Annotated in this window: 53 protein-coding genes, 8 tRNA genes and 1 riboswitch (2 of these 62 cut by a window edge); of the genes, 40 read left to right on the forward strand and 21 right to left on the reverse strand. The window is 63.3% G+C overall.

Annotation, left to right across the window (positions count from 1 at the left end; translation table 11 throughout):
• The 6 genes from LFT47_RS08535 to LFT47_RS08560 form a co-directional block, all read right to left on the reverse strand.
• Nucleotides 1–408: the 5' portion of a DUF3000 domain-containing protein gene (locus tag LFT47_RS08535; RefSeq protein ID WP_236817083.1), read on the reverse strand. Its footprint begins 252 nt before the window's first position; only the first 408 of its 660 coding nucleotides appear in the window; it begins with the start codon at nt 406–408; its stop codon lies beyond the left edge, outside the window.
• Nucleotides 409–469: 61 nt separating this feature from the next.
• Nucleotides 470–1582, reverse strand: a complete 1113-nt coding sequence (locus tag LFT47_RS08540; protein ID WP_236817085.1) for a threonine aldolase family protein — start codon at nt 1580–1582, stop codon at nt 470–472.
• Nucleotides 1583–1591: 9 nt separating this feature from the next.
• The gene (locus LFT47_RS08545) at nt 1592–2323 is read right to left on the reverse strand and encodes an SDR family oxidoreductase (RefSeq protein ID WP_236817087.1); all 732 of its coding nucleotides are present in this window, start codon (nt 2321–2323) and stop codon (nt 1592–1594) included.
• On the reverse strand, nt 2320–3690 hold the full coding sequence (locus LFT47_RS08550; protein WP_236817089.1) for a DUF6421 family protein: 1371 nt from the start codon (nt 3688–3690) through the stop codon (nt 2320–2322). The genes LFT47_RS08545 and LFT47_RS08550 overlap by 4 nt, the downstream gene beginning before the upstream one ends.
• A gap of 212 nt (nt 3691–3902) precedes the next feature.
• On the reverse strand, nt 3903–4394 hold the full coding sequence (msrB, locus tag LFT47_RS08555; protein ID WP_236817097.1) for a peptide-methionine (R)-S-oxide reductase MsrB: 492 nt from the start codon (nt 4392–4394) through the stop codon (nt 3903–3905).
• A 13-nt stretch (nt 4395–4407) separates the two neighbouring features.
• Nucleotides 4408–4899 carry a hypothetical protein gene (locus tag LFT47_RS08560; RefSeq protein WP_236817103.1) on the reverse strand — a complete coding sequence of 164 codons (492 nt, stop codon included), beginning with the start codon at nt 4897–4899 and terminating at the stop codon, nt 4408–4410.
• 141 nt (nt 4900–5040) lie between these two features.
• Here LFT47_RS08560 and LFT47_RS08565 point away from each other — a divergent pair, with 141 nt between their 5' ends.
• Nucleotides 5041–6291 (forward strand): alpha/beta hydrolase family protein, encoded by a 1251-nt coding sequence (locus LFT47_RS08565; protein ID WP_236817105.1) that lies wholly within the window; start codon nt 5041–5043, stop codon nt 6289–6291.
• Between the two features lie 33 nt (nt 6292–6324).
• On the opposite strand, the gene ybaK is transcribed toward LFT47_RS08565, so the two are convergent.
• Genes ybaK through LFT47_RS08580 form a run of 3 tightly spaced genes read right to left on the reverse strand, consistent with a single transcriptional unit; the run spans nt 6325 to nt 8246 of the window.
• Nucleotides 6325–6816: a Cys-tRNA(Pro) deacylase gene (gene ybaK / locus LFT47_RS08570; RefSeq protein WP_236817107.1), complete on the reverse strand. Its 492-nt coding sequence runs from the start codon at nt 6814–6816 to the stop codon at nt 6325–6327.
• A 15-nt stretch (nt 6817–6831) separates the two neighbouring features.
• Nucleotides 6832–7287, reverse strand: coding sequence for a SufE family protein (locus LFT47_RS08575; RefSeq protein WP_236817115.1), 456 nt, complete (start codon nt 7285–7287; stop codon nt 6832–6834).
• Nucleotides 7288–7322: 35 nt separating this feature from the next.
• Complete coding sequence (locus LFT47_RS08580) at nt 7323–8246, reverse strand: sulfurtransferase (protein WP_236817117.1); 924 nt, start codon at nt 8244–8246, stop codon at nt 7323–7325.
• A gap of 209 nt (nt 8247–8455) precedes the next feature.
• On the opposite strand from LFT47_RS08580, the gene zapE reads away from it, so the two are divergent.
• Nucleotides 8456–9493 (forward strand): cell division protein ZapE, encoded by a 1038-nt coding sequence (zapE, locus tag LFT47_RS08585; protein WP_236817119.1) that lies wholly within the window; start codon nt 8456–8458, stop codon nt 9491–9493.
• A gap of 76 nt (nt 9494–9569) precedes the next feature.
• Here the strand turns inward: zapE and LFT47_RS08590 are convergent, their stop codons facing one another.
• The 8 genes from LFT47_RS08590 to LFT47_RS08630 all read right to left on the reverse strand — a co-directional run bounded on the left by LFT47_RS08590 (nt 9570) and on the right by LFT47_RS08630 (nt 13619).
• Nucleotides 9570–10796, reverse strand: coding sequence for a benzoate/H(+) symporter BenE family transporter (locus LFT47_RS08590; protein WP_236817125.1), 1227 nt, complete (start codon nt 10794–10796; stop codon nt 9570–9572).
• 463 nt (nt 10797–11259) lie between these two features.
• Nucleotides 11260–12687, reverse strand: coding sequence for an amino acid permease (locus LFT47_RS08600; RefSeq protein WP_236817132.1), 1428 nt, complete (start codon nt 12685–12687; stop codon nt 11260–11262).
• A 233-nt stretch (nt 12688–12920) separates the two neighbouring features.
• A tRNA-Gly gene (locus tag LFT47_RS08605) sits at nt 12921–12996 on the reverse strand.
• A gap of 56 nt (nt 12997–13052) precedes the next feature.
• Nucleotides 13053–13127: transfer RNA gene (locus LFT47_RS08610), tRNA-Val, on the reverse strand.
• A gap of 48 nt (nt 13128–13175) precedes the next feature.
• Nucleotides 13176–13248, reverse strand: a tRNA-Gly gene (locus LFT47_RS08615).
• A gap of 56 nt (nt 13249–13304) precedes the next feature.
• Nucleotides 13305–13379, reverse strand: a tRNA-Val gene (locus LFT47_RS08620).
• A 41-nt stretch (nt 13380–13420) separates the two neighbouring features.
• Nucleotides 13421–13491: transfer RNA gene (locus LFT47_RS08625), tRNA-Cys, on the reverse strand.
• 55 nt (nt 13492–13546) lie between these two features.
• Nucleotides 13547–13619, reverse strand: a tRNA-Gly gene (locus tag LFT47_RS08630).
• Nucleotides 13620–13879: 260 nt separating this feature from the next.
• Between LFT47_RS08630 and LFT47_RS08635 the strand changes: the two genes are divergently transcribed.
• Nucleotides 13880–13954, forward strand: a tRNA-Val gene (locus LFT47_RS08635).
• A 91-nt stretch (nt 13955–14045) separates the two neighbouring features.
• On the opposite strand, the gene LFT47_RS08640 is transcribed toward LFT47_RS08635, so the two are convergent.
• Nucleotides 14046–15194 carry a GGDEF domain-containing protein gene (locus tag LFT47_RS08640; RefSeq protein ID WP_236817140.1) on the reverse strand — a complete coding sequence of 383 codons (1149 nt, stop codon included), beginning with the start codon at nt 15192–15194 and terminating at the stop codon, nt 14046–14048.
• A 160-nt stretch (nt 15195–15354) separates the two neighbouring features.
• Here LFT47_RS08640 and LFT47_RS08645 point away from each other — a divergent pair, with 160 nt between their 5' ends.
• The 14 genes from LFT47_RS08645 to hisF all read left to right on the forward strand — a co-directional run bounded on the left by LFT47_RS08645 (nt 15355) and on the right by hisF (nt 27023).
• The gene (locus tag LFT47_RS08645; RefSeq protein ID WP_236817142.1) at nt 15355–16236 is read left to right on the forward strand and encodes a cytochrome; all 882 of its coding nucleotides are present in this window, start codon (nt 15355–15357) and stop codon (nt 16234–16236) included.
• A gap of 49 nt (nt 16237–16285) precedes the next feature.
• Complete coding sequence (gene def, locus LFT47_RS08650) at nt 16286–16852, forward strand: peptide deformylase (protein ID WP_236817144.1); 567 nt, start codon at nt 16286–16288, stop codon at nt 16850–16852.
• Nucleotides 16849–17769, forward strand: a complete 921-nt coding sequence (gene fmt / locus LFT47_RS08655) for a methionyl-tRNA formyltransferase (protein WP_236817146.1) — start codon at nt 16849–16851, stop codon at nt 17767–17769. The genes def and fmt overlap by 4 nt, the downstream gene beginning before the upstream one ends.
• Nucleotides 17766–19316, forward strand: a complete 1551-nt coding sequence (locus LFT47_RS08660; protein WP_236817148.1) for an RsmB/NOP family class I SAM-dependent RNA methyltransferase — start codon at nt 17766–17768, stop codon at nt 19314–19316. Before fmt ends, LFT47_RS08660 begins: the two co-directional genes overlap by 4 nt.
• Before the next feature lie 93 nt (nt 19317–19409).
• Entirely contained in the window at nt 19410–20072 is a 663-nt protein-coding gene (gene rpe, locus LFT47_RS08665; protein ID WP_236817157.1) for a ribulose-phosphate 3-epimerase, read from the forward strand.
• A 79-nt stretch (nt 20073–20151) separates the two neighbouring features.
• Nucleotides 20152–20306: riboswitch (FMN riboswitch) on the forward strand.
• An 84-nt stretch (nt 20307–20390) separates the two neighbouring features.
• The gene (gene pnuC / locus LFT47_RS08670; protein ID WP_236817162.1) at nt 20391–21089 is read left to right on the forward strand and encodes a nicotinamide riboside transporter PnuC; all 699 of its coding nucleotides are present in this window, start codon (nt 20391–20393) and stop codon (nt 21087–21089) included.
• Nucleotides 21086–22237 (forward strand): bifunctional diaminohydroxyphosphoribosylaminopyrimidine deaminase/5-amino-6-(5-phosphoribosylamino)uracil reductase RibD, encoded by a 1152-nt coding sequence (gene ribD, locus LFT47_RS08675; RefSeq protein WP_236817164.1) that lies wholly within the window; start codon nt 21086–21088, stop codon nt 22235–22237. Before pnuC ends, ribD begins: the two co-directional genes overlap by 4 nt.
• Entirely contained in the window at nt 22237–22875 is a 639-nt protein-coding gene (locus LFT47_RS08680) for a riboflavin synthase (RefSeq protein ID WP_236817166.1), read from the forward strand. Before ribD ends, LFT47_RS08680 begins: the two co-directional genes overlap by 1 nt.
• Nucleotides 22876–22946: 71 nt before the next feature.
• Nucleotides 22947–23567: a 3,4-dihydroxy-2-butanone-4-phosphate synthase gene (ribB, locus tag LFT47_RS08685; RefSeq protein WP_425550456.1), complete on the forward strand. Its 621-nt coding sequence runs from the start codon at nt 22947–22949 to the stop codon at nt 23565–23567.
• Nucleotides 23564–24265, forward strand: coding sequence for a GTP cyclohydrolase II (gene ribA, locus LFT47_RS08690; RefSeq protein ID WP_236817170.1), 702 nt, complete (start codon nt 23564–23566; stop codon nt 24263–24265). Before ribB ends, ribA begins: the two co-directional genes overlap by 4 nt.
• Nucleotides 24266–24325: 60 nt before the next feature.
• A complete protein-coding gene (gene ribH / locus LFT47_RS08695; protein ID WP_236817172.1) occupies nt 24326–24811 on the forward strand; it encodes a 6,7-dimethyl-8-ribityllumazine synthase in 486 nt (161 codons plus the stop codon).
• A 117-nt stretch (nt 24812–24928) separates the two neighbouring features.
• Nucleotides 24929–25192 carry a phosphoribosyl-ATP diphosphatase gene (locus LFT47_RS08700; RefSeq protein ID WP_018778638.1) on the forward strand — a complete coding sequence of 88 codons (264 nt, stop codon included), beginning with the start codon at nt 24929–24931 and terminating at the stop codon, nt 25190–25192.
• 160 nt (nt 25193–25352) lie between these two features.
• Entirely contained in the window at nt 25353–26213 is an 861-nt protein-coding gene (hisG, locus tag LFT47_RS08705) for an ATP phosphoribosyltransferase (RefSeq protein WP_236817179.1), read from the forward strand.
• Nucleotides 26214–26246: 33 nt separating this feature from the next.
• Nucleotides 26247–27023, forward strand: a complete 777-nt coding sequence (gene hisF, locus LFT47_RS08710; protein WP_236817181.1) for an imidazole glycerol phosphate synthase subunit HisF — start codon at nt 26247–26249, stop codon at nt 27021–27023.
• An 88-nt stretch (nt 27024–27111) separates the two neighbouring features.
• On the opposite strand, the gene LFT47_RS08715 is transcribed toward hisF, so the two are convergent.
• On the reverse strand, nt 27112–27756 hold the full coding sequence (locus LFT47_RS08715; RefSeq protein WP_236817183.1) for a TIGR03085 family metal-binding protein: 645 nt from the start codon (nt 27754–27756) through the stop codon (nt 27112–27114).
• A gap of 89 nt (nt 27757–27845) precedes the next feature.
• Here LFT47_RS08715 and hisI point away from each other — a divergent pair, with 89 nt between their 5' ends.
• From hisI to pyk, 11 genes are all read left to right on the forward strand, one after another.
• The gene (gene hisI, locus LFT47_RS08720) at nt 27846–28274 is read left to right on the forward strand and encodes a phosphoribosyl-AMP cyclohydrolase (RefSeq protein ID WP_236817186.1); all 429 of its coding nucleotides are present in this window, start codon (nt 27846–27848) and stop codon (nt 28272–28274) included.
• 57 nt (nt 28275–28331) lie between these two features.
• Nucleotides 28332–29912, forward strand: a complete 1581-nt coding sequence (locus LFT47_RS08725) for an anthranilate synthase component I (RefSeq protein ID WP_236817192.1) — start codon at nt 28332–28334, stop codon at nt 29910–29912.
• A complete protein-coding gene (locus tag LFT47_RS08730; RefSeq protein WP_236817195.1) occupies nt 29909–30514 on the forward strand; it encodes a Trp biosynthesis-associated membrane protein in 606 nt (201 codons plus the stop codon). Before LFT47_RS08725 ends, LFT47_RS08730 begins: the two co-directional genes overlap by 4 nt.
• A gap of 89 nt (nt 30515–30603) precedes the next feature.
• On the forward strand, nt 30604–30876 hold the full coding sequence (locus LFT47_RS08735) for an HGxxPAAW family protein (protein WP_236817197.1): 273 nt from the start codon (nt 30604–30606) through the stop codon (nt 30874–30876).
• Nucleotides 30877–30878: 2 nt separating this feature from the next.
• Nucleotides 30879–31697, forward strand: a complete 819-nt coding sequence (gene trpC / locus LFT47_RS08740; protein WP_236817199.1) for an indole-3-glycerol phosphate synthase TrpC — start codon at nt 30879–30881, stop codon at nt 31695–31697.
• Nucleotides 31698–31807: 110 nt separating this feature from the next.
• Nucleotides 31808–33190 (forward strand): tryptophan synthase subunit beta, encoded by a 1383-nt coding sequence (gene trpB / locus LFT47_RS08745; protein ID WP_236817201.1) that lies wholly within the window; start codon nt 31808–31810, stop codon nt 33188–33190.
• Complete coding sequence (trpA, locus tag LFT47_RS08750) at nt 33190–34002, forward strand: tryptophan synthase subunit alpha (protein WP_236817209.1); 813 nt, start codon at nt 33190–33192, stop codon at nt 34000–34002. Before trpB ends, trpA begins: the two co-directional genes overlap by 1 nt.
• A gap of 19 nt (nt 34003–34021) precedes the next feature.
• Nucleotides 34022–35203, forward strand: a complete 1182-nt coding sequence (gene lgt / locus LFT47_RS08755) for a prolipoprotein diacylglyceryl transferase (protein WP_236817229.1) — start codon at nt 34022–34024, stop codon at nt 35201–35203.
• Nucleotides 35204–35465: 262 nt separating this feature from the next.
• On the forward strand, nt 35466–40079 hold the full coding sequence (gltB, locus tag LFT47_RS08760) for a glutamate synthase large subunit (RefSeq protein ID WP_236817231.1): 4614 nt from the start codon (nt 35466–35468) through the stop codon (nt 40077–40079).
• Complete coding sequence (locus LFT47_RS08765; protein ID WP_236817233.1) at nt 40072–41529, forward strand: glutamate synthase subunit beta; 1458 nt, start codon at nt 40072–40074, stop codon at nt 41527–41529. The genes gltB and LFT47_RS08765 overlap by 8 nt, the downstream gene beginning before the upstream one ends.
• A gap of 57 nt (nt 41530–41586) precedes the next feature.
• Nucleotides 41587–43086 carry a pyruvate kinase gene (gene pyk, locus LFT47_RS08770; RefSeq protein WP_236817235.1) on the forward strand — a complete coding sequence of 500 codons (1500 nt, stop codon included), beginning with the start codon at nt 41587–41589 and terminating at the stop codon, nt 43084–43086.
• A 238-nt stretch (nt 43087–43324) separates the two neighbouring features.
• Here pyk and LFT47_RS08775 read toward each other — a convergent pair whose 3' ends face one another.
• Nucleotides 43325–43930, reverse strand: coding sequence for an ANTAR domain-containing response regulator (locus LFT47_RS08775; protein WP_028266834.1), 606 nt, complete (start codon nt 43928–43930; stop codon nt 43325–43327).
• Nucleotides 43931–44126: 196 nt separating this feature from the next.
• Between LFT47_RS08775 and LFT47_RS08780 the strand changes: the two genes are divergently transcribed.
• Nucleotides 44127–44208 (forward strand) — tRNA-Leu (locus LFT47_RS08780).
• 678 nt (nt 44209–44886) lie between these two features.
• Here LFT47_RS08780 and LFT47_RS08785 read toward each other — a convergent pair.
• Nucleotides 44887–45360: a hypothetical protein gene (locus LFT47_RS08785; RefSeq protein WP_236817237.1), complete on the reverse strand. Its 474-nt coding sequence runs from the start codon at nt 45358–45360 to the stop codon at nt 44887–44889.
• A 352-nt stretch (nt 45361–45712) separates the two neighbouring features.
• Here LFT47_RS08785 and LFT47_RS08790 point away from each other — a divergent pair, with 352 nt between their 5' ends.
• From LFT47_RS08790 to LFT47_RS08840, 11 genes are all read left to right on the forward strand, one after another.
• The gene (locus LFT47_RS08790; protein ID WP_236817239.1) at nt 45713–46507 is read left to right on the forward strand and encodes a FadR/GntR family transcriptional regulator; all 795 of its coding nucleotides are present in this window, start codon (nt 45713–45715) and stop codon (nt 46505–46507) included.
• Nucleotides 46508–47021: 514 nt separating this feature from the next.
• Nucleotides 47022–48044, forward strand: coding sequence for an ABC transporter substrate-binding protein (locus LFT47_RS08795; RefSeq protein ID WP_236817241.1), 1023 nt, complete (start codon nt 47022–47024; stop codon nt 48042–48044).
• Nucleotides 48045–48194: 150 nt separating this feature from the next.
• Nucleotides 48195–49106 carry an alpha/beta hydrolase gene (locus tag LFT47_RS08800; RefSeq protein ID WP_236817243.1) on the forward strand — a complete coding sequence of 304 codons (912 nt, stop codon included), beginning with the start codon at nt 48195–48197 and terminating at the stop codon, nt 49104–49106.
• Nucleotides 49107–49167: 61 nt separating this feature from the next.
• The gene (locus LFT47_RS08805; protein WP_236817251.1) at nt 49168–49551 is read left to right on the forward strand and encodes a carboxymuconolactone decarboxylase family protein; all 384 of its coding nucleotides are present in this window, start codon (nt 49168–49170) and stop codon (nt 49549–49551) included.
• 26 nt (nt 49552–49577) lie between these two features.
• Nucleotides 49578–50456 carry an aldo/keto reductase gene (locus LFT47_RS08810; protein ID WP_236817253.1) on the forward strand — a complete coding sequence of 293 codons (879 nt, stop codon included), beginning with the start codon at nt 49578–49580 and terminating at the stop codon, nt 50454–50456.
• Nucleotides 50457–51573: 1117 nt separating this feature from the next.
• A complete protein-coding gene (locus tag LFT47_RS08815) occupies nt 51574–52143 on the forward strand; it encodes a PCC domain-containing protein (RefSeq protein WP_236817254.1) in 570 nt (189 codons plus the stop codon).
• A gap of 76 nt (nt 52144–52219) precedes the next feature.
• Nucleotides 52220–53959: an ABC transporter permease gene (locus LFT47_RS08820; protein ID WP_236817256.1), complete on the forward strand. Its 1740-nt coding sequence runs from the start codon at nt 52220–52222 to the stop codon at nt 53957–53959.
• A 41-nt stretch (nt 53960–54000) separates the two neighbouring features.
• Nucleotides 54001–55152 carry an ABC transporter ATP-binding protein gene (locus LFT47_RS08825; RefSeq protein ID WP_236817258.1) on the forward strand — a complete coding sequence of 384 codons (1152 nt, stop codon included), beginning with the start codon at nt 54001–54003 and terminating at the stop codon, nt 55150–55152.
• 149 nt (nt 55153–55301) lie between these two features.
• Complete coding sequence (locus tag LFT47_RS08830) at nt 55302–56099, forward strand: HpcH/HpaI aldolase family protein (protein WP_236817264.1); 798 nt, start codon at nt 55302–55304, stop codon at nt 56097–56099.
• A 142-nt stretch (nt 56100–56241) separates the two neighbouring features.
• On the forward strand, nt 56242–57375 hold the full coding sequence (locus LFT47_RS08835; protein WP_236817266.1) for a mandelate racemase/muconate lactonizing enzyme family protein: 1134 nt from the start codon (nt 56242–56244) through the stop codon (nt 57373–57375).
• Between the two features lie 10 nt (nt 57376–57385).
• Nucleotides 57386–57495: the beginning of an amidohydrolase family protein gene (locus LFT47_RS08840; protein WP_236817268.1), read on the forward strand. 922 nt of this gene lie beyond the right edge of the window; only the first 110 of its 1032 coding nucleotides appear in the window; it begins with the start codon at nt 57386–57388; its stop codon lies off the right edge, out of view.

Here is a 57495-nt window from a genome sequence, read left to right on the forward strand (position 1 = left end):
CACGAGCCATGTCCACGCAACGGAACCGAGCATGGCGTCGTTGCCCATGTCGGCTTCCAGCTGGGCACGGATATAGGTGACGATCCGGAATTCCCCGTCCCAAACAGCCGAGCCGTCGGGATCGTGGAGCAAGATGAACCTGCCGGTTGCAAGCTCATCGTCTTCGTCATCGGCCGGGGATCCCGGGTTGTTCTCGCTGGAAAATGCCATGGCTGCAGGGCCATGGACCGGGGTCCGGCCGGGACGCGTCGATCGGCTGAAGACCTCTGCCCCTAGAGCCACCGCGTACGGCGCCAAACGGGAGGGCGCCGGGATTTCCGCGAGCCGCAGCTCGCTCCGGCACTTTGCTTTTCGTAGCGTTCCCAACGCATGCAAGAAATCCGCGGGAACCTGTGCGAGTGCGTTCACCTTCGCAGATTATGTGTCCGGGGCGGCGAAACCTTGAAGCCACGCCGCCCCGTCCCGTGCCCTATGCGGACCCCAGTTCGCGCTTGATTGCGGCAACGAAGGAATCGATGTCCTCTTCGGTGGTGTCGAAGGAACACATCCAGCGCACCTCGCGGTTCGCTTCGTTCCAGTCGTAGAACTTGAAAGAGGAGCGGAGGCGGTCGGCGACGCCGGCGGGCAGCACCGCGAAGACGCCGTTGGACTCCGTGGCCTGAGTAGGCTTCACACCCTCGATCGAGTCCACTGCTGCGCGCAACCGCGAGGCCATGGCATTTGCGTGTTCCGCAGAGCGGAGCCACAGCCCGGACTCCAGAAGCGCGATGAACTGGGCCGAAATGAATCGCATCTTGGAGGCCAGCTGCATGTTCATCTTGCGCAGGAACTTCAGCCCGTGGGCGGCCTCCGGATTCAGGGCGACCACTACCTCGCCGAACAGGAGCCCGTTCTTGGTGCCGCCGAAGGACAGAATGTCCACGCCGGCGTCCCGGGTGAACGTCCGCAACGGCACGCCAAGGTGGGCGGCGGCATTGGCGAGCCGGGCGCCGTCCATGTGCAGTTTCATGCCCTTGGCGTGGATGTGGTCGGCGATCGCCCGGATTTCCTCCGGGGTGTAGCACGTGCCGAGTTCCGTTGTCTGCGTGATGGAAACGGCCAGGGGTTGCGCGCGGTGCTCGTCGCCCCAGCCCCAGGCTTCGCGGTCGATCAATTCCGGAGTCAGCTTGCCGTCCGACGTCGGGACCTGGAGGAGCTTGATGCCGCCGATCCGCTCCGGCGCGCCGTTCTCGTCCATGTTGATGTGCGCGGTCGAGGCGCAAATGACCGCACCCCAGCGCGGCAGCAGCGACTGCAGGGACAAGACATTCGCCCCGGTGCCGTTGAAGACCGGGAAGCACTCGATGCCTGTGCCGAAGTGCTGCTCCAAGACTTCCTGGAGCCGTTCCGTGTACTGGTCCTCCCCATAGGAGACCTGGTGGCCGCCATTGGCTGCGGCGAGGGCCGCCAGGATTTCAGGGTGGACGCCTGAGTAGTTGTCCGAGGCGAAACCGCGGACGGAGGGGTCGTGGAGTCGCCCACTGGCTTCCGTTTCGAGGGCAGCCGGGAATTCTTTTGTAGTGCTCGTCACTTGTTCATTCACGCTTTCAGTCTATTTGGCCAGGAGGAGGCGCTGTCCGTTCAGTTCCGCGGCCGGCTTGTCGAAGAGCCCGACGGCGGCCGCCGCCAAGTCTTCAACGTCCGTGTATCCGGGGAATTTCCGCTCCGGGTGTTCGCGCCGCATCGCCGCGTCCAAGAGTGACTTGACCACGAAGACGACGGCCGCGCTGTGCTGTTCCGTGGGTTCGTCCTTATTGCCTGATTGATCACGGCGGAACCCGTCAGCCACGGCCAGGGTCCAGGTCTCCGCGGCAGCCTTGGCCGCCGCGTAGGTCGCGGCCCCGGCGGTAGGTGCGGCGACCGCCGTCGAACTCACCATGGCGAAACGTCCCGTGGGGGAGGAGGCGAGATCCTTGTAGAAGACCCTGGAAACGTTTCTCAGGGTGGTGACGGCGCTTTGCTCAAGGGCTGCCCAGTCTGCATCCGGCTGGTCTTCGATTCCCTTGGCACCGCGCCACCCGCCCACCAGGTGGATGACGCCGTCGACCCGTTCCGTGCTCCCGTGGATCTCGGTTGCGAGTTCGCGCACGGACTCCAACCGGGAAAGATCGCACACCAGGGGAGTGACGTCGTTGCGCGCTTCGGCCGCGGCGGCCTTGATGCGGGCCTCGTTCGAGCCGATCGTGAAGACGCGGTGCCCGGCCAGCGCGAGGGCGCGGGCCACGGCGATGCCGGAAGAGTTGCTGCCGCCCGTGACGACGACAGTCAGCGGTCCGCCGGTCATGAGGCTGCGGTCTGCCCGGTGATACCGGTGGTTGATTCGATGATCGGACGCATTTTCTTCTCCAGTGCTTCGTAGAACATGGACAGGGGGAATTCGTCGTCGAGGACCTGGTCGGTGAGGCCGCGGGGCGGTCCGTCGAGCGGCAGCGCCTCCGGGCCCTTCGCCCAGACCGAAGCCGGGTGCGGAGTGACCGTACCGGAAATGAGCTTATACGCTGCGAGCCAGTGGGCAGCCTTGGGGCGATCGATGGAGCGCCAGTACAGTTCTTCGATCCGGGCACCGAGCTCGATGACGACGTCGGCGGCCTCGTCCCAGTCGATGCTGAGCTTGCTGTCGGTCCAGTGCAGGACGTGGTGCTGGTGCATCCAGGCGAAGAGGAGCTGGCCGCCGAGGCCGTCGTAGTTGCGGACCCGGTTGCCCGTGATCGCGAAGCGGAAGATGCGGTCGAAGATGACGGCGTACTGCACGAGCTTCGCGTGGCGCCGGGCGTCGGGGGAAGCGTCCTCGTCCTTCTCGATCCTGACGGATTCGCGGAAAGCCGTCAGGTCGCAGCGGAGCTCTTCGAGCGAGTAGAGGAAGAACGGCATCCGCTGCTTGATCATGAACGGATCGAAGGGAAGGTCGCCGCGCATATGGGTGCGGTCATGGATCAGGTCCCACATGACGAAGGTCCGCTGCGTAAGTTCCTGGTCATCCAACAGCTCGGCGGCATCCGCAGGCAGCTCAAGGGAAGTTGTTGCGGCAGCCGCCTTGAGGACGCGACGGAAGCGGGCGGCCTCGCGGTCGGCGAAGATGGCCCCCCACGTGAAGGCAGGCGTTTCCCGCACTGCGACGGTCTCGGGAAAGAGCACGGCCGAATTGGTGTCGTACCCGGGGGTGAAGTCCAGGAAACGGATGGGAACGAACAGCTTGTTGGAGTAGTCGCCGGCCTCCAATGCGCCGATGAACTCGGGCCAGATCACCTCGATCAGTACCGCTTCCACAAGACGGCTCGTGCTGCCGTTCTGGGTGTACATGGGGAACACCACGAGATGCTGGAGCCCGTCCTCGCGGTGTTCCTGCGGTTGGAAGGCCAGCAGCGAGTCGAGGAAGTCCGGGACTCCGAAGCCGGCGTCGGCCCAGCGGCCGAAATCCGTGACCAGGAGTTCGAGATAGGCAGCGTCATGCGGGAACGCAGGAGCCAGGCTCGTGATGGCCTCCATGATGGTGGCCGTGTATGCCCGGGCAGCCTCATGGTGGAGGGAATCCTGGATGGAACCATCCTGGCTCTGGAACGCCTGGAGGGCGGTGGCTGCGGCCTTCAGGGAGATCCAGTCCCGGTTGTCCGAGGTGATGCGCGGACGGGTGGTGGTAACGGTGGTGGTCATCGTCAACGGTGCCTTTCCTCAAGAATCATTGTTCTGAGGCGAGCGTAGCAAGCGGCCAGAGTCGCTAATTCAATTGCGGCCCGAGCATAAGAAACTCTTTCGCAAGTGGTTCCGACAGCCCCCGGAAGATCCAGCCCGGGGAGGGCTGGCCTGGGGGCTGCCGGTAGCTTGGCGTTTGAGTGGCGGGCCCTTGCTCGAATTATCGCCCCGGACTACTGCCCGGCAGGGGTCTCGACAAGCTTGAGCGAAACGGAGTTTATGCAATAGCGCTGGTCAGTAGGCGTGCCGTAGCCCTCACCCTCGAAAACGTGTCCCAAGTGTGAATCGCACGTGGCGCAGCGGACCTCCACCCGTTCCATTCCTAAAGTACGGTCGTGGATGTAACGGACCGTGCCTTCCGCGAGTGGTGCCCAGAAGGACGGCCAGCCGCAATGGGAATCGAATTTCTCGTTGCTCGTGAAAAGCTCAGCGCCGCACGCCCGGCATTGGTAGACGCCTGCCGTATGGGTGTCCCAGTACTCACCCGTGTACGGGCGTTCCGTTCCGGCCTGGCGAAGGACCCTGAACTCCTCCGGGCTAAGTTCCTCGCGCCACTCCGCGTCCGTCTTCTCCACGCATTGCCCGTCCTTCGGGACGTCCTGGTGGGGAACCCCGGCCAAGGGGTCCGCGGCTTGGAAGTATTTCCTGTTGTCTGCAGTGCTCATGCTCTCTCAACGTTCACGAGTCGCCGATAAATCCCGAGCCCGCATAGAGATGCAGCACAGGCAGCCCCAACTGGTCCTGGGCCTTGTTCGCCCAGTCCGTATGGAACGTATCGGCTATCGCGTGCGGGCGGGTGACGACGACGGCCTGCGCGGCATTGAGTGCCTTGACCTTGGACACCAAGCCCGCCACGGCGCCGCCGTCGACGATTTCACCGGTCACCCCGCCACCCAGCCCATCCAGGGCCCCGAGCGACGCCGACAAGGTCTCGGCAGCCTGGGCCCGCTCCGACTGGGGATCCGGCGCCTCCGCGAGCAGATCCCGGAATGCCTTGGCTATTTCAAGCAACGAGAGATTCTCAAGGAAGTCCACCAACAAGTGCCGCTCCGTGTTCGCGGGCACCAACACCACCAGGGGCGAGTCACCGCCGTCGATCAGTTTGGCAATATTGACGCGGTCGTCCGGGCCGAGAGGCTCTTCGGTAAGGATGACGATTGGTTCACTCATGGCTACAGCGTAGACCTGAGCCGCGCCTTGAGGCATGGTTTCGTTCGGCAATTCTGTTCTCGCCGCGGCGTCGACTCGCGGGAAGAAACGCCACACAGGGCGCTGTTCGGAACACCGCCCCGCAACCGGGAGAATGGTCACATGGCATCCATGACCCGAGCTGCGCCAACCGTCGAGAACGGCGCGAAAATGTCCGCCCGCGCCAGATGGACCGTTGCGGGGATCGTTGCAGGAAGCAGCATTGCCGGCTTGCTGGGCGCAGGGTCTTCGGCGCTCGCCGCCTATTTCGCCAGGCGCGTCATTACCCCCTCGGCGCGCGAGGCCGACCAGGAGGTTTTGGCGGTGGTGCGCGGTGACCACGGGCTCCAGGTCATCCTCGCGGCTACCCCGGACACCACCATCGACGGAGTGTTCAGCCTCTTCTTCGCGGGCGGGACAGGGGTCGCGCGGATCGGAAGGATCGTGTCCTATTCGCCCGCAGAGCGGACGGTGCAGCGCGAAGTCGAGGAAGTCTACAGCGGGGATCTGGCCACAGCCCGGCGCGGATGGTGGAGCGGCGCTGTCTACGACTCCCCGGCGGCGCTTGGCCTGGATTCGGAAGACATACGGATCGACGTCGAGGGGGGCCAGGCGCCCGCGTGGCTGATTCCGTCAGGCGCAGGGAAGCCCGCGAAGGTGTGGGCGATCATGGTCCATGGCCGTGGTGCCACCCGCCTCGAAGGCTTGCGCGCAGTGCGAGTGGCGCACGATCTCGGACTCGACAGCCTCCTGGTTTCCTACCGGAACGACGGCCTGGCGCCGTCTGCCCCGGACGGGCGTTACGGCCTCGGCTCTACGGAATGGCACGACGTCGACGCGGCCATTGAGTACGCACTCGCCCACGGCGCCCACGAAGTGGTCCTGTTCGGATGGTCGATGGGCGGCGCGATCTGCCTGCAGACGGCCGATCTTTCGCACAACAGGCACGTGATCAGGGCCATGGTCCTGGACGCGCCGGTGATCAACTGGGTCAACGTCCTGGCACACCACGCGCAGATCAACAGGATCCCCTACGCCGTGGGCCGTTACGGGCAGTTGATGTTGGGGCACCCGTTGGGCAGGCGCCTCACCGGCCTGGCCGCGCCCGTTGACTTGAAGGCCATGGACTGGGATGCCCGAGCCGTCGAACTGCGGACCCCGACGCTGGTGCTCCATAGCGTGGATGATGAGTACGTTCCCTACGAACCCTCGGCCAGCCTCGCCGAAAAGAATCCGGAGATGGTCACCTTTGAGCCTTTCGAGGGCGCGCGCCACACGAAGGAGTGGAACGTGGATCCGCAGAAGTGGCAACGGCTGGTCCGCTCGTGGCTCGCTCCGCACCTCACGCCCCGCGGCGGGCCGGGGGCGGCCTGAGAAGGATGGTGTCTGGCCTGTTCCCGGTGGTTGCTAGGGGCTGCCGATCCGGGCAGTTCGTGCGCCCGTCAGCCGGATAAGGTCTGCGGGGTCCAGCTCAATGTCCAGGCCGCGTCGTCCACCGGAAACGAGGACCGAGCCGAAGGCCAAGGCCGATTCGTCGAGCACAGTTGGCGACTGCTGGCGTTGGCCCAGCGGGGAAATCCCGCCCAGGACATAGCCCGTCCGTCGCTCGGCCGTTTTGGGATCGGCCATGGCGGCCTTCTTCGATCCGAGAGCCGCGGCGATTGCCTTGAGGTCAAGGGTGCCACTCACCGGAACGATCCCCACCGCGAGCTTGCCTTCAACGTCCACCATCAAGGTCTTGAAGACCCGGCCGGGATCGATGCCCAGGACCTCGGCCGCTTCAAGCCCGTAGCTGGCTGCCGAAGGGTCATGCGTATAGGGGTGCAGGGTGAAAGAAACGCCGGCCGCAGCCAATACGGCTGTGGCCGGCGTTCCTTGTGAAGCCTGTTTCTTGGCCATTCCCGGTGCTCCGGGTCAGGAGGACAGGCGGTCCGCCGCGGCGACCTTGCGCTTGATGCGCCCCAGCATGGCCGTCATGCCACGCATGCGCAGCGGCGTGATTGCCCGGGTGAGGCCAAGCAGTTCCGGCATGTCATCCGGGACAGCCAGGATCTCCGCGGCGGTCAACCCGTCCAGGCCTTCGTGCAAAACGCCCGCGAAGCCGCGCGTGGTGGGCGCCTCCGGCGGTGCCTTGAAGAACAAACGGTAAGCGACGCCGTCGGGCTTCTTTTCCTGCTCGATGGTCAGGAACAGCGGCGATTGGCACTCCACCACTTGCTCCAGGAGTTCGGGGTGGTCCAGCAGCCGTTCCGGCAAGGCCGGGAGCCCGCGCGAGAAATCAAGCAACAGCTGAAGGCGGTCGGGCTCGGTCAATGCCTGGAAGTCATCGACAATTTCCGCCAGTGCGGCGGGCAAAGTATTGGTACTCATCGCTTCCAGCTTACGCAAGGCACAGGGATTCCGGACTACTTCCCGGCGAGTGCGGGAACGGATCCCCGCTCGGCGCCCTTGACGATCGGGACGCGCACTGCATTGCCCCACTCCGTCCAGGAACCGTCGTAGTTGCGGACCGTTTCGAAACCAAGCAGGTATTTCAGGGCGAACCAAGTGTGGCTGGAACGCTCGCCGATACGGCAGTAGGCCACGACGTCGTCGCCTTCCGTGAGGCCCGCTTCCCCGAGATAGAGGTCCTCAAGTTCGGTCCGGTTACGGTACGTGCCGTCCTCGGCAGCCGCGCGTGCCCACGGGATGGAAGCTGCGGTGGGGATGTGGCCCCCGCGGAGGGCGCCCTCTTCGGGGTAAGCCGGCATGTGGGTGCGCTGGCCGGTGTATTCCTCGGGGGAGCGGACGTCGATCAGCGGCTTGCCGAAGTGCGCCAGCACGTCATCCTTGAAGGCACGGATCGGTGCGTCGTTCCGTTCGATCACGGGGTAGTCGCCGGGGGCGGGCTGGGGGACGTCGGTGGTGACTTCGCGGCCCTCGGCGATCCACTTGTCGCGGCCGCCGTCCAGGAGCCGGACGTCTTCGTGGCCGAAGAGCGTGAAAACCCAGAGGGCGTAAGCGGCCCACCAATTTGATTTGTCGCCGTAGATCACCACGGTGGTGTCCCGCGAGATGCCCTTGGCGGCTGCCAGGGCTGCGAACGCTTCACCGTCGACGTAATCGCGGGTGACTTCATCGTTCAAGTCCGTGTGCCAGTCGATCTTGACTGCGCCCGGAATGTGGCCGGTCTCGTACAGGAGGACGTCTTCGTCGGATTCGACAACAACCAGCTTGCCGTCGCCGAGCGCGCCGCCTTCAAGGGCTGCGGCAAGCCACTCGGTGGACACCAGACGTTCGGGGTGGGCGTACGCGGCGAACTTCTCGTTCTGTTCAACGGGGTAGGACATGGGTATGGCCTTTCACTGACACTTTCACTGACACCGGGCGGCGCCGGGCGATAAGACGTGCCCGGGCATTAATCCCACAGTATCGAGGGCCGGGGACTAAAGCTCCTCCCCGTTCATATGGTGAAATATGGCTTTCATCACGTGTCCGCCCGGGGCGTGGCATTGCCGGTATTCTTGCTGGGGACTTACGACACGAAGAACGGACCGCATTGGTACAGATCGAACAGCTCGCCGCGCGCACGCCGGCGGTCTCAGCGGATGAGATTCTCAAGGGTTTCTACCCTTCGCCACGGTTCGGAGAGGTGTCCTTCAAGAGCTACCGGCCTGATCCGAACCAGCCCAGCCAAGCGGCAGCGGTCAAGTCCCTGGAAGCGTTTGGGGCGACAGTGGGGGCCGGCGACGGAGACGGGCTGTTCAAGCGCCTTTTCAGCAAGAAGGTCAACAGCAGGGCCGGGATCTACCTCGACGGCGGATTCGGCGTCGGAAAGACCCACTTGCTGGCTTCACTGTGGCACTCGGCTCCGGGACCGAAAGCCTTCGGGACGTTCGTGGAGTACACCAACCTGGTGGGCGCTCTGTCCTTCCGGAAGACCGTGGAGGCTTTGAGCAGCTACAAGCTTGTCTGCATTGACGAATTTGAGCTCGACGATCCGGGCGATACGGTGCTCATGTCCCGCCTCATGCGTGAATTGTCCGACGCCGGTGTGAAGCTTGCTGCCACGTCCAACACTCTGCCTGGTTCACTGGGCGACGGCCGCTTTGCGGCCGTCGACTTCCAGCGGGAGATCCAGGTCCTCGCGGACCAGTTCGACGTTGTCAGGATCGACGGGGAAGACTTCCGGCACCGCGGCTTGCCCGCAGCTCCGGCCCCCTTGAAGACCGAAGACCTCAAGCGGCAGATGCACGCCGAGTTCGATGGCCAGACCGTGGCCGTGGACGACTTCCGCGGCCTGATCGACCACCTGGCCGGTGTGCATCCCAGCCGCTATCGCAAGCTGATCGCAGGTATCGATGCTGTTGTCTGGCGTGACGTCGAAACCATTACCGAGCAGGCCGTCGCCCTTCGCTTCGTGGTGCTGGCCGACCGCCTGTACGACAAGGACGTCCCGATCCTTGCCAGCGGGGTGCCCTTCGACAAGCTCTTCACGGAGGAAATGATGACCGGCGGGTACATGAAGAAGTATTTCCGCGCAGTGTCCCGTCTGACCGCCCTGGCGCGTGAAGGCCAGAACCACGAGCCTTCGTAGGGACCCTGCTCCCCCAGATTGGGGCAGGCCCTTTCGTGTCGACTCCGTCGCCACGTAGGGACCCTGCTGCCCCACTCTACTTTTGGGGTTCCTGGGGTTCCCTGTCTTTGAGGACCCATCGCACGAGGATTCCGGCGGCGAGTGCCCAGAACGCGGCGCCGATCCCGGCGAAGCTGAGGCCCGAGGCTGCGATCAGGAACGTCACGGAGGCTCCGATGCGTTCTTCGGCAACAGCCAGGGCAGAGGCGATGGCAGAGGCCAGGGTTCCCAGCAGCGCCAAGCCCGCGACGGCTTCCAGGAGCCCCGGCGGTGCCGCGGCCACGACGGTCACCAGCGCCGCGGAGAAGGCTGCCAGCACGAGGTAGGCCAGGCCTGACGTGAAGGCCGCGATCCAGCGCCGGCCCCGGTCTTCACCCGCTTCTTCTCCTGCAGCCAGCGCAGCGCTCAACGCGGCGAGGTTGATCGCATGTCCGCCAAAGGGAGCCCCCAGCGCAGTCCCTGCCCCGGTCACCAGCATCGACTGACGCCACGGGACGGTGTAACCGAAAGACTTCAGCACTGCGACCCCCGGAATGTTCTGCGAAGCCATGGTGACAACGAACAAGGGCAAGGCGATGCCGGCCACCGTGCTGAGCGTGAAAGCAGGAGTGGTCCAATGCAATTCAGGCAACAGCCGGTTCGTGGGGATGCCCACGCCGTTGACCACGATGTAGATCCCAATGACTGCGAGAGCCACCAACAGCGCCGCGGGCACCGACCAGCGGGGCGCCAGCTTCATCATGACAAGCCAGCAGAGGATCAGGGGAGCCACCAAGAGGGGAGCGGTGCCCAAGGCTTTGAACGGGGCGAGGCAGAGGGACAGAAGCACCCCGGCCAGCATCGCCTGGGCGAGGGCCGTCGGAATCTTCGCCATCAGCTTTCCAAGGGCCGGAATGAGCCCTGTCAGGGCGATCAGCACACCAGCGATGAGGAAGGCGCCGACGGCGGCCGGCCACCCGCCGTCGGGCACTCCGGTTCCCGCGAGGAGCGCGGCACCGGGTGTCGACCATGCGAGCGTGACCGGCAAGCGCGACCGCCAGGAAAGCCAGAGCACGCCGAGCCCGAAGGTGAGGGTGAGGGCAAGGAGCCCGCTGGCCGCCTGTTCCTGCGTTGCCCCAACCGCCCGGAGGCCTGCAAGCACCACCGCGAAGGAGGACGTGAAACCGACCAGCGCGGTCACAATTCCAGCCACGAGCGGACGGGAGAGCTGCCGCGAAGCGGAGGCTGGACGTGACTGTCCGGTGTGGAGGGATGACGCTGGCATAGTCCCTCACGTTACCGGAGCCGCGGCGCGTCTGCCGAGGACGCGGCGGTTAAACGCCAAGGGCACCGGCGGCGCCTCGCGGCGGGACCGGTGCCCCGTTGACGTAACTGTATTCGGGAGCTCTTGCCGGTCGAACCGGCTACGGAGCCTCATTGGCGGAGGGAGCTGTCCGGGCCGTAGCCCTTACAGCAAACCGTCGAGGTTGCCCACGAACTCGGAAGCGGCTCTCTGAACCGCATCTAGTCGTCGATAAAATCGGCGGCCTATTCGATGCCGTCCTTGATGGCTTCTTCCTTGCCACCAACGAGGTCCTGAACTTTGCCCTTCAGATCGTCAAATAATCCCACGGGCACCTCCTTTCCATCCCGGAGCCAGTTCGCTCCTCCGTTTTCGATACTAACCCGAGACCCTGGAGGTGCCAAGGAAAAATTTGACTGGGATGTCAAACGACTCCTGGAACAGGTCACAACTGCTTCTGGGGAGAAAGCTGCTGGTGGCGGGGACTGTCCGGATTCATCAAGGAATGCTTGCGGCCGTAGCCGAAGTAGATGATCAGTCCGATGACCAGCCACACCACAAAACGCAGCCAGGTTTCCCAATGGAGCTGGAACATGAGGAAGCCGGACGCAAGCATGCCGAAGGCCGGAACCACAGGCATGAACGGCAGCCTGAAGGTGCGGGGCGCATTGGGCTTCTTGTAGCGGAAGATGATGACTGACAAGCACACCACCACGAACGCGGCGAGAATGCCGATATTGGTCAGGTCGGCGACAGCCTTGATGGGAAACACTCCGGCGAGCAGGGCCGAGGCGACGCCTGCGATCCAGGTGACGCGCTGCGGAGTACCGTGCTTGTCGGTCCCGGCAAACCAGCCCGGTAGCAGACCATCGCGGCTCATCGAGAACCAGACGCGGGTGACGCCCAGGAGGAAGGTCAGCATCACGGTCAGGATGGACAGGACCGCGAACACGGAAATGATGGTGGCGATGACGGGCAAGCCAACGCCGCTGAAGGCGGAGGCGAAACCGGCCGTCGGGTTGATGTCCTTGTAGTTCTGCATACCGGTGAGCACCAAAGTTGCCGCAACGTACAGGAGCATCGCAATGACAAGCGAGAGGACGATCGCCTTCGGCATGTGCTTCTTGCCATCAGTCGCTTCCTCCGCGGCTGTACTCATGGCGTCGTAGCCGAACACTGCGAAGAAGACCGTTGCAGACCCGGCCAGTACCGGACCGAAGCCGCTGGGCATGAACGGGTTGTAGTTGTTGGTGTTGATGTAGAAGATGCCCAAGCCAATGATGAACAGGATGAGCACCACTTTGATGGCCACCGCAACCAATTCGAAACGGCCGAACGCCTTGGTTCCGCGGCTTAGGATCCAGGTGACCAACAAGCAGACCAGGATGGCCGGAAGGTTGATGACCCCGCCCTTTCCCTCGTCCACGGTTGAGGTCATCCAGGTGGGCATGTGGACGCCGATCCCCGAGAGAAAGGCATCGAAGTAGCCGGAAATGCCGATCGCGACGACAGCGACTATCGCGATGTACTCGAGCAGCAGATCCCAGCCGATGAACCAGCCAATGACCTCGCCGAGGGCAACGTAGCCGTAGGTGTAGGCGGATCCGGCGCGGGGGATCATGCCCGCGAATTCTGCGTAGGAAAGTGCCGCGGCCGCTGATGCAAGGCCCGCGACCAGGAACGAGATCAGCACAGCGGGTCCGACTCCGGGGGTGTCCGCGCTTCCGTGTGCCACGAGACCGGCCAAGGAGAAGATCCCGACGCCGATGATGCCGCCGACGCCGATGGCGGTCAGCTGCCAGAGGCCCAGGCTCTTGAAGAGCCCGCTGTGTTTGCTTTCCTCCTCGATGTCGTCAATGGGTTTCTTCCTCATGATCGAACGGACGAGTGTTTCTTGATTCACCGTGTTACTCCTGCCTGTGGGCGTGGACGAATTAGGGCTGAAGAAAAGTATGCGACCTGAATCACATTGGATAAAGTGATTTTTGCTGAGTGGTATTGATCCGTTTTGCTGATCTTTCGGGTAAGTCACCCGGGTGGTGGCGTCTGCGGGCACAAAAAAAGCAGCTCCGGCGGAGCTGCTTGGATGGTGTCATTGCGAGGAAATGGAGCGGACGACGAGATTCGAACTCGCGACATCCACCTTGGCAAGGTGGTGCTCTACCAGCTGAGCTACGTCCGCACATGACGATCATCCGGCCGGGCCGGACTTTCATCAACAAGCAAGTTGCCTTGCCTTGGTGGGCGATACTGGGATCGAACCAGTGACCTCTTCCGTGTCAGGGAAGCGCGCTACCGCTGCGCCAATCGCCCGGATCGGCATAAGCCGGCCGGCCCGTTTCCGGGACCTTGAAATACGAGAGCGGACGACGAGATTCGAACTCGCGACATCCACCTTGGCAAGGTGGTGCTCTACCAGCTGAGCTACGTCCGCACATGACGATCATCCGGCCGGGCCGGACTTTCATCAACAAGCAAGTTGCCTTGCCTTGGTGGGCGATACTGGGATCGAACCAGTGACCTCTTCCGTGTCAGGGAAGCGCGCTACCGCTGCGCCAATCGCCCAAATGCAATCCGGCCTGGACCGGAAACCAAGGTTTTCACCGAGGTGGGTACGGGATTCGAACCCGTGTATACGGCTTTGCAGGCCGCTGCCTCGCCTCTCGGCCAACCCACCGTGTAAGCACCATTCCTGGGGTTCCAAGAAATCAATGCCGTGACAGTGTCCTGCGAGCGGACGACGAGATTCGAACTCGCGACATCCACCTTGGCAAGGTGGTGCTCTACCAGCTGAGCTACGTCCGCATAGTCTTCTTCGACGGCCTGCCCGCAGGGGGCATTCCGTCGCTTTCCGACGAGTAAAAACTCTATAGGAGGTTCCGGGAAACTCCAAATCGATCTGTTCGAATCGCAGGCAATGGGCTCAAGTTCCTTGAATTGGCGCGGATTTTTCGAGTTACACGAGTGTGATTCGTGGGCTTTTTCCTTGTTGTTGCCTAGCCGGTCGAGCCGATACTTTCCGGATTTTTGAATTCCGGCCAGGGTCGGCTAGTCTTCTTGTGCACGGGCGATTGGCGCAGTGGTAGCGCGCTTCGTTCACACCGAAGAGGTCACTGGTTCGAACCCAGTATCGCCCACCAAGTAGAGGTCCTGTGCGAAACATTGTTCATGTTTCGCACAGGACCTCTTGTCGTTGCCACGAGTTCTTGCTTTACGCCCATCGAGGCCCGATTATGCGCGAGGCGCCGCCCTGACCACCCGGTTCCTGCCGAGCGACTTGGCTTGGTAAAGGGCAGTGTCGGCGGCGGCGATCATCGCTGTGAGGTCGACTGCGCCGAACTGGGTTGAAGTGACCCCGTAACTCACCGTCGGAAGATGGATGTCGTCGAGGTTTTTGCTTGCCGCCAATGTGCGATTGATGTCGGCCGCGATGCTTTCGGCCCGCTCCTGGCTGGCTCCCGGCAAGAGCAGGATGAATTCTTCGCCCCCGTATCGTCCGACCAGGTCAGTGGATCGTACGGACTCGGAGCACGCAGCAGCGAATGCCTGAAGGGCGGCGTCACCGGCGGCATGACCAAACTCGTCGTTGATCGCTTTGAAGTGGTCCAAGTCAGCCAGGATCAAGGAGGCGACGGAATTTGTGGTGTGCAGTCGCTCGAGTTCCTTGGTGGCCAGGTCCATGAACGTGCCACGGTTGAGGAGCCCGGTCAGGTTGTCGCGTGCAGCGCGTTCGCTGAGCTGGTTGATCAACTGATCGTTGCTGAGGGCGGTCATGCTGAAAGAGACGGCAACGAGGAGGATCAGGGTGACCAGGCTGGCTATGGACGGGCCGAAATACAAGCGGAAGTTCGGTCCGCTGGGACCTTCGACAAGGTACACGAACAGGCGGCAGAAATAGTAGGCGGCCAGGAATCCCGCGGCCAAGGCCATCGACTTGTGCACGTGGGAGTAGCTGGAGTCCAGTAGCCACAGGTCGCGGGACGCCAACGCGATCCCCAGGGTCATGAATCCCAGGTAGACCAGGCCCCCGGACCAGGTGTTGAAACCGGGGCTTTCCAAAACGGAGGCGAGGGCCGTGACGCCACAGGCCGCCGCAAATTGCCACCTTGGCGGCGGCAACATCCTGAGGGACCGGGCGCCGGTCCACACACTGAATGCTCCGCCCACCAGGAGGACGTTTCCCGAGGGGTTCGCCCAGACTTGATATGGCGTCCCATTGAGCAGGAAAGCAAGGTTCCCTGCGAGGAAGAACAGGAGGGCGATGCACCACCACCCGTTGTAGGACGACCGTGTGCGCCTGAACGAAGCGTAGAACAAGAGGAGCAGCGTAAGAGCGACCACGCCAAGGGCGACTCGCAGTGTTGTTATATCGAGGACCAAGATTCGCTCCCGTAGCCGAGGACGTGACCAATTATGGCACTGAGAGTCGGAGAACCCCGTGCGCCATGCGTGAGGGGCACATTAATTACCGGGTGAGGTCCCGTCGGCAGCCGCCAGAGCTCCGGATCTTCTTGTCAGCGGTGTGTGAAAGAGTTTTCCCATGACAGATCCACTGCTTGCCCATGCCACCGAATACGGCCGGATGTATGCCCGGTCCACGTCCGAGACCTTCTCGGTCCCCTCCATCACCACGGTGATCGGCCGGGAGGCCCACTCCCTGGACGGCTGGTTCGGCTACATGGGTGCCAGCAGCCTGGCGAAAGACCCGGAGCTCCCGCAGCATCTTTCCAGTCCTGCCAAGATGAGGCAGGCCGTCAACAAGGCAGCAAAGGCTGCGGAGGTGTACCGGGACGATGCCGCACGCCGTGGCGACCGCGTGCATAACTACTGCGAGCAAGTTGCCCTCCGCGCTCTCGGACGCCCGCACCGCGTGAAGGAAACGCGCGAAGAGCTCGCTTCAAACGGCGAGGAAGCCTTCGCGGCCCGCTTCGATGAGTGGTGGGAGCTGTACCGGGTGGACCCCATCGCGCCGGAGATCACTGTGTGGAACGCCAGCGTTGGCTATGCCGGAACCCTGGACCTCGTCGCCAAAATCAACGGCAGGGTCTGCCTGATCGACTACAAGACCAAAGGCACCACCCGCGATGGAACAGTGAAACCTCTCGACGACAAGGTCGTGATGCAACTGGTTGCGGGCATGAAGGCCGAAGAAAGCCTTGTGGATCCAGTGGCAGGGGAGTGGGAGCCGTGGAAGTACGGTGAAAACCCCGTCCTGCTTGCGGTGGCTATCGGCGAGACCGAAGTGCGTCCACAGCGGGCCAACCCGGACGTCCTCAAGCACCACTGGTGGAAGTTCTGCGCTTTAAAGCGGGTGTGGGAGATGTCTGCCGATGTGGCCGCAGCCGGAACGGCCCTGCTCCCTGTTGCTCCGCCGTCGTACCCTGCTGCCGCGGCGCCCGCGGCCTCAACTAAACTGGCCTAGGCCCCTTTTGCGGGACCCAAGCTTCGCCGATCGTGAGGAAAGACAGCACATGGCCATTTTGAGTATCCGTATCATCGGCGACCCCGTGCTCCGCACGGTTGCTGATCCAGTCACGGAATTCGGGCCAGAGCTCGCCAAACTCGTGTCGGACATGACCGAGACCATGGAAGACGTGGACGGTGCAGGGCTCGCCGCCCCGCAGGTCGGCGTCAGCCAGCGGGTCTTCACTTACCGGATCGGCGGTGTGGAAGGCCACATCATCAACCCGGTGCTGGAAAACAGCGATGACTTCCAGCCTGACGAGGTGGAAGGCTGCCTTTCCATTCCCGGACTCGCGTTTCCGGTTCGCCGCCGCAGGACCACACGCGCCACCGGCGTGGACCTGAACGGCAACCCCGTGTCCGTTGAAGCGGAGGGCATGCTCGCCCGCTGCTTCCAGCACGAGACCGACCACCTGGACGGGATCCTGTTCACCGACCGCCTGGAGGGTGAGGACCGGAAAACCGCCCTCCGGGCCATCCGCGCGGCGAACTACCACTCCGTGACTGAACGGACCACCGCCAAGAGGGCCAACACTGTGGGCTCCAGCTTCGGCAGCTTCGGTGCCGCCGAATGAGGGTGCTTTTCGCCGGCACCCCGGCTGTCGCCGTCCCTTCCCTTGACGCGCTGATCGAGGCTGGTTTTGAGATCGTGGCGGTGCTGACCAGGCCGGACGCCCCAACCGGCCGCAAACGGATCCTGACGCCGTCGCCCGTGGCAGCACGTGCAACTGAACTCGGCATCGACATCATCCACGCCTCCAAGGTGGACGCCGGGACCACCGAGCGGATCGCTTCGTACGAGCCTGACGTAGCGGCGATCGTCGCCTACGGGGGCCTCGTCCCCAAGGCCGCGCTCGGAGTACCGCGCCACGGCTGGATCAACCTCCACTTCTCCCTCCTCCCTGCCTGGCGCGGCGCCGCACCGGTCCAACGTTCAGTCATCGCCGGCGACGACATCACCGGAGCCGCTACCTTCCTCCTCGAGGAAGGACTCGACACTGGACCGGTCTTCGGGACGTTGACGGAAACCGTGCGGCCCGAAGACACGGCCGGCGACTTGCTGGAGCGGCTCTCGCGCGGCGGCGCGATCCTTCTCGCCCAGACCCTCTCCGCCGTCGAATCCGGCAAAGCGGCCCCCCAGCCCCAGCAAGGCGACGTCTCGCTCGCGCCCAAACTGACGCTCGACGACGGCCGGCTCGACTGGACGCAACCGGCCCTCGCCATCAACCGCAGGTCCCGCGGGGTCACGCCCGAACCGGGAGCATGGACCATGCTCGACGGACAGCGCGTCAAGCTGGAACCCGTAGGTTTGCGCCCGGACATCCGGGACCTTGCACCCGGCCAGGTCCGGGTTGACGGCAAGAACGTCCTGGTCGGGACCGGATCACATGCAGTGCAGCTCAGGGGGATCCAGCCTGCGGGCAAGAAGATGATGCCGTCGGCCGATTGGGCCCGTGGTTTGGCAACACCAGAAAGCGTGGAATTCGAATGAATGAGTCCGGCCGGCGCGGCCCCAACAACAGTGGGAACAGGGACAGCGGGGGCCACGGCAATCGCGGTCCCCGCGGCGAAAGCAACCGCGACGCCCAAGGCCGCGAACGCAACAGGGGCCCGCAACGCGGTTTCTCCACCAACGCACCGTCGCAGCGGACCCGGCGCGCGGATCCGGCACGATTGGTGGCGTTCGAAGTCCTGCGCGCAGTCGCTTCGGAAGACGCGTATGCAAACCTCGTGCTGCCTTCACGGATCCGACACCACCACCTCGACAAGCGCGACGCCGGATTCGCCACCGAGCTGAGCTACGGGGCGCTGCGCGGCCAAGGGATGTACGACGCCGTGCTGGCCGAGTGTGTCGACCGGCCGCTCGCCCAGCTTGATCCGGCAGTCCTGGATGCGTTGCGACTTGGCGCCCACCAATTGCTCGCGATGCGCGTTCCTGCCCACGCCGCCCTGGACCAGACTGTCGGGTTGGCCCGCGCGGTCATCGGAGCGGGCCCGTCGTCGCTCATCAACGCGGTGCTCCGGAAAGTCACCGCAAGGACGCTGCCGGAGTGGCTCGACCACCTGCTGGAAAACGAGACCGACGAGACCAGGATCGCTTCCGTACGGCACGCGCACCCGGAATGGATTGTCAGGGCGCTGCGCCAATCGCTCGTCATGCATGGCCGTCCCGCGAGCGAAATCACCGAACTGCTCGAAGCCGACAACGCAGCCCCTGTGGTGAACCTGGTGGCGTTGCCCGGCATCGGCAACCTTGATGAAGCCCTGGAAAGCGGGGCCACTCCCGGCGAGCTCGTCATCGACTCGGCGCTTTCCAGCGGTGGCGACCTTGGGCGCATGTCCTCCATCCGGGAAGGCACCACGCGCGTCCAGGACGTCGGATCCCAGTTGGTAGCCCGCGCCGTCGCGGCCGTGGACCTCGGACGAGGCGCCAAGGACGGCGAGAAGTGGCTGGACCTTTGTGCCGGTCCCGGCGGCAAGGCCGCGCTGCTGGCCGCCCTCGCCCGCCAGGAAGGTGCGACCCTCCTGGCCAACGAACCCGCGGAACACCGGGCAAAGCTGGTCAGCCAAGCCCTCTCGGCGGTTCCGGCGGACGCCTGGACCGTGCGGGTAGGCGACGGTCGCGACGTCGGCAAGGAACAGCCGGAAACTTTCGACCGCGTGCTGGTCGACGTCCCCTGCAGTGGCCTTGGCGCGCTCCGCCGCCGCCCCGAATCACGCTGGCGCCGGACGCCCAAGGACCTTGCCGATCTCGGTCCGTTGCAGCGTGAATTGCTCAACTCGGCCATTGACGCCGTCAAACCGGGCGGAGTGGTGGCGTACGTGACGTGCTCCCCGCACCCGGCCGAAACCACCGCCGTCGTCAGCGATGTCCTGCGCAAGCGGGACGACCTGGAACAGATCGACTCCGGTGCGGCCTTGGACGCGGTCAGCCTGAGCGGCAACCTCGGCGCCGGACACGGGTTGACCGCCCAATTGTGGCCGCACGTGCATCAAACCGATGCGATGTTCCTGGCGCTTATCCGGAAGAAGCCGTAACCTTCGGCGCCTTTCCCCGGCTGAAAGTCCCGCGTGCCTAAGCTGGAGAATTGCCAACACCAACAGACCGCCACCAACACTGAGGGGACTGCCTTGACTGAGTGCTGTATCAACCCGAGCATCCTGTCCGCGGATTTCGTGAACCTGGAAGCCGAGCTGAAGAGAATCAGCAACGCCGACGCCGTCCACGTCGATGTGATGGACAACCATTTCGTCCCGAACCTGACGCTCGGCCTGCCGGTCGTGGAGCGGATCCAGGCTGTGAGCCCGGTCCCGTTGGACGCTCACCTGATGATCGCCGACGCCGACCGCTGGGCGCCGGCCTACGCCGACGCCGGGGTGGCTTCCGTGACGTTCCATGCGGAAGCGGCGATGGCTCCCATCAAGCTCGCCCGTGAGCTCCGTGCCCGCGGTGCGAAGGCAGGAATGGCCCTTCGTCCGGCCACGCCGGTGGAACCGTACCTGGACATGCTCAGCGAACTGGACATGCTCCTCATCATGACCGTTGAGCCGGGCTTCGGCGGACAGTCCTTCCTGGACGTTACGCTGCCAAAGATCCGGAGGGCGCGCGCGGCGATCGAGGGTTCCGGTATCGGCGTTTCAATCCAGGTCGATGGCGGCGTCACGGAGGAGACCATTGTCCGGGCAGCCGAAGCCGGCGCAAATGTGTTCGTTGCCGGATCCGCCGTCTACGGCCATGCGGACCCCGCTGCGGCTATCGAGCGGCTGCGCGCCGCCGGCCTCGCGGCAATGTGACAACAATGACGCAATTGCCTGCATATCGGTCCGGGAATACAACGGCCATTGCTCCAGTTGTGACAGAATAACAACACACATACGTGCTCCGGGGTCGGTGTAATTCCGAACCGGCGGTTATAGTCCGCGACCCGCGAGCCGTCGTGTTTCCTTCACGGGAATCACGACGGCGGACGGTTGAACTGGTGGAATTCCAGTACCGACAGTTAAAGTCTGGATGGGAGAAGCACGTACAGTCATGCTTGGGCGTTCCGTGCGCCCGGCATTGCGCTGTCGTACACCCCCGGAGCCATCGCGGCATTCGAGGGAAGGAACGACATGGACTTTCTGCGATGGCTCTTCGAAGCACAGATTCCCGTAGGTGGATCTGTGCTTGTTCTTCGCGAAGTGCTAGGCAATATTTTCGGGCTCGCCAGCGCCCTGGGCGGCATGCGCCGCAAAGTCTGGGCGTGGCCGATCGGGATCGCAGGCAATCTGCTCCTGTTGACCGTCTTTCTTGGCAACGTTTTCGGTGCCGCCTCGCCGGCAACCCTGTGGGGCCAGGCCGGACGCCAGATCATGTTCATCAGCGTCGCCGCCTACGGCTGGTACCGCTGGCGACAGGGCCTCCAGGCAGGCACCCACGGCCGCGCGATCGTGCCCGGCTGGGCAAGCCCCAAAGCGCGGATCGGAATGGTGGCCGCCATGATTGCGGGAACCGCCGCACTGACTCCCGTCTTCGATTCCATGGGTTCGTACCCTCCTGTATGGGCAGACGCCTGGACCTTCATGGGTTCACTCCTGGCGACGTATGGCATGGCGCGGGGATGGACCGAATTCTGGCTGATCTGGGTTGCCGTGGACATTGTCGGAGTTCCGCTGCTATTCAGCGCGGGCTATTTTGCCAGCGCTTTCATGTACCTCTTTTACGGGTTCTTCACACTTGCCGGATTCTTTGTCTGGTGGCGTGCAGATCGACGTGAAGGCCAGCCGCTCAGGCCAACGCCCGAGCCGGAAACTGCAGGAGCACTCACATGAGCGACGCCTCGAAGCTGGATTTCCCGGAAGCTGAATCCGCGGCCATGGAAACCGCACTGCACGTCGCCCTCCGGGGACACCGTGGCGCCAATCCCTTGGTGGGAGCGGTCGTGCTCGGGTCCAACGGAGAGCAACTCATCACGGGCTACCACCGCGGCGCCGGCACGCCCCACGCCGAGGCGGATGCGATCGCGAAAGCGCAGGCAAAAGGCCTCGACCTCGCCGGGACAACCATGGTGGTGACCTTGGAGCCTTGCAACCACATAGGGCGCACGGGACCCTGCACCCAGGCGATCATTGACGCTGGTATCTCACGTGTGGTTTACGCCGTCGACGACCCCCACGATCCAGCCGCGGGAGGTGCCGCAAGACTGCGCGCTGCCGGAGTGGACGTCCAGTCCGGGCTGGCCGACGCCGAGGCCTGGAAGCTGAACCGCGAGTGGTTCAATGCGGTGGAAGCGAGGCGCCCGTTCGTTACGCTTCATATCGCGCAGACCCTCGACAGCAGGATCGCGGCTACCGACGGGACCAGCCAATGGATCTCCAGTCCGGAATCGCTCGCCGACAACCACGGACTGCGCCGCCTGATCGACGCCATTCTCGTGGGCACCGAAACCGTCCTGGTGGACAACCCGCGGCTGACGGCGCGGGAAGCGGACGGCGCGGAATCGCAAAGCCAGCCGCTCCGGGCCGTCATGGGGCTGCGGGATGTCCCTTTGGATGCCGCCGTACGGGGGAGCGACGGCAAGTTCATCCACCTGCCAACCCGCGATCCTTCCGAAGCTTTGCAGTTGCTGTTCGCCGACGGCGTCCGGCACGTCATGGTGGAGGGCGGCTCCCGCATCCTGAGCGCCTTCCTTGCCGCGGGCCTCGTGGATGAATTGATCGTCTATCTCGCGCCCACCCTGCTGGGCTCCGGTACACCTGCCCTGACGGATCTCGGCATCTCCACCCTCGCCGACGCCCAGCGCTGGAACTGGGACGACGCCGGTGGCGGTGCGGTCCATGCACTGGGCCGCGACCTGCGGCTGCATTTGAGGTCCGGACCATCGGACGGAAACAAACCGGCGTGGACGAAGTCCCATACCGAACACCACGAACCATTTCCGGGCAAGGACGCCTCGGACACCACCACAGGAGGACACTGATGTTTACCGGAATCGTTGCTGAACAAGGCACGGTCCTGTCCGTCGAGCACGACGGCGAGGCCAGCGCCACGCTGCGCCTGATGGCCCTCAGCACCACTGAGGGGCTTGGCTTGGGCGGCTCCATCGCCGTCAACGGCGTGTGCCTCACTGCGACGGACATCGACGGACGGGAGTTCAGCGTTGACGTCATGGGCGAAACCCTCGTCCGGACCACTATCGGCGAACTGACCGCGGGTGACACTGTGAACCTCGAGCGTTGTGTCCAGGCGGGCGGCCGCTTGGACGGCCACGTCGTCCAGGGCCACGTCGACGGCGTCGGGCAGCTTCTGGAGCGCGAGTCGCTGGGCAACTGGGACCGCCTCCGCTTCGCCGTGCCGGCCCCGCTGGCACGGTACATCGCCGAAAAAGGGTCGATCGCCGTCGACGGCGTTTCACTCACCGTCACCGCGGTCAGCCCGGCCGAAGAGGAGAACCCCTGGTTTGAAGTGGGGCTCATTCCCACCACATTGGACGAAACCGGTCTCGGAGCCAAGGCCATAGGCGGACGGGTCAACCTTGAGGTGGACGTCCTCGCGAAATACACCGAGCGACTGCTCTCCTTCCGTTCGCCGGCAACCGCAGCGGGGGCTGCCCAGTGAGCGCCGCACACAACGGCAGCACAACAGTGGTGCGCCAGGGGCTGGACCCCGTTGAAAAGGCAGTGCAGGCAATGGCAGCCGGCCGTCCCGTCATTGTTGTGGACAATGAAGACCGCGAAAACGAAGGCGACATCATCTTCGCCGCCGAACACGCGACGCCTGCCCTTATGGGCTGGACCATCCGTTACAGCTCGGGAGTCATTTGCGTTCCCCTCGAGGGCTCGCGGGCTGATGCCCTGGCGCTGCCGCCCATGGTCCTGGTTAATGAAGACGCGAAGGGCACTGCCTACACGGTGTCCTGTGATGCCGCTTTGGGCGTCAGCACCGGTATTTCCGCCACCGACAGGGCCCTGACGGCCCGGATTTTGGCTGATTCGAGCAGCACGCCGTCCTCGATCACCCGGCCCGGGCATATTTTTCCGCTCCGGGCCGTTAATGGGGGAGTGCGTGAACGTCCGGGGCACACGGAAGCGGCAGTTGATCTCTGCAGGCTTGCGGGTCTCGCCCCGGTGGGCGTGATCGCCGAGTTGGTACATGACGATGGTGAAATGATGCGCCTGGACAGCCTCCGGGAGTTCGCTGCCGAGCACGGATGTCCCTTGATTTCGATCGAGGATCTCGTGGCTTATGTTGTAGCGTCGGAGGCTGAGGACCAGGTTGCAATTCCGGCAGGAAACGAGGAGCAGCGATGACCACAGCGACAACCCACGACGGCGGTTCGGCCGCGCGCGCAGTGCATCCCGTGAGCGGCGGCCCGATTGTCCAGCTACCCACCGCTTTCGGTGAGTTCGTGGCACAGGCGTGGACCGACCTTGCAACCGGGGCTGAGCACCTGGCGGTGAGTTCCCCGAAGGTGCCGCTCGCAGGCAAGGCTCCGTTGGTGCGCCTTCACTCGGAATGCCTCACGGGCGACGTTTTCGGTTCGTACCGCTGCGATTGCGGCGAACAGCTGGCCTACGCCCTCGAGCTGATCCGCGAAGAGGGTGGTACCCTGCTCTACCTGCGCGGACAGGAAGGCCGCGGCATCGGCCTGGCCAACAAAATCAAGGCCTACGCACTTCAAGAGGCCGGATTCGACACAGTCGAGGCCAACGAGCAGCTCGGGCTGCCGGTGGACGCGCGCTGCTACAAAGCCGCTGCCCAGATCCTTGCCGAGATGGGCCTTCACGAAATCCGGCTCCTGAGCAACAACCCGGACAAGCAGAACAGGCTTGCCGCGGCTGGCGTGAAGGTTGTCGAGATGGTGCCCACCGAGGTTCCGTCCCGTGAAGAAAACCTTCGGTACCTTCAGACCAAGAAGGACCGCATGGACCACCGCCTGACCCTCGGCGACACCGAACCGGCCGGCACCCATGCAGCTGCCGGCACTTTTGACCTCGAACAAGACTGAACTGCACTACCGAGACTGAACTGCACCTACAAGACTGACTGAACGGACTACCACACACCCATGAGCGGACACGGCGCCCCCACCATCGACCTCACCACCCTCAACCCGGAGGAAACCCGCCAGCTGAAACTCGCCATCGTGGCTGCCAGCTGGCACACCCAGATCATGGACGGGCTCCTTGACGGGGCGCTGCGGGCTGCAAAAGAAGCCGGCATCGCCGAACCCACTGTGCTGCGCGTCCCGGGATCCTTTGAGCTGCCCGTTGCGGCGGCACGGCTCGCGCCGCACTTTGACGCCGTCGTTGCCCTCGGCGTCGTCATCCGCGGCGGGACGCCGCACTTTGACTACGTGTGCCAGGCGGCGACGTTGGGACTCACCGAAGTAAGTGTCCGCACCGGGGTGCCGGTGGGCTTCGGCGTGCTCACATGCGACACCGAGCAGCAGGGCCTGGACCGCGCCGGGCTGGAAGGCTCGTCCGAGGACAAGGGACACGAAGCCGTGACCGCGGCGCTCTCCACCGCTCTGACCCTCAAGCAGTACACCTAGCAAATCGACGAAAGGGATGTGGGCGTGCCGGCGCACATTGTGCGTTCGCTCACATCCCTTCCGTCATGCAATGACCCGACAGGCGGTCACCGGCCCCAAGCAAGTAGGCTGTAGGGCGTGAAGAATTTCGAGACGCTGTTCGCAGAACTGAGCGAAAAGGCAGCGACCCGTCCGGCAGGCTCCCGTACCGTCGCCGAATTGGACTCCGGAATCCACGGCATCGGCAAGAAAGTCGTGGAGGAAGCAGCCGAAGTCTGGATGGCTGCAGAGTATGAATCCGATGAAGCCGCGGCCGAGGAAATCTCCCAGTTGCTCTACCACCTGCAGGTCCTGATGCTCGCCAAGGGTCTGAGCCTGGAAGACGTTTACAAGCATCTCTAGCCACGTCGGCTCCGCCAGGACCTGACAAGGTCCCACCGGAGCCCAGCGTGGCCCCAGCGCTCACTGCGCCGTCTCTTCCGGGACCAGTTCGGTCCAAGAAGAGGACAGTGCCGTGGGCACAATGCCTGAAACATTCCCTTCCACTCCAAGAAAGTCCCCAATGCTGCGAGTAGCCGTCCCCAACAAAGGATCCCTGTCCGAAGCCGCCTCCGCGATGCTGACCGAAGCGGGATACCGCCAGCGCCGCGATACCCGCGAACTCGTCATGATCGATCCCGACAACGACATTGAGTTCTTCTTCCTCCGCCCCCGCGACATCGCCGTATATGTCGGCCAGGGAACGCTCGACGTCGGCATCACCGGCCGCGACCTCCTGCTGGACGCACAGGTCGAAGCAGAAGAGCTGCTTCCCCTTGGCTTCGCCGCGTCCACCTTCCGTTTCGCCGGCCCCGTCGGCGACTTCACCGGCGTCGAGCAGCTTGAAGGCAAGCGCCTCGCCACAAGCTACGACGGCCTCCTGCGCGACTACCTCGCTGAGCGCGGCGTCAAAGCCAAGGTCGTCCGCCTCGACGGCGCCGTTGAGTCCTCCGTGCGTCTCGGGGTCGCCGACGCGATCGCCGACGTCGTCGAAACCGGCAATACGCTCAAGGCTGCCGGAATGGAGATCTTCGGCGAGCCCATCCTCAAGTCCGAGGCCGTCCTGATCCGCCGCACCGGCGAGGGTGGTGCCGCCAACGGCACCGCGAAGGAGATCGAGGTCCTGATCCGGCGCCTGCAGGGCGTGCTCGTCGCCCGCCAGTACGTCCTCATGGACTACGACATCCGCAAGGACCTCGTGGAAGAAGCCGCCACCCTCACACCGGGCCTCGAATCGCCCACGGTGTCGCCGCTGCGCGACTCGGACTGGGTCGCCGTCCGCTCCATGGTTCCGAAAAAGGAGACCAACCGGATCATGGATGAGCTGTACGACCTCGGCGCCCGCGCCATCCTGGTCAGCAGCATCCACGCCTGCCGCATCTGACGCCATCCAAGAGAGACAATTCCAGGAGTAGCAATGGCTGTAGCAGTACGTGTCATCCCTTGCCTCGATGTCGACGCCGGCCGCGTGGTCAAGGGCATCAACTTCGAGGGCCTTCGCGACGCCGGAGACCCCGTCGAGCTGGCGCACCGCTATGACAACGCCGGGGCAGACGAGCTCACCTTTCTTGACGTCACGGCGTCTTCCGGAAACCGGGAAACCACGTTCGACGTCGTTCGCCGCACCGCCGAGGAAGTCTTCATCCCGCTCACCGTCGGCGGCGGCGTCCGTGGCGTGGCCGAAGTGGACAAGCTCCTGCGTTTCGGCGCGGACAAGGCCTCCATCAACACGGCCGCCGTCGCACGCCCGGACGTCATCGACGAAATCACCCGCCACTTCGGATCCCAGGTACTGGTCCTGTCGGTGGACGCGCGGCGGACGAGGCCCGGCTCCGAGCCCACGGCTTCCGGCTTCGAGGTGACCACCCACGGCGGACGCCAGGGAACCGGAATCGACGCCATTGCGTGGGCCAAGGAAGCCGCGGACCGCGGCGTGGGGGAGATCCTCCTGAATTCGATTGACGCCGACGGCACCAAGGACGGCTTCGACCTCGAACTCATCCGCTTGGTCCGTGCGGCGGTCCACATCCCGATCATTGCTTCAGGCGGCGCCGGAGAACCGGCGCATTTCCCGCCTGCCGTGGAAGCAGGTGCCGACGCCGTCCTGGCAGCGTCGGTGTTCCACTTCGGTCCGGATGACATGATCGCCCAGGTTAAGGCAGCGATCCGCGAAGCGGGCTTCCTGGTCCGCTAGCCGGTCCCAACCCAACTGGCTCGCAGTTAACGTCGTTTTGAGCCCTCAAAACGACAACAACTGCGAGCTAGTTGGGGTTAAGCGCTGGTCAGAGGCCGACTTCGGCTGACTGGAGGAGAGCGACGGCGTCGGGCTGGCCCTCGAAGGTGACCAGCGCGTGATGCGTGCGGCCGTGGGCGTGCATGAGGAGTTCACCGGGCTCGCCCACGATGGCGACGGATACGGGAGCCCGCTTGGCAACATGCCGGGGACCGGTGGGGCGGACCAGCACGATCCCGAGGTCCACGCCCCGGTAGAGAATGGCGGCGCGCTTGATCAATTCATCCCACAAGGCGTCCGAGTATTCCTCGTCCAGGGCCCGTGGAGCCCAACGGTCTCCGGCGCGGCGGATGTCTTCCGTGTGCACGAAATATTCAATGAGGTTGGAGGACTCGTCGAGGGCCTTGATCTTGAGGGGAGACAAGGCCGGCGGCCCGGCGCGGAAGGTATTCACCAACTCGGCGTAATCTTCCGTGGTTTTCAGCTTGGAGGCCAGTTTGGCCGTGGCTTTGTCCGAGGCCCTGGCCATGCTCTTGATGAGCAAGCCGATACCGACAGCCGCTTTGCGCTCCCGCAAGTACAAGTGCGCCGCGAGGTCCCTTGTCAGCCACCCTTCGCAGAGCGTGGGGGAGTCAGGTCCGGCCGCCAGGAGTGTTTCGGCCAGTACTTCGCGGGAGGGATCGACGAAATGCATCACTTGTGAAACTAGCACGAGACGCGCTCTGTTGCGCAGTGGAACCGCCGCTGAATTTCGGCTCCACACGAGGCACTAGACTTGATCTGATGTCTGAGCAGTCAACACCCCCAGCCACGCCCGCTGCCGCTTTCGCCGCGGAGCCCGCCGTCGTGCCCGTCAGTCCGCTCCCGCACGAGCTGGCCGCCGCGCTGAAGCGCGATTCCGCCGGTTTGGTAGCGGCGATCATCCAGCAGTTCGACACCGACGAAGTCCTGATGCTCGGCTGGATGGACGATGAAGCGTTGCACCGGACCCTGACCACGGGGCGCGTGACGTTCTTCTCCCGTTCCCGCCAGGAATACTGGCGCAAGGGCGACACCTCCGGGCACGTCCAGTTCGTGAAATCGGTGGCCTTGGATTGCGACGGCGATGCCCTCCTGGTCCGCGTCGACCAGGTAGGCGCGGCCTGCCACACGGGCACACGCACATGCTTCGATGGCCGGAGCCTCGCCGCCGTGACCGGCGAGCGGGACTAGGCCACCACACACCATCCACTGAGGCAAGCACACAAGAAGAGGCGGAGAACACAAACCATGCAGGACCTTGGAATCATCAGCCCGGGCCTGGAGGAGTTCCGCGAACTCGCCGCACACAGCCGGGTCATCCCGGTCCGGCTCAGGGTACTGGCCGACGCGGAGACTCCCATCGGGCTCTACCGCAAGCTGGCCCAGGGCCAGCCGGGCACCTTCCTCCTGGAGTCGGCAGCCGTCGGCGGCGCATGGTCACGTTATTCCTTCATCGGTTCACGTTCGCGTGCCACGCTGACCAGCAAGGACGGCCAGGCGCACTGGATCGGCGAGCCTCCTGTTGGCGTGCCGGTCGACGGCAGCCCCGTCGACGCCGTCCGTGACACCATTGCTGCCCTGCAGACCGACCGCTTCCCGGACCTTCCTCCGTTCACCTCAGGCCTTGTCGGCTTCCTCGGATGGGAAACCGTCCGGCACTGGGAGAAGCTGACCAGCCCCCCGGAGGATGATCTCCACCTGCCGGAACTGGCCCTGAACCTCGTCACCGACATGGCTGTCCACGACAACATGGACGGCACCGTCCTGTTGATCGCCAACGCGATCAATTTCGACAACAGTTCCGAACGCGTCGACGAAGCCTGGCACGACGCCGTCGCCCGGGTGAAGCGCCTGCTGGACCAGATCAGCACGCCCGTGAAGCAGCCCGTATCGGTGTTGCAGTCCGAAGCGCTCGACTTCGCGTCGAGCGTCCAGGAACGCTGGAACGAGCAGGAGTACCTGAACGCGATCGACCGCGGCAAGGAAGCGATCGTTGACGGCGAGGTCTTCCAGGTGGTGATTTCGCGGCGCTTCGAAATGGAGTGCTCCGCGGACCCGCTGGACGTCTACCGCGTGCTGCGCAACACCAACCCGAGCCCGTACATGTACCTCTTCAGCCTCGAAGATCCCGACGGCCGCGAATACACGATTGTCGGATCTTCTCCCGAAGCCTTGGTAACGGTCACGGGCAATGAGGTCATCACCCACCCGATTGCCGGTTCGCGGCCCCGAGGCAAGACCGTTGAGGCCGACAAGGCACTGGCCACCGAGTTGCTCGCGGACCAGAAGGAACGCGCGGAACACCTCATGCTCGTGGACTTGTCCCGGAACGACCTGTCCAAGGTCTGCGTGGCAGGAACAGTGGACGTCACCCAGTTCATGGAAGTCGAGCGCTTCAGCCACATCATGCACCTCGTGTCCACGGTGGTTGGAGAGTTGGCGCCCGGGGCGAAGGCATACGACGTGCTCAAGGCGACCTTCCCCGCCGGCACGCTGTCCGGTGCCCCCAAACCGCGCGCACTGCGTCTCCTTGACGAACTCGAACCGCATCGGCGTGGCATCTACGGCGGCGTGGTGGGTTACCTGGACTTCGCGGGCGACATGGACATGGCGATCGCCATCCGCTCGGCACTGTTGCGTGAAGGCCGGGCATACGTCCAGGCCGGCGGCGGCATCGTGGCCGATTCCCACAAGCCTTCCGAAGCGCTTGAGACCGTGAACAAGGCGGCGGCTCCCTTGCGTGCCGTGCACACCGCCGGATCGCTCCACAACATTTCCCCCGACGCGGTCTCCGCGGAGACGGTCGTCGACGGGAACCCCACCCCGTGAGCGCTGCCCGCCCCCAGACGGCCACCACAAAGCCTCCCGTGTGGGCGCGGAAGGGCAACGTCGTGCTCGCCATGGCAATTCTTGCCCTCGCCGTGTTCGGGACCACGACACAGACCTGGATCAACGTCCGGCTCGATCCCGCTGCCGCAGCGAATGCCGACCTCCACGTCCAGGGGAGCAAGGCCGCGACCGCGGTGACCGCACTCGCGCTCGTCGCCCTTGCCGGGGGACTGGCATCGTCCATCGCGGGCAAGGTTTCACGCTGGATCATCGCAACCATCATCGTGCTTGCCTCGGCAGGCATCCTCATTGCCGCCGTGACGGTCCTGGCAAATCCCCTCGGTGCGGCGCGGGGAACCATTGCCGCGACCACCGGCATTTCGGGAGGGCAGGCGGCTGCGTCGTCCACCGTGTTCCCCGTGCTCGCGGTCGTGGCTGCCGGCCTGCTCGCTCTGTGTGGTGGCTTGCTGCCGCTCGCGGGCCGGCACTGGAAGGCGCGCACCAAGTACGACGTCGCCAGCCGGGCAGCCCTCGCGGGTTCCGGGCCCGTGGACGAGATCGATAGCTGGGACAGCCTCTCGCGCGGAGAAGACCCCACGTAAGACCCGACTGTCCGGACGTCGGACGATGTCCCGGGTGCGGTCAATAAATGGCAGAATGTAAGCAGTATTCATCCTGAGGAGATTTTCACATGAGCAAAACCACAGTGTCCGCGAGCAAGGCCCCTGTGACCGCTGCGAGCCACAGCGACGCCATCGGCCACGGCAACAGCCCGGCCGCGTGGACCTGCGTGATTGTCATGCTGGTAGGGGCACTGGTGTCCTCCATCGCCTTTGTCATCGCCAGCACCCCCATCTTCATCGCCGGCATCGTCGTGATGGTGGCCGGCCTGATTGCCGGCTGGGCCATGCGCAAGGCCGGCTACGGCGTCGACGGCAGCAAGCTGAAGAACGCCGGCCACTGACCGTGACCGTTCTTGATGACATCATCGTCGGTGTCAGGGAGGACATGGAGGCCCGCCGCCGCCTTGTCGGCCTTGACGAGCTGAAAGAACGCGCAACGGCCACCGCTCCTGCACTGGACGCGTGGGCCGCCTTGGGCGGTCCGGCGGCCAGTCGCGACGAACTGAAGGTCATCGCGGAAATCAAGCGCCGCAGCCCGTCCAAGGGCGATCTCGCGAGCATCGTCGACCCTGCTGCACTTGCGGTGCAATACGCCGACGGCGGAGCCTCCGTGGTCAGTGTCCTCACCGAACAGAGGCGCTTCAACGGTTCCCTGGCGGACCTCGACGCGGTGCGTGCCGCCGTCGACATTCCGTTGCTGCGCAAGGACTTCACCGTTGACGAGTACCAGATCTGGGAGGCCCGTGCGCATGGTGCGGACCTCATCCTGCTGATCGTCGCCGCGCTTTCCGATGCACAGCTGCGGGAATTCAGCGCGTTGAGCCACGAGCTCGGCATGAACGTCCTGGTGGAAACCCACACGCCCGAGGAAATCGAGCGTGCGGCCGCAGCCCAGGCGCGGATCATCGGAGTGAACGTCCGCAACCTCAAGACGCTCGACGTCGACCGCTCCCTGTTTGCCTCGCTCGCCGGAAGCATTCCAAGCGGAGCGGTTGTCGTGGCCGAGTCCGGCGTCCGGAACGCCGACGACGTCGCGCATTATGCGGGGAACGGTGCCGACGCAATCCTTGTGGGCGAAGCACTGGTGAGCGACTCCACCCCGCGCGAGCGGATCAGCGAATTCAAGGCGGCCGGAGCTGCCGCCATCGCCGTCAGGACATGAGACAGGCCTGATTCGCGGCGTGGACCCGGACAGCAGCAGACATCGCGGCTGGTAGCTGTCCTGCGGCCCTGGAAAAACCCAACTACCAACTGAACAGGACGGTGAGACTGATGGTGGACGCATCAACAGCCAACTCGCAAGAGAATGTGGCCGACGCATTCCTACAAGGTGGAGCCTCGCTCCGCAACGCCGCAGGGCCGTACTTCGGCTCTTACGGTGGACGCTGGATGCCCGAGTCCCTCATCGCCGCCCTGGATGAAGTCGAGGACACGTTTGAGAAAGCCAAAGCCGATCCTGAGTTCCTTGCCCAGCTGAAGGACCTCAACAAGAACTACTCTGGCCGTCCGTCGCTCCTCACGGAAGCCAAGCGTTTCTCCCAGCACGCCGGCGGGGCGCGCATCTTCCTCAAGCGCGAAGACCTGAACCACACCGGATCCCACAAGATCAACAACGTCCTCGGCCAGGCCTTGCTCGCGAAGCGCATGGGCAAGACCCGCGTCATCGCCGAGACCGGCGCCGGCCAGCACGGCGTTGCCAGCGCCACCGCCGCGGCCCTGCTCGGACTGGAATGCGTCGTCTATATGGGCGCCGAGGATTGCCGCCGCCAGGCACTCAACGTGGCCCGCATGCAGCTCCTGGGCGCCACCGTGGTTCCCGTGACCAATGGATCGCAGACGCTCAAGGACGCGATCAACGACGCCCTCCGCGACTGGGTTTCGAATGTGGACAACACCCACTACTTGCTGGGCACCGCGGCGGGTGCGCACCCGTTCCCGGCGATGGTGCGCTTCTTCCACGAGGTCATCGGCGAGGAAGCCCGGGCCCAGATCCTGGAACAGACCGGCAAACTTCCGGACGCCGTGTGTGCCTGCATCGGTGGCGGTTCCAATGCCATCGGCATCTTCCACAGCTTCCTGGACGACGCCTCCGTGAAGATCTACGGTTTTGAAGCCGGCGGCGACGGTGTCGAAACAGGGCGCCACGCGGCCGCCATCACCCTCGGACGCCCCGGCGTGCTCCATGGTGCCCGGTCCTACCTCATGCAGGACGAAGACGGCCAGACCATCGAGTCCCACTCGATTTCCGCAGGCCTCGACTACCCGAGCGTCGGTCCGGAGCACTCCTACCTCGCGGACATCGGCCGCGTCACGTACGAGCCCATCACGGACACCGAAGCCATGGACGCGTTCCGCCTGCTCTGCCGGACGGAAGGCATCATCCCGGCTATCGAGTCCTCGCACGCCCTCGCCGGTGCCATCAAAGTGGGCAAACTCCTCACCGAAGGCAAGGAGAACCCGGCCGACACGATCATCATCGTGAACCTGTCCGGCCGCGGTGACAAGGACGTGGAAACGGCCGCCGAATGGTTCGACATGCTGGATGAGAACGGCAACGTCAAGGGCACCACCCTCTCCACGCGCAAACCCAAGGGCCCGTCCGAACGCAGCAACCTTGAGATCAGCACTGAAGAAGCAAGCGAGGACCAGAACTGATGACTGAGCAGATGACCAGCAAGTCCGCTGCCGCGATCGACCGTGCGAAGGCACAAGGCCGGGCCGCGTTGATCGGATACCTGCCGGCAGGTTACCCGGACGTTCAGTCAAGCATCGACGCCGGCATCGCCATGGCGCGCAACGGCGCGGACCTCATTGAAATCGGCATCCCGTATTCGGACCCCGTCATGGACGGCGCTGTCATCCAGGCTGCGACCACAGAGGCAATCGCCAACGGCTTCCGCGTCGCCAGCGTCTTCGACGTGGTAGCGGGCATCACCGCGGCAACCGACGCCGCCGTGCTGGTCATGACCTACTGGAACCCGGTGATGCGCATGGGCGTCGACGAGTTCTCACGCAGGCTCGCCGAGGCGGGGGGAGCCGGACTCATCACGCCGGACCTCATTCCGGACGAGGCAGCCGAATGGTTTGAAGCTTCGGACAAGTACGGACTCGACCGGGTCTTCCTCGTGGCCCCGTCGTCCACTCCCGAACGCCTGGCCATGACGGTGGAGGCGAGCCGCGGTTTCGTCTACGCCGTCTCCATCATGGGTGTCACCGGAGCCCGGCAGTCAGTCAGCAGCGCCGCGGAGAAGGTTGTGGCCGATACGCATGCAGCCGGTGCCGAACGGGTTTGTGTCGGGCTCGGGGTCTCCACCGCGGACCATGTCCGTGAGATCGCCGCTTACGCGGACGGCGTGATTGTCGGTACCGCGCTGGTTGCGGCCATCCGCGACGGCGGCGTTGACGCCGTCGCGCAACTCACCAAGAACCTCAGCGCCGGCCTCGGCCGTGCAACAGCGCAGGCCTAGAAAAGGAAAAGCGTAGACAATGCAGAGTCTCCTCCACGTCGCGGCAATGGCTCCCATGAGCATTCCGAGCCCCTCATGGTCCGGATTTGATATTCCGCTGCCGTGGGGGACTCTCCGCATCCATGCGTACGCCCTGTGCATTCTGCTCGGCATCATCCTGGGCCTGTGGCTCACCGCCGTGCGTTGGAAGCGCCGCGGTACTCCCGAAGGCAGCCTGTGGGACATCGCCATCTGGGCGATCCCGTTCGGTATTGTCGGCGGCCGCCTCTACCACGTGATCTCCTCGCCGGACGCGTACTTCGGCCCGGGCTTCAACGGCACCGGCGACCTCTCGCTGATCCCGCAGATCTGGCGGGGCGGCCTGGGCATCTGGGGTGCCGTGGTTCTCGGTGTTATCGGTGCCTGGATCGGCTGCCGCCGTTCCGGCGTCAAGCTCACTGCCTTCCTCGACGCCGCGGCCCCCGGTCTCCTGCTGGCGCAAGCGATCGGGCGTTGGGGAAACTGGTTCAACCAGGAACTCTTCGGCGGACCCACCACGTTGCCGTGGGGCCTCCAAATAGATCCCAATAGCCCCAATTTTCCGGCCGGAATGCCTAGCGACACCCTGTTCCACCCGACGTTCCTTTACGAATCCCTTTGGAACATCATCGGCGTCGTGGTCCTTCTCGTCCTGGACCGCCGCTTCCATTTCCGCCGCGGCAGGCTCTTCTGGCTGTACGCCATCTATTACACGCTTGGCCGCGTCTGGATCGAAGCGCTGCGGATTGACGACGCCGAACAGATCAACCTCTTCGGCATCACCACGAGGCTCAACGTGTGGACCAGCATCTTCGTCTTCGTCGCAGCGCTCATCATCTTCATCGCACTGAGCCTGCGCGGCAGGCCGGAACCTGATTCCGCGTACCTTCCCGGCAAGAAACCCGCCGCGGACTCAAGTGCCGATGAGACGGCTGCTGCTGCCGAGCCGAATGGCACGATTGTGACCGATACGAAAGCCCATGATACGGACGGATCTGTCTCAGATACCGGTGCTCATGGTAATCTCCGGAATAACCAAAGCGATCTGGGCCATACTGCTGAGCCTACGGAAACGGCCGAGGAGTCACATGCCGGCGTTACGTCGGATTCCGGCTCCGCGTCTACCGAAACCTCCGCCAGCAGCGCCCCCGGATCCGGGCCGGAAGCTGGCAGCACCAAGTAGCCAGCGCTACGGCACAGGGGAACCGGGCTACCGCCCAGAGACCCCCGGCCACAGCGTCGTGGCACACTTGGCAGTCGCCCGGCAGCACACAGAGGCTCCGCGGTCAAGCTTGGGTCAGGGACATACGTAACTGTTCGTTGCGTCTTGCCTGCTGACCTACAATTTCAAGTAACTAGCGCTTTGTTATGCCCGTCACACGGCAGGCAAGGTGGGGCCAACGTTGTCCCTTCCATTCGCACGATCTCGAGGAAGGACGTCTTCAATGACCCATCTTCATAACCCAAGCTGGTTCGAAACAGTCGAACCGCAGGGTGCCATCTCGCCCTTCAAGCGTTTCGCTGCGCTCCCGGAAGCCCAGGGACTCTACAACCCTGAGCAGGAGAAGGACGCTTGCGGCTTGGCCATTATCGCCACGCTGCGTGGTGAACCCGGCTATGACATCGTGGAAGCGGCCCTGACTGCCCTGCGCAACCTTGAACACCGCGGCGCGGTGGGCGCCGACGAAGGCACGGGCGACGGCGCCGGGCTCCTCATGCAGGTCCCGGATGAATTCTTCCGGGCCGTCACTGAGTTCGAGCTCCCCGCGCCCGGCCAGTACGTGGTGGGTACTGCCTTCCTGCCAGCCGAAACCCGCGAAGCAGAGAACGCGAAGGCCGGCATCGAGGCGCTTGCAATCGATGAGGGCCTGACCGTTCTTGGCTGGCGTGAAGTGCCGGTGGTCGGGGATCTGGTCGGCGCAATGGCCCGTGCCTGCATGCCTTACTTCGCGCAGCCGTTCCTCGCTTCCGCCACGGGCGAGGTGCTGGACCGGAACGAACTGGACTCCCGCGCCTGGCGTGTCCGCAAGCGTGCCCAGAACAAGTTCGGCGTGTACTTCCCGTCGCTGTCCTCGCGCACCATCGTGTACAAGGGAATGCTGACCACAGCCCAGCTTGAGCCGTTCTACCCGGATCTCTCGGACAAGCGCTTCAAGACCAAGCTGGCAATCGTGCACTCGCGCTTCTCCACGAACACGTTCCCGTCGTGGCCGCTCGCCCAGCCCTTCCGCACCATCGCCCACAACGGTGAAATCAACACCGTCAAGGGCAACCGGAACTGGATGCGGGCGCGCCAGTCCCAGCTCGCCAACCCGCTGCTGGGCGATTCCCCGGAGGAGTTGTACCCCATCTGCACGCCGGGTGCCTCGGACTCCGCGTCCTTCGACGAGGTTGCAGAGCTGCTCTGGCTTTCCGGGCGGCCCATCACGCACTCGATCATGATGATGATCCCCGAGGCATGGGAAAACCACGCCACGATGGATCCGGCCCGCCGCGCCTTCTACGAGTACCACTCGCTGCTCATGGAGCCGTGGGACGGTCCTGCGGCAGTGTCCTTCACCGACGGCAACCTCGTTGGTGCGACCCTTGACCGCAACGGCCTGCGTCCGGGCCGTTACTGGATCACTGAAGACGGCCTGATCATCTTCGCCTCCGAAGTCGGCGTGATCGAGGTCGAGCCGGCCAAGGTAGTCAAGAAGGGCCGTGTTTCGCCGGGCAAGATGTTCCTGGTGGACACCGAAGCCGGCCGCATCATCGACGACGCCGAGGTCAAGGCCGAGGTGGCCGCAGCCAACCCCTGGGCTGAATGGGTCAAGGACAACTTGATCGACCTCAATGAGCTTCCCGAGCGCGAGCACGTGCTGCACACGGCTGCGTCCGTGAACATCCGCCAGCGGACTTTCGGTTACACCACCGAGGAACTGAAGATCCTCCTGGGGCCGATGGCCCGGACCGGGGCCGAACCGCTCGGCGCCATGGGCTCCGACACGCCGGTTGCCGTGCTGTCGAAGCGCCCGCGTTTGCTCTTCGACTACTTTGTGCAGTCTTTCGCCCAGGTGACCAACCCGCCCCTGGACGCGATCCGCGAAGAGCTCGTGACCTCGCTCAAGTGCGCCATCGGTCCCAACGGCAACCTTCTCGACGTCGGGCAGGTCCGCCAGCCGCAGATCTCCCTGCCGTTCCCGGTGATCAACAACGACCAGCTCGCGAAGATCGCCAACATCGAAAACGCCGACGGCGACAAGGTCGCCATGAAGGTCCGCGGCCTGTACCGTCCGGAGGGCGGCGAAGCAGCACTCCGCAGCCGCCTGACCGAAATCTGCGAGCAGGTTTCCGGCGCGATCAACCGCGGCGTGCAGTACATCGTGCTGTCCGACCGCGACTCCAACGCACAGTGGGCCCCGATCCCGTCCCTGCTGCTCGTCAGCGCGGTACACCACCACTTGCTCCGCAGCGCCAACCGCACCAAGACCGCCCTGGTGGTCGAGGCCGGCGACGTCCGCGAAACGCACCACGTGGCAGTGCTGGTGGGATTCGGCGCTTCCGCCGTGAACCCGTACCTGGCCATGGAATCCGTGGAGCAGCTCATCAGCACCGGCGAAGTGGTTGGTGTGACCCCCGAGGACGGCGTCTACAACCTCATCAAGGGCCTCGGCAAGGGTGTCCTGAAGATCATGTCCAAGATGGGCATTTCCACGGTGGCCTCCTACACCGGCGCGCAGACTTTCGAAGCACTGGGCCTGTCCCAGGATCTCGTGGACGAATTCTTCTCCGGCACCCACTCCCAGCTGGGTGGCGTCGGCCTGGACGTCATCGCCGCCGAAGTTTCCGCACGCCACCAGATGGCCTACCCGGAAGGCGGCATCGAGCTGCCGCACCGTCCGCTCCTCGGCGGCGGCGAATACCAGTGGCGCCGCGACGGCGAACCGCACCTGTTCAACCCGGAGACTGTCTTCCGCTTGCAGCACGCCACGCGCGAACGCCGTTACGACATCTTCAAGTCCTACACCAAGGGAATCGACGACCAGTCCGAGAACCTCATGACCCTCCGTGGGCTCTTGAAGTTCAAGGACACCGTGCGCCCCGTGGTGCCCCTTGAAGAAGTCGAGCCGGTTTCCAGCATCGTGAAGCGCTTCTCCACCGGAGCGATGAGCTACGGCTCCATCTCCAAGGAAGCCCACGAGACCCTCGCAATCGCCATGAACCGGCTGGGCGCCAAGTCCAACACGGGGGAAGGCGGCGAAGACGTTGACCGCCTGCTGGACCCGGAGCGCCGCTCCGCCATCAAGCAGATTGCCTCCGGCCGTTTCGGCGTGACCAGCCTGTACTTGACCAACGCCGAGGACATCCAGATCAAAATGGCCCAGGGCGCCAAGCCCGGTGAAGGCGGCCAGCTGATGGCGCAGAAGGTCTACCCCTGGGTAGCCCGGACCCGCCACTCGACCCCCGGCGTCGGGCTCATTTCCCCGCCCCCGCACCACGACATCTACTCGATCGAGGATCTCGCGCAGCTCATCTACGACGCCAAGCGGGCCAACCCCTCGGCGCGCGTGCACGTGAAGCTGGTGTCCGAAGTCGGGATCGGCACGGTGGCGTCCGGCGTCACCAAGGCGAAGGCCGACGTCGTGCTCGTCTCAGGGCACGACGGCGGAACCGGCGCCTCGCCGTTGAACTCGCTCAAGCACGCGGGTGTCCCGTGGGAGCTCGGCCTCGCCGAGACCCAGCAGACGCTCATGCTCAACGGGCTCCGCGACCGCGTGGTCGTTCAGGTGGATGGCCAGCTCAAGACGGGCCGCGACGTCGTCATCGCTGCGCTGCTGGGTGCCGAGGAGTACGGTTTCGCCACCGCGCCCCTCGTGGTGTCCGGCTGCATCATGATGCGCGTCTGCCACCTTGATACCTGCCCGGTCGGCGTCGCAACCCAGAACCCGGAGCTTCGTTCGCGCTTCACAGGCAAGCCCGAATTCGTGGTCAACTTCTTCGAATTCCTCGCCGAGGAAGTCCGTGAGCTGCTTGCCGAACTCGGTTTCCGCAGCCTCGAAGAGGCCATCGGCCACGCCGAAGTCCTGGACACCCGCGAAGCCGTGGACCACTGGAAGGCCGATGGACTCGACCTCGACCCGATCCTGCACGGCCTCGAGTTCGACGACGACGTTCCCCTGCGGAACCTCACCGGCCAGAACCACGAGCTGGACAAGCACTTCGACCAGCGCCTCATCGGCATGGCCGCGGAAGCCTTGAGCGACCGCACACCGGTGAAGATCGCCGTCGACGTCATCAACACGGACCGTTCTGTCGGCACCATGCTGGGGCACGTCGTCACCAAGACGTTCGGCATCGATGTGCTCGCCACCGACACCATCGACATCACGCTGAAGGGCACCGCCGGGCAGTCGCTGGGAGCCTTCCTTCCGGCCGGCATCACCCTGCGCATGTTCGGCGACTCCAACGACTACGTCGGCAAGGGCCTCTCCGGTGGACGGATCATCGTCCGCCCGGACCGCACCAACGTTTTCCAGGCAGAACGCAACGTCATCGCCGGCAACGTGATCGGCTACGGCGCAACGAGCGGTGAGATGTTCCTGCGCGGCCAGGTGGGCGAACGCTTCATGGTCCGCAACTCGGGGGCCACCGCCGTCGTCGAAGGCATCGGTGACCATGGCTGCGAGTACATGACCGGCGGCCAAACGCTGATCATCGGCCGCACGGGCCGCAACTTCGGTGCCGGCATGTCCGGTGGTACCGCCTACGTGCTGGACCTCCAGCCCGCCCGGGTCAACAAGCAGGCCTTGGATTCAGGGGAGCTGCAGTTGCTTGAGCTTGACGACGAGGACCGCACCATCGTCCACGGGCTCCTGGTCAAGCACCTGGAAGAAACCGAATCCGTCCTTGCGGGCCGCTTGCTCGAGAACTTCGATGACACAGCCGCCCGCATCACCAAAGTCCTGCCGCGCGACTACGCCGCGGTCCTGCAAACCCGTCTCGACGCTATTGAAGAGGGCCTTGATCCCGATGGCGAAGAAGTATGGTCTCGAATCCTGGAGGTAACCGGTGGCTGATCCACGCGGATTTCTGAAAGTCCGGCAGCGCGAGACGCAGCCACGCCGTCCCGTTCCCGTCCGGATCATGGACTGGAAAGAAGTCTATGAAGCCCAGGACAAGGGCGTGCTCAAGAGCCAGGCCGGCCGCTGCATGGATTGCGGCGTTCCGTTCTGCCACCAGGGCTGCCCGCTCGGGAACCTGATCCCGGAGTGGAACGACCTCACCTGGCGCGGCAAGGGCGAGGAAGCGATCGAGCGCCTGCACGCGACCAACAACTTCCCGGAGTTCACGGGCCGGCTGTGTCCTGCGCCCTGCGAAGCATCCTGTGTCCTGGGCATCAACCAGCCCGCTGTGACCATCAAGCAGGTTGAAGTTTCGATCATCGACGACGCCTTCGAAAACGGCTGGGTACAACCCCTTCCGCCGACGCGTCTCTCCGGCAAGACGGTCGCCGTCGTCGGCTCCGGCCCCGCGGGCCTTGCCGTCGCACAGCAGCTGACGCGCGTCGGCCACACTGTGGCCGTCTACGAGCGTGACGACAAGATCGGGGGACTGCTGCGCTATGGCATCCCCGACTTCAAGATGGAGAAGGAGCAGATCGACCGCCGCGTCGAGCAGATGAAGGCCGAGGGCACCCGCTTCCGCACAGGTGTGGCGGTCGGGAGCGACGTGACGTGGGAGCAGCTGCGCCGCCGTTACGATTCGGTGGTGATTGCCACCGGCGCTACCGTTCCGCGCGACCTCCCCATCCCGGGTCGCGGCCTCGAAGGCATCCACTTCGCCATGGATTACCTGGTCCCCGCCAACCGCGTGGTTGCCGGCGAAACCGTGGAGGGCCAGATCGACGCCAAGGGCAAGCACGTGATCATCCTTGGCGGCGGTGACACCGGCGCCGACTGCCTCGGCACGGCACACCGCCACGGCGCCGCGTCCGTCACCACCTTGGCGATCGGCAAGCAGCCGCCGCTTGAGCGTGCCTCGCACCAGCCATGGCCGACGTTCCCCACCCTGTTCGAGGTTGCCAGCGCACACGAAGAGGGCGGCGAACGCACCTACCTTGCTTCCACCGTCGAGTTTGTCGGCGAAAACGGCAGGCTCACAGGGGTCAAGGTCGCCGAGACCGAGTTCGTGGACGGCAAGCGCCTCCCGAAGGCCGGCACGGAGCGCGTCATTCCGGCCGACCTGGTTTTCCTGTCGCTCGGCTTTACCGGGGCGGAACCTGCCGGTATCACCGAACAGGTCAGCGCAGAATTCGACGGCCGCGGCAACGTGGCCCGAGATGGGTACTACATGACCAACACCGAGGGTGTCTTCGTGGCAGGCGATGCCGGCCGCGGGCAGTCCTTGATTGTCTGGGCGATCGCCGAAGGCCGCGCATGCGCTGCCGCCGTCGACAAGTACCTCATGGGCAGCACCATCCTCCCCGCGCCGGTGGCTCCCACCGACCGGGCTATAGCGGTCCTCTAAGGACCGGCGCACGACGCTTTCCCAACTCCAACTGCAGCACACTACTAGGGTAGGTATATGAGACGCGCAAAAATCGTGGCAACGTTCGGACCGGCAATTTCCAGCTTTGACAACACCCTCGCGGTGCTGGAAGCCGGCGTCGACGTCGCCCGCATGAACATGAGCCATGGCGACTACTCGGTACACGACACCACGTACGAGAACGTCCGCAAAGCCGCCGCCCAGCTTCACAAGCCGGTTGCCATCATGGCTGACCTGCAGGGCCCGAAGATCCGCTTGGGTCGATTTGTCGACGGCCCCCACGAGCTCGCCGTCGGTGACACTTTCACCATCACCACCGAGGACGTCCCGGGTACCAAGGACATCTGCTCCACCACGCTCAAGAGCCTGACCGAAGACGTCAACGTCGGCGATGCACTGCTGATCGACGACGGCAAAGTTGCCCTTCGCGCCATCGAGGTTGACGACGTCAAGGTGGTCGCCACGGTGACCGTCGGTGGCTGGGTCTCCAACAACAAGGGCATCAACCTGCCCGGCGTTGCAGTCAACGTCCCCGCGCTGAGCGAAAAAGACGAGGACGATCTCCGCTGGGCCATGAGGCGCGGTGTCGACATGGTGGCACTGTCCTTCGTCCGCGATGCGTCCGACATCAAGCGCGTGCACGAAATCATGGACGAAGAAGGCCGGCGCGTGCCGGTGATCGCCAAGATCGAGAAGCCGCAGGCCGTGGAGCAGCTCCACGAAATCATCGACGCGTTCGACGCCATCATGGTTGCCCGTGGCGACCTCGGCGTGGAACTCCCGCTCGAGGAAGTGCCGATCGTCCAGAAGCGCGCCATCGAACTGGCACGCCGCTGGGCCAAGCCGGTCATCGTGGCCACCCAGGTCCTCGAATCGATGATCGACAACCCGCGCCCGACCCGTGCCGAAGCTTCGGACTGCGCGAACGCAGTGCTCGACGGCGCCGACGCAGTCATGCTCTCCGGCGAGACCAGCGTGGGCAAGTTCCCGATCGAGACGGTCAAGACCATGGCCCGGATCATCGAGTCCACCGAAGAACACGGTCTTGAGCGCGTTCCTCCGCTCGGTACCAAGCCCAAGACACGCGGTGGCGCCATCACTCGTGCCGCCGTCGAAATCGCCGACCAGCTGGACGCAAAGTACATCTGTACCTTCACCCAGTCCGGCGACTCGGCGCGCCGCCTGTCCCGCCTGCGGCCCGTCAAGCCGGTTTTCGCCTTCACCCCGGTGGAGCACGTCTGGAACCAGCTGGCGCTGACCTGGGGCATCCAGCCCGTCCTGGTCCCCATGGTGGGCCACACCGACGCCATGACGGCCCAGGTGGACCGCAGCCTCCTCGAGATGAAGATCGTAGAGAACGGCGACCTTGTGGTCATAGCTGCCGGTTCGCCTCCCGGACAGGCTGGTTCCACGAACTCGCTCAAGGTCCACAAGGTGGGCGACCTCGCGGACACTTCCCGTGTGGAAGAGGCCGCAGCCCGCAAGGAAAAGGTCGGACCGTGGCCGGAAAAGAAGAAGGCCAAGTCGAAGGCCTGATCTTTTCGGATTAGCTTTTCGGATCAAGCAAAGGAGGCTCCGCCATTGGCGGGGCCTCCTTTGTCTTGTTTTGTTTTGTTTGGGGCTGGGTGGTTCGTCGCCGCGGCGGGTACTGTACGTCGTCGGAGGCTGGCCGGAGACTCTGGCGCGGTGGTATCCGGGCCGCAGGGCCGGGAGCGAGTCGGGGACGACGAAGGGCGCCGCTCCACGTGGAAGCGGCGCCCTTCGCGGGGGAGTGCTAGTTGACCTGGTTGATGATGGTCTCGGCGACCTCGCGCATGCTGAGGCGACGGTCCATGGAGGTCTTCTGGATCCAACGGAACGCTTCCGGCTCCGTGAGGCCCATCTTCGTGGTCAGGAGGCTCTTGGCGCGCTCCACAAGCTTGCGTGTGGCGAACTGCTCCTGAAGGTCGGACACCTCGTTTTCGAGCGCCTTGATCTCCTCGTGCCGGGACAAGGCGATCTCGATGGCCGGGATCAGGTCTGCCGGGGTGAAGGGCTTGACGACGTAGGCCATGGCGCCGGCGTCGCGGGCGCGCTCCACGAGCTCCTTCTGGCTGAACGCCGTCAGGAGGACCACGGGGGCGATCCTCGCCTTGACGATCTTCTCCGCAGCAGAGATGCCGTCCATGACAGGCATCTTGACGTCCATGAGGACCAGATCCGGCTTCAGTTCCTCGGCCAGCTGGACTGCCTTCTCACCGTTGTCGGCCTCACCGACAACGTCGTAGCCTTCGCCCTTCAAGATCTCAATGATGTCCAGGCGGATGAGGGTTTCATCCTCCGCGACAACTACTCGGCGTGCCGGCTGGGATGCGGGCTTGGACTCCGTCTGTTCTGACACGGGATCTCCTTCAAGACGTACGGCGGGTTCTCAACCATCTTAGTTGCACCCGGTCCCTGCGTATGATTTATTGCTCGGCCGAGCCGGTTCTGGAAATTAGCCTATCTGCATGTAGAGTAGTTTCGCGCACTGCAACAGGGAGCGTTGAGTTCTGTGAAGAGCCCGACGTCGGTTAGTCTTGTTTCGGTGTTTCCGCGCCCGAGTGGCGGAATTGGCAGACGCGCCGCACTCAAAATGCGGTATCGAAAGGTGTGTGGGTTCGAGTCCCACCTCGGGCACAGCATTCCCCCTCGTCAGAGGGGTTTTTGCTTTAACGTGTGTACAAAGCTTGTGGTGGCGTCCCTCTGACGCTAAGTTCGCGGGCTTTGGCCTGGCGGCGGCGGTGGCCTATTCAGGTGTGTGGGTGGCGGGTTCAGGGCCCTGGCTGGTGGGCCTCCCGCCTGCTGTGGGTGGGGTGATGCGGTTCCTCGTTCCGGTTCGGTCGGGTTGGTCGTGGATGGCCAACACCAGTTCATGGTTCAGGGTTCCGGGTACCGCATGATGAAACCGATTTTGGCGCGGAGGTTTCTTTGGACGGCTATTCCTGGTTGTAAGGGAGTGCTGTGGCTGTCCGGTTGTCCTGCCAAATGGGGTGTGGACAGTGTCCACACTTACGTATGCTTTATGGGAATGCTTATGGCGGTCCGCCCTTGAGTCCTCGACGTACCGGCCCTCAATGCACCGCCGGCCTCGGGGCTACGGAGCTTCATGGGGAACTGCCCGGGTCTTGTTGACTGCTTGCGGCCATAGATACTCTCCATTTTGACGAGGGGCTGCTTTCGCTTTAGGGAAGTGTTGGATCGGGGAATCGTCGTCTGCGGGCTGCCTGGACTCGACTTCGGTACGGACTATCAATCGGTCAAAGCCGATGGAGTCAAACTTATTCAGGTGGTGAGCGTGTCTTAGACCTCTGACAACTAAGCCAAGTCATGAGGCGCATTGCCAGCCTCATCCTGAGGCAGCTTATCGACGAGCTTTCCCATCACCTTGCCAGCAGCAATCCCAGCAGTCGGACCACTGATTCCAAGACCGCTAAGCAGCGCGCCAAACTCAGTGCTATCCAGGCTGATGTTCACGACTCCCATCGTGACGTAGATGGCCACTATGGTCCCGATGAACCAGACGACCAGCTTTCGCTCGGCGGCGGACAAAGTGATGAGGTATGGCAATTGCTCTACCGACCCGGCGACCTCTGGCTGCTGCTCACAAAGGTCCGCGGTGATGTCAACGAACTCATCGCTCTCTAGCTCGTCGCGGAGTTTCGACGCCTGGGACAGCAAAGTCTCTACGAACGATGTGTCGATCGACTGGACCACCGAACTGGTCATCGATGCGAATGCGTGAAGCCGGAGGCAGTTGTTCTCGGGGATCACCCAGAACTGGTGGAGCACCCTCGACAAAGTGGGGTTGATTCAGGACTGCCGGATGGGTACGGCCCCTGAGCGAGAAGGGAAGGTATGCGAAAGGGACCGGTGCAGTTAGGCCTCTTCAGGCAACGCCCACTCCAACCTGGTGGATTTTGGCTGGTATGCGGTTCAGGCGCGCCCCTCAGGCGGTGACCGTTAAGGCCAGACTTGCTTCCGTCGATGGCGAGATGGCGAGGCGATATCTATTGCTCTCAGAGTGCATAGACACGCACCCAAATTTCCACTCTGTCTGACGGAGGAAAATCTGTGCCTTGTAGGCCTAGAATAGACTGGTCTTACAATCGCTTATGGAAGCGTTTTTGACAGGAGAAACACGATGGCGGATACAGCAGCGGCCGGAATATCGACGCCATTCCCGGCGATCCCGGTTCAACGACCTCGACAGCAGGTAGAGAACCAGATCAGGCGAGCCATCCTGGACGGCTCCCTTCGCGACGCAGAACGGCTGCCGTCCGAACAGGGCATGGCCCAGTCTTTCAATGTCAGCCGGGCGACGATTCGGGAGGCCCTGAGATCGTTGGTAGAAAGTGGCCTGTTGGTGAAGGGGCCCGGCACGACAAGCGGACTATACGTGCAGAGTGTGGATCACAATACCTTCTCGCGACTGGTCTCTGATCGGCTGACCAGCGTTATGGATATCGGTTCCGTTACACCAGCTGAAGTGTCGAACTTTCGCGACATGCTGGAAGTCCCTAGTGCTCGGCTCGCGGCCGAGTTCCGGAACGACAGTAACCTCGCCAAACTCCACGACGTCATCGACCGGGAACGATCTATCACCTTTGACGACCCGACCATCTCCGAGTTAAATGCGCAATTCCACTCCGAGATCGCGAATGCCTCGGGCAATCGCGTGCTCGCGGCGTTCGTGTCCGCCCTGCACCGGACGGCACACCCTCTTGTCTTTGTTAATACTGATGCGGAACTGGGAAGGGAGTCTGTCGACCACCACATCCGGGTATACCGGGCGATCAAGGCGAAGGATCCGGCTGCGGCTGCTGAGGCGATGCAGGGACATCTAAACTATCTGCGCGAACACGGCATCGCAAATAGCGGGGACGACCAGGCGCATGGCGATATCGAGCGATCGTTGGCGGGACGTGCGCCAGCCTGAGACCAGTATTTTCTGGCTGCTTGAACCCGGATAGTCTCGGAGCTCAGAGCAGGACTGACGCACCTTCTGTGGTCGCAGGGCCGTGAATGCGCGGCCAACGTTCGGCGAGAGGATCAGCCCGTCGGACGCACGTATCGGATGAACTGCCTACAGCAATCACGTCGATCACCGAGCCTGCCGCGTCGAAGAGGTCGCCTCGCCGCCGGGCCAGCGTGAGGATCACGATCTCGGCGCCCGGGAGCAGGCGTTCCGTGTGTCGACGCCATTCATCTCGACCTGCTGCACGCGGATGACAATCATGCTCCTTTTGTTGACATGTCCCCTTTCAACTTAGTCTGACAATCATCCATTTTGCTCTAGACAGACAGTGGTTCTTTGCGTAACTTTGACTAAGTGGACCAGTGTGGGTCCCGCGCTACGAAAGTGAAGGATTGCCATGGCTTCATCAGTAGGGAAATGGCTTGGAAGCAAAACAAGGTGCGCCGGAATCGTCGCGGTCGGCATCGTTGCCGCAGTGGCGATCGCCGGTTGCGGTGCAGGTGGCGGGGCTAGTTCCGGCGCCGCGGGTGCTTCCACCGACCCGGTGACAACTACGACGGTGGCCGCCTGGAACGACATCGTCAAGAAAGCGAATAGCGAGGGGAAAGTCACCTTCTACACTTCGCTAACCGGAATGAACCCTGTCGTTTCGGCCTTTGAGAAGGCCTATCCCGACATCAAGGTAACCGTGCAGCTAGCACCCACATCCGATCTGGTATCTCGGCTTGACCAAGAGATCTCCATCGGCGCGAAGGGGGCCGATGTGGCATTCCACAGCTCGACCGGGTGGTTCGACAAGAACTACACGGAAAACAACTTCGCGGGCTTGCAGGTCAGCCCTGAGGCCGCAAGTGCAGGCTGGAACAAGCTCCTGGCGAACAAGAGCTATGCAACCGTCTACGGCTACCCGTTCACCCTCGCCTATTCAACCACCGGGCCGGGACCCGTTTCGAGCGTCCAACAGTTGGTCGACAGCAACCCTCACGCCAAGGTCGGGTTGGTGAGCCCGTCGGTTTCGCCAGTTATCGCGTTCTACTATGACACACTGCGCAAGACCTATGGAGATCAGATTCTCGCTAAACTCGCAAAGACGAACTTCTCGGTTCAGGCGAACAACCTGCTCGCGGCCCAGGGAGTAGGGTCTGGTGAGTATGACTACGCAGTCCCCGCGATTGGCTCTCAAGTGTCGCCGCTCATCGCCAGCGGTGCGAAAGTGGCTCAGACGATTCCCACAACGGCCACTTCCGGCGTCTTTTACGATTCAGCGGTGCTGAAGAATGCCCCCAACCCGAACGCTGCGCAGGTCTTCATGAACTTCCTGATGAGCCAGGAAGCCGACACCCAGTTCGTAAAGTCGCTCGCCCCGGCGACCGTTCCGTTGAAAACGGACGGAGCAGTCCCTTGGAGCGATGTGCAAGGCTACAACCCAAACGACTGGACAACAGAGAAGTGGAACGCCTGGATCGCAAAGTACTGGACACCGCTGTTCGGCAAATAGTTAGGCCAGAGATGTGATCCTTGGCAATGCAGAACAAGGATAGTTACGGCTCGGGAACACACTGATGGCGAGGTGGACGACACCCAAAATGGTCGGCCACCTCGCATCGGTGTGCGAAGGCACCGAGTCAGCCACGTGGAGTGAGGGAAGATGACTGAAGAGACGTTGAGCGTGCCCGTGAACACGGCGGACGGAGGTCGGGCTGAATTCGCGGGTCACTACTTCACCGCGGAGTCGACACCAACTGGAGTGTTGCAGGTTCTCGTCCACGGCAACTCCTACGACCACCGGTACTGGGATTTCGGTCCCGTCAACAACAACGCATATTCCTACGTCCAGTACATGACCGCTCGTGGGCACGATGTGTTGGCAGTGGATCTGCCCGGCACTGGCTCGAGCTCGCGTCCTGATGGGGATGCGGTGTCTCTGGAGTCCGTCGGAGATGGGCTGTCCGACATGATTTTGAAGGTGCGTGCCGGGAAGCGGCTTTCCGAAAGGGCAGTCGGCCACGTTTCGCTTATCGGGCACTCGCTCGGCGCAATCCTCTGCGTGCAGACACAGGGGCGCCTGCAACCAGCTGACTCCGTGATTGTCACCGCGACGGGCTACTTCCGGGGCAGGGACGATCAAGGCTTCGGCCCAGGTGTCCGTGAGGGAGCACTGGCGACCAGCTATGCGACCCTTTCGCCTGAGGCTCGAGAGCATGCGTTCTATTACCCGCAAATGGCCGACCCTGACGTCATTTCATACGACAACGAGGTTCTTCGCACCACCCTGCCGCGGAGGCTCTGGGCCGATGGGTTAGTCGCCAGGGATAACTTAGAGACATCCGCCATCGGAGGAGTTGAGTGCCCGGTCTATGTGCAGCTGGGCGAGCACGACAGGATCATGCCAGGAAAACACGCTACCGAAGAGCGGGAATTTTGGCTGGAACACTCCGGCGCAGGACACCGGGTGGTGGTCGAGCAACTGGCAGACATCGGACACTCCTTCAATCTCCATCGCAACCACGAGGACGGCTGGCATCGGATCGATCGGTTCTTGGCGGCCCAGATGGCCTGACATTTCGGACACGTCTCTACGACCAAGAGTTCGGTGCGGAAGAACCCGGGCTCCATAATGGATGTCCGGATCCCATGCCTCGATGATCTGGGCCGCACGCTCGATCGAGGACTACGCCAACCGCACCGCAGCAACGATCCCGGGATGGCGGAGCATGAACGGCCGGCAGACCGGGGCCCCGCCCAAGCTCTCCGCTGGTCTCGTGACCATTGCTGGCCAGGACCGGCCGCCGTTGCGCTCGGTGGCCGGAGCAGTTGCCGTGGCCGACATTGAACCAAAATCCCGTGACGTCCCCGCTCAGCTCGGATGGCACCTGCCCTACGGCATCACGAACGGGCTGAGCGAGACGGAACTCAAAGAGGTCATCATCCACATGGCGTTCTACGCCGGTTGGCCCAAAGCCGTGTCCGCGATGAACGTCGCCAAGCGGGTTTTCGGCGAATAGCAGCCACGAACCAAAGGAACCACAACATGACTCAAACACACGTCACCCTGAACAACGGCGTGAAGATGCCTGCCCTGGGCCTGGGCGTCTTCCAGTCCGCGCCCGAAGAGACCACCGGCGCGGTCGTGACCGCGCTGCAGACCGGCTACCGGCTGATCGATACCGCCGCGGCGTACTTCAATGAACGCGAGGTCGGCGAGGGCATCCGCCGGTCCGGCATCGACCGCTCCGAGATCTTCGTCGAAACCAAGCTGTGGATGAGCGACTACGGCTATGACGAGGCGCTTCACGGCTTCGAGAAGAGCGTGCGCAAGCTCGGCGTCGACCAGGTCGACCTGCTGCTGCTGCACCAGCCTCTTGCATCCGACTTCGGGAAGACCATTGCCGCGTACCAGGCGATCGAGACGCTCCTGACCGACGGACGGGTGCGCGCGATCGGTGTCTCCAACCAGACACCCGCGGAGTTGGACGAGCTGATCTGCCGCACCGGCGTGGTGCCTGCCGTGAACCAGATCCAGGTCCACCCCTACTACACGCAGCCGCAGTGGAGGGCAGCCAACGACCGTCACGGCATCCTGACCCAGTGCTGGTCGCCGATCGGCGGGGCGTACGTTTATCGCGATTTCAAAAAGAACCCCCTCGAGGATTCCGTGATCACCGCTATCGCAGACAAGTACTCCAAGACCCCGGCACAGGTCATCCTGCGCTGGCACCTCGAGCACGGATTCTCCGCGATCCCGAAGTCCGTCAAGGCCCACCGCATCGCAGAGAACTTCGACGTGTTCGACTTCGCCCTGACCACCGGGGAGATCGCGGAAATCGATGCCCTCGACACCGGTGTGCGCGGCGGCCCCGACCCCGACTCGCTCAACCTCGCCTCGCACGGCTTCGTGATCCCCGAATAACAGCGCCACCGGGGCGAGGGGTGCCGCGCCACACAATCACACCCCTCGCCCTCGCCACGCCCACGTGACGAAACGCGAGGACTCACTATTGCACGAATCTTTATCATCGGTTCGACCGACGGACTGGGCCTCGCCGTCGCTCGGACCCGCCATCGCGGCAAATTGACTGCGGCGTAAGCACGCGAGAGGTCCGGTAGGCGTCTGCCACGCTGTTGGAGGCAACAGGCGTTCAGATAGTCGAGGTTGTTGGCACCGCAGGGCGACAGCGCTCTCTGATTCAGATCCCTGATTGCCTGGACGAGCTGGATATGATGCGATGCAGCGACCTACCCGGTGCGGACGCAAGACCGAGATCGCGTTGAAGCCCGAAGGCCTCCATAGACTTGGTGATCATTAGTCATTCCTTGCCGCTCAGGTTTGAGGTGTTCGGACCTGGTTGTGTGCAATAGTATTGTCGGACTAGCGGGTACTTGGCTGACTTTTCTACAACTGGGGTCCGCGTTGGGAACCCGGAATCATGCCAGCCACCACTCTTGGCAGGGCGTTCATGAAAGTTCTGGTGTGCCTCGACGAGACAAGTAGCGCGAATCAATCTGCGCCCGGGCCCGGTGTAACGGTCCCTCGCTCGCTCGTTCGCTCGTCTGATAAGGCGACTAGTTTGCAAAGCCTGACTGTCCGAAATTTCTACCAAAAAAGAACCTTGACACTTGTCAGACAAGCATGTCAGAGTTGAGGCATGATTAGTCTCGAAGTGGAGAGGGCGGCGGTCGACGATGGCGCTGCTCACCGAAGATCAGCGGACGATGGTCAATACAATCGACCCGATTTTCTCGAATTTCGTGACGACGATTATTCCGCGGAACTGGACCAAGACGCCCGTCATCCTCGCAGGTAATGGATGCACTCGCGACGCCGCTGGAGTACCGCGAGGTCATGGGCGCGTAGCCGCTGAGCTAGCCAGCCGCACGGCGGGAGCCCCGTAGATTCCTGCTAGCGAGCAGGCCTCAAGACACAACGATCGGAAGCCAATGAAGCCATCCAAACAAGCACTGGTCTCAGTCGAGACGCAACTTTTTCCATCCTCTCCGTCTTTGACGAGCAACGTTAGGAGCAATCCATGAGCACGATTGTCACAGGACAGATGGGCCGCGTTATCTACGCGCACCTCGCACCTGGTGAGGATGTGTACGAAGCGGTCATCGAGATCGCGCGAACGGAGAATATCTCCACAGGGCTCGTCTTGGACATCACCGGTGGGGCGTCCCAGTTGCGGCTGACACTGCCCAAAAGCGCCCGCCGCGAGAGCGAAGCAAGCCGGCCTCCGGAGGTCATTGAGGTCAAGGGCCTCGCTGAGGTAATGGGTTCCGGCATCATAGGTCAGGTGAAGGACGACTTTGTCTCCGCCGATGGGCACGTCCGCTACAAAAAGGGAGACCCGTACGCTCATATCCACGTATCGGCGACCGCCGCAGACGGCAAGACCTACACAGGCCACCTTGTCGAAGGAACTCTGGTACGTTCGGTCATTGCTGAGTCGCACTTCACCATCGCCTTGGCGGAGGTCGAGGGCGTGGATCTCTCGCTGCTCGTCGACTCGACGCCGTCAAACGACTACCCCGCTGGCGTTCCTTATCACCGACTTCGTTCTGTCGAATTCCCGGCACCCCCTGAGGTCCCACGATCATGACTCGGCACCAATTTCGGTGTTGTGCGAGTGAGCCGCGGAGGCTGCTGAGCCTCTGGCGGACGAACGCTGTGGCGTTATGAGGTCGACAACGTTGGTGGGCGCGCGCTTGACTGTTGCGGACCGACCGCCCTCGACCGGCTCCTGGGTTAGGGGACTGGTCGGCAAACTCGGCGCTCGCACCGGCTGGTCTCTGTTCGCCCTGGTGATCGCCGGATTGATCATTGTCCCGATCGCGATCTACTTTGCCGGCGCATTCGAGGGCGGCGGAGCCGCGATAGGTGAAATGTTCGCGGATCCGGGCCTGCCGAAGATCTTCCTCACCACCCTATTGTTGGCGGTTGCATCGACGGCAATAGGGGCCGTGCTCGCGGTCGCCATGGTCACGTTGGTTATGCGTGTTCCGCGGCGATTCAGGGGCATTGCATCGTTCATTCCGCAACTGCCACTTGTCATCCCGCCTGTTGCAGTGATCTATGGATGGATCTTCATCTTTGCGCCAACCAGCGGTTACGGGAACGCGCTCTTGCGCAGTATCCCGTTGTTCGCTGGCTCGTCGCAGGGCCCACTGAATATCTACTCCCTTCCGGCGATTATCCTCATCACGGGTGTGGAGCTCACTTCGATCATTTTCGCCCTGCTGTATGCGCGCATGCACGAGATCAATGGCTCACTCATGGCGGCTGCCCGGCTTTGCGGGGCGACGGCGATCCGCACGTTCTGGAGTGTCACCTTGCCTTTGCTGCGCCCCGCGTTGGTCGCAGGTGTTGTCGTCGCGTTCCTTCTGGGTCTTGGCAGCTTCACTGCGCCGTTGCTGCTCGGTACCGGACCAGGCATCGAGGTGATCACGACAGAGGTTTTCCGTCTTCGTGAGCAGTTCCCGGTCAACTATGGCCTGACCGCGGCGCTCGGCTTGCCCCTGCTGGCCATCGGTATCGCGTCCATCGTGGTTCAGCGGGTCGTCGTCGGTGATCAGCGTCGATACGTGACACAGGGCTCCGGACGGGGAATGGCCGGCAATGCGTCGAAGTGGGCGGTAGTGCTAGTCGTCGGATACGGTGTCATCACCGTCCTGCTGCCGCTCGCCGCGATCCTCGTTGTCGCCTTTTCACCGTTCTGGAGCGGCGATCTATCGACGATCAAATTCACGACGCAGAACTTCCAGACCGCCTTCGCTGATCCTGCCGTGCTCAACTCGATCACAACGAGCCTTCTGACGTCGGCTTTGGCCATGATCATCGTCATTCCGCTGGGATTCGTCACCGCCCTGGCGATGTCGGGTGTCCTGCGCGCGCCCCGCGCAGTCAAATACGTCCTGGACTACGCGTTCGTCGCCCCGCTTGCAGTGCCGCGAGCCATGCTGGGCCTGGTAGTCCTCTTCGTCTTTATCCGGCCGCCATTCTCGCTCTACGGGACTCTCACCCTCTTCATCATCGGTTACGCGTTCATCGTGTTGCCGTTCTCCCTGCGTTCGCAGTATTCGAGTCTCATCGGCGTCCATTCGTCGTTGTTCGAAGCGGCACGTATTTCGGGCGCTAGCCAGTTTCGGACGGTCCTGACTGTGGCACTACCTTTGACAAAGAGAGGTATCACGGCTTCGTTGGCCCTTGGCTTCATCTTGCTTTCGCAAGACTTCGCTGTTGCGGTAATGCTGCAGTCCCCCGGAAATCAAGTGATGGGCACCCTGCTTTACGAGCTAGGTCAAACAGGCACTTTCCCCGAGGTAGCCGTCCTCGCGCTCGTGATGACAGCAGTCACAACCGCGGTTCTCGTCTTGACCGTATTGATCGGCGGACGTAAGGCATTGGAAAACCTATGACCAAGAATATTCTTCAGGCAGACATAAGAGCGGATCGTCAAGTGAAAACAAACGATGAGTCATCCGACCGCCCCGTCAGCGCATCCTTGCGGGGTGTGGGAAAGGCGTTCGAGACGAAGAGGGGCCGGACAGTCCACGCTGTCAAGGACGTGAATATCGAAATCGCCGAAGGTGAATACGTCGTGATTGTCGGACCGAGTGGGTGTGGAAAGTCAACCCTCATTCGCTCGATCGCCGGACTCGAAACTCCCACCAGCGGCACGATTCAGCTCCAGGGCCGGACGGTGTATGACGCGGAGCATTCGATCAACACCAAGGCGGACAAGCGCAATGTCGGGATGGTGTTCCAGAATTACGCGCTCTGGCCGCACATGACCGTTGAACAAAACGTGACTTACCCGCTGAGAAGGCGCAAGATCGAGAAACGGCAGCGGCAGGAGCGTGTTCACGCGGTGCTCGCCGCGCTCGAATGCGAGAACTTCGCCAAACGCCTCCCTGCCGAGCTCAGCGGTGGACAGCAACAGCGAGTGGCCCTCGCACGAGCGCTCGTCTATGAGCCCTCAATCCTCCTGCTCGATGAGCCGTTGAGCAATCTCGACGCCTTGCTTAGAGTATCCCTGCGTACCGAACTGCTGCGAATTCACCGTTCGCTCGGCTACACAGGTTTGCACATCACCCACGACCAGGAAGAAGCCCTCGAGATGGGTGATCGGGTCGTCCTGATGCGCGAAGGCGCGATTGAACAAGTCGGGCCACCGGAGGAGGTCTACTCACGGCCGGTCTCGCCCTACGCGGCACGGTTCCTCGGCGTGAGAAACAATCTGAACGTAACTTCGACACAAGGAAAACTCGTCCACTCCGCCGGCGTCATCCACGGCAGTGGTGACCTCACGTCCCCCCATCTGGACGGCTCGCCGCTCCAGCTCTTCGTACGACCCCGCGACACCTCGATCGCCAAAGGGCTGGCAGAAGATGCGGCCCTCAACCGCGCGGAAATCGCCCTTAATGGAACACTCGCGCAGGTTGTCCTGGGCGAAGGAGGCCGACGGCAGTACGTCGTCGAGATCGGCGGCAACCTTTGGTACGCCCAGCATGGCGAAGGTGAAAACTTCAGGCCCGGCGACCAGCTGCACGTGCGTATCCCGTCAGGGCTGAGTCTCCTATATAGCGGTGAAGAGCTGGTCAGCCGTTGACCAGACGGGACGTGACTGACCGGTCCGCGGACGGTCGGTCCGCAGTCGCGGCGACCCACGCAAAACGCAATCGTGCACACTGTGCCAAAGATGGATCGAGCCGACTAGTGCTGGGCACAACGGAATAAAGATGGAAAACAATGCCAGATATGTCAAGTAAATCCTTTCAATCACGGCTACGCCACAGGGAGCCAGTTCTCGGGACGTTCCTCTTCTTGCCAAGCGAGGATGCTACCGAGGCTGTCTCCCGGACCGGCGTTGACTTTGTCATCATCGATATGGAGCACTCTCCGAAAAACTGGCAAACCGTCAGCAACATGATCAGGGCCGCTGAAGTGGTCGGCGTCATCCCTCTGGTCCGCGTATCGACAATCGACGAGCAGAACATACGATATGCGCTGGAGCTGGGGGCAGGCGGAATTGTCCTGCCGTTCGTAGAGACAGCCGATGATGTTCGGCGCGCCACCGACGCAGCCAGGTACGCACCTCGGGGCAACAGAGGAGTCTGCACAATGTCACGTGCCGCTCACTACAGCGTCGGACGGGAGCGCTTCCAGGAGACCGCGGCGTCGGCCAACGAGAAAGTCTTGATCATCGGACAGATCGAGAGCAGCGACGCGGTTAACAACATCGATGAGATCCTGGCTCAGGATCCTGGACTGGATGCGATCATCATCGGTCGCGCGGATCTTGCGACCAGCATCGGGCTCACCGGACAGTCCGAACATCCACGGGTCGTCGAGCTCACACAAACGATAATGGATCGACTGCAGGCCCGGAGCTCAATCCCGTATGGGTTGGCCGTCTACGGTCCTAGCGAGTGCACCGAATGGGCGACCCAGGGCGCTACGGTGTTCGTCTACGGCGCGGATGTCTCCGTCTTAGTGTCTGCGTACCAGCGTGCGGTTGCGGAATTCAAGGTGGCGGTCACGCCAACCCAGCAGTAGAAATTAGAGTGCCCACGAGGCGCAGCTTCCCCGGATTTATCCCACTATCTTCTCAAATAACCGTGTCCTACTACGCCTAATGTGTGCGGCGCCATATTCGGGCGGCGCGGGCCCATCAGGCTCTCGCCGCTCAGGAGGAAAAATGCAGTTCACCAAAGTACTCGCGATTCCGTTCAAGCTACCACTGCATCATGAGATTGTGTGGGCGACCGGGTCCATCAGCTCGGCGCAGCATGTCCTGATCATCGTCGAAACATCAACGGGTATTCGTGGCTATGCCGAAGCCATCCCCAGGCCCATGGCTTACGGCGAGACTGTGGAGTCTATCGTCGCAGTAATCAACGACTTTGTTCGGCCGGCCCTCGTAGGGCTGGAGGTTTTCGATCGAAGCAAGGTTGCGTACGCATTGCGCAACGTGCTGAACAACAACTCGGCTTTGGGCGCGGTCGACACCGCAATCTGGGATGCGATCGGCAAGTCGCTCGACGTCCCCGTCCACAAGCTCCTGGGTGGGTACACGGACCGGATCGCGGTTAGTGCTGTCATTGGAGGCGGCGACGCGGATCAAATGGTGCGCGAAGCCCAAGGATTTGCTAAGGATTACGGAATCTGGTCCTTCAAGGTGAAGGTCGGCTGGGACCCCAAAAAGGACGCCGATCTCCTCCTGACTCTGCGCGAGGCCCTTCCGGAGGCGCACCTCTGCGCAGACGCCAATCACGGATTCACATCTGCGGGCGCGTTGGAATTCCTGCACCGGACGGCCGACGTTGGCCTGGCTTGGATCGAGGAACCCTCGCCGGCCTATGAGCCGCAAGGGCGGGTTCGCGTGTACAACCAGAGCACCACAGAAATCCTCGGCGATGAGAGCTGCCGGGACGCCGGCGAGGTGGTCCAGGAAACCCTGTCCGCCCGGTCATCGATGGTAAGCATCAAGATCGCGCGCACCGGCATAACGGCGTCTGAGCGGATTCGCGGCTTCTGCGAGGCTCATGGGACGGGACTCGTCATCGGTAACCAAGGCGACAGTGCTTTGGGCACATGGACGAGCGCGGCATACGCGGCGGCGAACAGGTCGACGTCGGAGAACCCGGCCGAGATGGCGTACTTTCTGCACATCGCGGATGAGATCACGAACACGCCAGAGGTCAAGGACGGCTACCTGACTGTTTCGCCGGAGCCGGGATTCGGTTTCACCATCGACACGGACAAGCTCCAGAAATTCGCGAGCCACCCACATCTCGCAGACTCGGACCTTCAGCAGCTGTTGGCAAACTAAGGACCCCAGAGTGAATTGCCCAATTGTCGAGCCGGAGCTCGAGATAATCGAACCCGACCTTCCGATCATCGACGCTCATCAACACCTCTTCGACAGGCCGTCCCGCCGCTACATGATGGA

The sequence above is a fragment of the Arthrobacter sp. FW306-2-2C-D06B genome (assembly GCF_021789175.1).
Taxonomy (GTDB): Bacteria; Actinomycetota; Actinomycetes; order Actinomycetales; family Micrococcaceae; genus Arthrobacter.

Bases quoted from the DNA above. Each gene is read 5' to 3' on its own strand.
- LFT47_RS08575 (WP_236817115.1), bottom strand. From the start codon at position 7,287: ATGAGTACCAATACTTTGCCCGCCGCACTGGCGGAAATTGTCGATGAC.
- LFT47_RS08735 (WP_236817197.1), top strand. From the start codon at position 30,604: ATGAGCAAAACCACAGTGTCCGCGAGCAAGGCCCCTGTGACCGCTGCG.
- LFT47_RS08810 (WP_236817253.1), top strand. From the start codon at position 49,578: ATGACTCAAACACACGTCACCCTGAACAACGGCGTGAAGATGCCTGCC.
- LFT47_RS08680 (WP_236817166.1), top strand. From the start codon at position 22,237: ATGTTTACCGGAATCGTTGCTGAACAAGGCACGGTCCTGTCCGTCGAG.
- LFT47_RS08790 (WP_236817239.1), top strand. From the start codon at position 45,713: ATGGCGGATACAGCAGCGGCCGGAATATCGACGCCATTCCCGGCGATC.
- ribD (WP_236817164.1), top strand. From the start codon at position 21,086: ATGAGCGACGCCTCGAAGCTGGATTTCCCGGAAGCTGAATCCGCGGCC.
- trpA (WP_236817209.1), top strand. From the start codon at position 33,190: ATGACTGAGCAGATGACCAGCAAGTCCGCTGCCGCGATCGACCGTGCG.
- LFT47_RS08645 (WP_236817142.1), top strand. From the start codon at position 15,355: ATGACAGATCCACTGCTTGCCCATGCCACCGAATACGGCCGGATGTAT.
- LFT47_RS08835 (WP_236817266.1), top strand. From the start codon at position 56,242: ATGCAGTTCACCAAAGTACTCGCGATTCCGTTCAAGCTACCACTGCAT.
- LFT47_RS08800 (WP_236817243.1), top strand. From the start codon at position 48,195: ATGACTGAAGAGACGTTGAGCGTGCCCGTGAACACGGCGGACGGAGGT.
- hisF (WP_236817181.1), top strand. From the start codon at position 26,247: ATGGCTGTAGCAGTACGTGTCATCCCTTGCCTCGATGTCGACGCCGGC.
- LFT47_RS08660 (WP_236817148.1), top strand. From the start codon at position 17,766: ATGAATGAGTCCGGCCGGCGCGGCCCCAACAACAGTGGGAACAGGGAC.
- msrB (WP_236817097.1), bottom strand. From the start codon at position 4,394: ATGAGCACTGCAGACAACAGGAAATACTTCCAAGCCGCGGACCCCTTG.
- gltB (WP_236817231.1), top strand. From the start codon at position 35,466: ATGACCCATCTTCATAACCCAAGCTGGTTCGAAACAGTCGAACCGCAG.
- LFT47_RS08805 (WP_236817251.1), top strand. From the start codon at position 49,168: ATGTCCGGATCCCATGCCTCGATGATCTGGGCCGCACGCTCGATCGAG.
- LFT47_RS08820 (WP_236817256.1), top strand. From the start codon at position 52,220: ATGAGGTCGACAACGTTGGTGGGCGCGCGCTTGACTGTTGCGGACCGA.
- LFT47_RS08590 (WP_236817125.1), bottom strand. From the start codon at position 10,796: ATGCCAGCGTCATCCCTCCACACCGGACAGTCACGTCCAGCCTCCGCT.
- LFT47_RS08830 (WP_236817264.1), top strand. From the start codon at position 55,302: ATGTCAAGTAAATCCTTTCAATCACGGCTACGCCACAGGGAGCCAGTT.
- LFT47_RS08725 (WP_236817192.1), top strand. From the start codon at position 28,332: ATGCAGGACCTTGGAATCATCAGCCCGGGCCTGGAGGAGTTCCGCGAA.
- def (WP_236817144.1), top strand. From the start codon at position 16,286: ATGGCCATTTTGAGTATCCGTATCATCGGCGACCCCGTGCTCCGCACG.
- lgt (WP_236817229.1), top strand. From the start codon at position 34,022: ATGCAGAGTCTCCTCCACGTCGCGGCAATGGCTCCCATGAGCATTCCG.
- ribH (WP_236817172.1), top strand. From the start codon at position 24,326: ATGAGCGGACACGGCGCCCCCACCATCGACCTCACCACCCTCAACCCG.
- pyk (WP_236817235.1), top strand. From the start codon at position 41,587: ATGAGACGCGCAAAAATCGTGGCAACGTTCGGACCGGCAATTTCCAGC.
- trpB (WP_236817201.1), top strand. From the start codon at position 31,808: ATGGTGGACGCATCAACAGCCAACTCGCAAGAGAATGTGGCCGACGCA.
- ribA (WP_236817170.1), top strand. From the start codon at position 23,564: ATGACCACAGCGACAACCCACGACGGCGGTTCGGCCGCGCGCGCAGTG.
- hisI (WP_236817186.1), top strand. From the start codon at position 27,846: ATGTCTGAGCAGTCAACACCCCCAGCCACGCCCGCTGCCGCTTTCGCC.
- fmt (WP_236817146.1), top strand. From the start codon at position 16,849: ATGAGGGTGCTTTTCGCCGGCACCCCGGCTGTCGCCGTCCCTTCCCTT.
- ybaK (WP_236817107.1), bottom strand. From the start codon at position 6,816: ATGGCCAAGAAACAGGCTTCACAAGGAACGCCGGCCACAGCCGTATTG.
- LFT47_RS08545 (WP_236817087.1), bottom strand. From the start codon at position 2,323: ATGACCGGCGGACCGCTGACTGTCGTCGTCACGGGCGGCAGCAACTCT.
- LFT47_RS08715 (WP_236817183.1), bottom strand. From the start codon at position 27,756: ATGCATTTCGTCGATCCCTCCCGCGAAGTACTGGCCGAAACACTCCTG.
- LFT47_RS08560 (WP_236817103.1), bottom strand. From the start codon at position 4,899: ATGAGTGAACCAATCGTCATCCTTACCGAAGAGCCTCTCGGCCCGGAC.
- pnuC (WP_236817162.1), top strand. From the start codon at position 20,391: ATGGACTTTCTGCGATGGCTCTTCGAAGCACAGATTCCCGTAGGTGGA.
- LFT47_RS08565 (WP_236817105.1), top strand. From the start codon at position 5,041: ATGGCATCCATGACCCGAGCTGCGCCAACCGTCGAGAACGGCGCGAAA.
- hisG (WP_236817179.1), top strand. From the start codon at position 25,353: ATGCTGCGAGTAGCCGTCCCCAACAAAGGATCCCTGTCCGAAGCCGCC.
- LFT47_RS08600 (WP_236817132.1), bottom strand. From the start codon at position 12,687: ATGAGGAAGAAACCCATTGACGACATCGAGGAGGAAAGCAAACACAGC.
- ribB (WP_425550456.1), top strand. From the start codon at position 22,947: ATGGCAGCCGGCCGTCCCGTCATTGTTGTGGACAATGAAGACCGCGAA.
- LFT47_RS08550 (WP_236817089.1), bottom strand. From the start codon at position 3,690: ATGACCACCACCGTTACCACCACCCGTCCGCGCATCACCTCGGACAAC.
- LFT47_RS08580 (WP_236817117.1), bottom strand. From the start codon at position 8,246: ATGTCCTACCCCGTTGAACAGAACGAGAAGTTCGCCGCGTACGCCCAC.
- LFT47_RS08815 (WP_236817254.1), top strand. From the start codon at position 51,574: ATGAGCACGATTGTCACAGGACAGATGGGCCGCGTTATCTACGCGCAC.